The 57671-nt window shown below is 53.3% G+C and carries 54 protein-coding genes, 2 pseudogenes and 1 riboswitch (1 of these 57 running past the window's edge); of the genes and pseudogenes, 27 read left to right on the top strand and 29 right to left on the bottom strand.

Features of this window, described 5'->3' with window-relative positions:
- Positions 1–782, bottom strand: the 5' portion of a protein-coding gene (gene ltnD, locus ACKQAD_RS09100; RefSeq protein WP_409159858.1) for an L-threonate dehydrogenase. It extends 133 nt beyond the left edge of the window; 782 of the gene's 915 nt are visible here — the first part of the coding sequence; its start codon is at positions 780–782; its stop codon lies beyond the left edge, outside the window.
- Positions 783–1135: 353 nt separating this feature from the next.
- On the opposite strand from ltnD, the gene ygbI reads away from it, so the two are divergent.
- Positions 1136–1897 (top strand): DNA-binding transcriptional repressor YgbI, encoded by a 762-nt coding sequence (gene ygbI / locus ACKQAD_RS09095; RefSeq protein WP_271875518.1) that lies wholly within the window; start codon positions 1136–1138, stop codon positions 1895–1897.
- 12 nt (positions 1898–1909) lie between these two features.
- Here the strand turns inward: ygbI and ACKQAD_RS09090 are convergent, their stop codons facing one another.
- Complete coding sequence (locus tag ACKQAD_RS09090) at positions 1910–2239, bottom strand: helix-turn-helix domain-containing protein (RefSeq protein ID WP_320764776.1); 330 nt, start codon at positions 2237–2239, stop codon at positions 1910–1912.
- A gap of 42 nt (positions 2240–2281) precedes the next feature.
- On the bottom strand, positions 2282–2614 hold the full coding sequence (locus ACKQAD_RS09085; protein WP_409159857.1) for a type II toxin-antitoxin system RelE/ParE family toxin: 333 nt from the start codon (positions 2612–2614) through the stop codon (positions 2282–2284).
- 205 nt (positions 2615–2819) lie between these two features.
- Here ACKQAD_RS09085 and ACKQAD_RS09080 point away from each other — a divergent pair.
- Positions 2820–2985, top strand: a pseudogene (locus tag ACKQAD_RS09080) (DeoR family transcriptional regulator); the annotation flags it as partial.
- Positions 2986–3233: 248 nt separating this feature from the next.
- The gene (locus ACKQAD_RS09075; RefSeq protein ID WP_409159915.1) at positions 3234–3650 is read left to right on the top strand and encodes a hypothetical protein; all 417 of its coding nucleotides are present in this window, start codon (positions 3234–3236) and stop codon (positions 3648–3650) included.
- 62 nt (positions 3651–3712) lie between these two features.
- Here the strand turns inward: ACKQAD_RS09075 and ACKQAD_RS09070 are convergent, their stop codons facing one another.
- A complete protein-coding gene (locus ACKQAD_RS09070; protein WP_409159856.1) occupies positions 3713–3892 on the bottom strand; it encodes a hypothetical protein in 180 nt (59 codons plus the stop codon).
- A 184-nt stretch (positions 3893–4076) separates the two neighbouring features.
- On the opposite strand from ACKQAD_RS09070, the gene ugpB reads away from it, so the two are divergent.
- The 6 genes from ugpB (at position 4077) to ACKQAD_RS09040 (ending at position 10295) form a co-directional block, all read left to right on the top strand.
- Complete coding sequence (ugpB, locus tag ACKQAD_RS09065) at positions 4077–5411, top strand: sn-glycerol-3-phosphate ABC transporter substrate-binding protein UgpB (RefSeq protein WP_409159855.1); 1335 nt, start codon at positions 4077–4079, stop codon at positions 5409–5411.
- A 71-nt stretch (positions 5412–5482) separates the two neighbouring features.
- A complete protein-coding gene (gene ugpA / locus ACKQAD_RS09060) occupies positions 5483–6370 on the top strand; it encodes a sn-glycerol-3-phosphate ABC transporter permease UgpA (RefSeq protein WP_409159854.1) in 888 nt (295 codons plus the stop codon).
- A gap of 12 nt (positions 6371–6382) precedes the next feature.
- On the top strand, positions 6383–7228 hold the full coding sequence (gene ugpE / locus ACKQAD_RS09055) for a sn-glycerol-3-phosphate ABC transporter permease UgpE (protein ID WP_409159853.1): 846 nt from the start codon (positions 6383–6385) through the stop codon (positions 7226–7228).
- 25 nt (positions 7229–7253) lie between these two features.
- Positions 7254–8327, top strand: a complete 1074-nt coding sequence (locus ACKQAD_RS09050; RefSeq protein ID WP_409159851.1) for a sn-glycerol-3-phosphate import ATP-binding protein UgpC — start codon at positions 7254–7256, stop codon at positions 8325–8327.
- Complete coding sequence (ugpQ, locus tag ACKQAD_RS09045; RefSeq protein ID WP_409159850.1) at positions 8327–9076, top strand: glycerophosphodiester phosphodiesterase; 750 nt, start codon at positions 8327–8329, stop codon at positions 9074–9076. Before ACKQAD_RS09050 ends, ugpQ begins: the two co-directional genes overlap by 1 nt.
- 262 nt (positions 9077–9338) lie before the next feature.
- On the top strand, positions 9339–10295 hold the full coding sequence (locus tag ACKQAD_RS09040) for an AEC family transporter (protein WP_137741539.1): 957 nt from the start codon (positions 9339–9341) through the stop codon (positions 10293–10295).
- A 253-nt stretch (positions 10296–10548) separates the two neighbouring features.
- Here ACKQAD_RS09040 and ACKQAD_RS09035 read toward each other — a convergent pair whose 3' ends face one another.
- Positions 10549–10845, bottom strand: coding sequence for a hypothetical protein (locus tag ACKQAD_RS09035; protein WP_409159849.1), 297 nt, complete (start codon positions 10843–10845; stop codon positions 10549–10551).
- Positions 10846–11040: 195 nt separating this feature from the next.
- On the opposite strand from ACKQAD_RS09035, the gene ACKQAD_RS09030 reads away from it, so the two are divergent.
- Entirely contained in the window at positions 11041–11505 is a 465-nt protein-coding gene (locus tag ACKQAD_RS09030; protein ID WP_409159848.1) for a tRNA (cytidine(34)-2'-O)-methyltransferase, read from the top strand.
- Positions 11506–11515: 10 nt separating this feature from the next.
- Here ACKQAD_RS09030 and ACKQAD_RS09025 read toward each other — a convergent pair whose 3' ends face one another.
- From ACKQAD_RS09025 to cpxR, 4 genes are all read right to left on the bottom strand, one after another.
- A complete protein-coding gene (locus ACKQAD_RS09025; RefSeq protein ID WP_409159847.1) occupies positions 11516–12316 on the bottom strand; it encodes a DUF3142 domain-containing protein in 801 nt (266 codons plus the stop codon).
- Positions 12286–14460 carry a PA5441 family protein gene (locus ACKQAD_RS09020; RefSeq protein WP_409159846.1) on the bottom strand — a complete coding sequence of 725 codons (2175 nt, stop codon included), beginning with the start codon at positions 14458–14460 and terminating at the stop codon, positions 12286–12288. The genes ACKQAD_RS09025 and ACKQAD_RS09020 overlap by 31 nt, the downstream gene beginning before the upstream one ends.
- 194 nt (positions 14461–14654) lie before the next feature.
- Positions 14655–16025 carry an envelope stress sensor histidine kinase CpxA gene (gene cpxA / locus ACKQAD_RS09015; protein WP_409159845.1) on the bottom strand — a complete coding sequence of 457 codons (1371 nt, stop codon included), beginning with the start codon at positions 16023–16025 and terminating at the stop codon, positions 14655–14657.
- Positions 16022–16720, bottom strand: coding sequence for an envelope stress response regulator transcription factor CpxR (gene cpxR / locus ACKQAD_RS09010; RefSeq protein ID WP_409159844.1), 699 nt, complete (start codon positions 16718–16720; stop codon positions 16022–16024). Before cpxR ends, cpxA begins: the two co-directional genes overlap by 4 nt.
- Positions 16721–16873: 153 nt before the next feature.
- Between cpxR and cpxP the strand changes: the two genes are divergently transcribed.
- The 4 genes from cpxP (at position 16874) to pfkA (ending at position 21110) form a co-directional block, all read left to right on the top strand.
- Positions 16874–17383, top strand: coding sequence for a cell-envelope stress modulator CpxP (cpxP, locus tag ACKQAD_RS09005; protein ID WP_409159843.1), 510 nt, complete (start codon positions 16874–16876; stop codon positions 17381–17383).
- A gap of 393 nt (positions 17384–17776) precedes the next feature.
- Positions 17777–18964 (top strand): sugar transporter, encoded by a 1188-nt coding sequence (locus tag ACKQAD_RS09000; protein WP_409159842.1) that lies wholly within the window; start codon positions 17777–17779, stop codon positions 18962–18964.
- Positions 18965–19038: 74 nt separating this feature from the next.
- A complete protein-coding gene (gene fieF / locus ACKQAD_RS08995; protein WP_409159914.1) occupies positions 19039–19941 on the top strand; it encodes a CDF family cation-efflux transporter FieF in 903 nt (300 codons plus the stop codon).
- 206 nt (positions 19942–20147) lie between these two features.
- Positions 20148–21110: a 6-phosphofructokinase gene (gene pfkA / locus ACKQAD_RS08990; RefSeq protein WP_225086477.1), complete on the top strand. Its 963-nt coding sequence runs from the start codon at positions 20148–20150 to the stop codon at positions 21108–21110.
- A gap of 58 nt (positions 21111–21168) precedes the next feature.
- On the opposite strand, the pseudogene ACKQAD_RS08985 reads toward pfkA, so the two are convergent.
- Positions 21169–21914, bottom strand: a pseudogene (locus ACKQAD_RS08985) (hypothetical protein).
- Positions 21915–22252: 338 nt separating this feature from the next.
- Between ACKQAD_RS08985 and aguB the strand changes: the two are divergent.
- A complete protein-coding gene (aguB, locus tag ACKQAD_RS08980) occupies positions 22253–23137 on the top strand; it encodes an N-carbamoylputrescine amidase (RefSeq protein WP_409159841.1) in 885 nt (294 codons plus the stop codon).
- Between the two features lie 3 nt (positions 23138–23140).
- On the top strand, positions 23141–24259 hold the full coding sequence (aguA, locus tag ACKQAD_RS08975; RefSeq protein ID WP_409159840.1) for an agmatine deiminase: 1119 nt from the start codon (positions 23141–23143) through the stop codon (positions 24257–24259).
- 118 nt (positions 24260–24377) lie between these two features.
- Here aguA and tpiA read toward each other — a convergent pair whose 3' ends face one another.
- Entirely contained in the window at positions 24378–25145 is a 768-nt protein-coding gene (gene tpiA / locus ACKQAD_RS08970) for a triose-phosphate isomerase (protein ID WP_409159839.1), read from the bottom strand.
- Positions 25146–25309: 164 nt separating this feature from the next.
- Complete coding sequence (locus ACKQAD_RS08965; RefSeq protein WP_409159838.1) at positions 25310–25909, bottom strand: YiiQ family protein; 600 nt, start codon at positions 25907–25909, stop codon at positions 25310–25312.
- Positions 25910–26128: 219 nt separating this feature from the next.
- Between ACKQAD_RS08965 and ACKQAD_RS08960 the strand changes: the two genes are divergently transcribed.
- On the top strand, positions 26129–26551 hold the full coding sequence (locus ACKQAD_RS08960; RefSeq protein ID WP_271875578.1) for a DUF805 domain-containing protein: 423 nt from the start codon (positions 26129–26131) through the stop codon (positions 26549–26551).
- A 17-nt stretch (positions 26552–26568) separates the two neighbouring features.
- On the opposite strand, the gene fpr is transcribed toward ACKQAD_RS08960, so the two are convergent.
- The 4 genes from fpr to ACKQAD_RS08940 all read right to left on the bottom strand — a co-directional run bounded on the left by fpr (position 26569) and on the right by ACKQAD_RS08940 (position 31095).
- Positions 26569–27315: a ferredoxin--NADP(+) reductase gene (gene fpr / locus ACKQAD_RS08955; protein WP_409159837.1), complete on the bottom strand. Its 747-nt coding sequence runs from the start codon at positions 27313–27315 to the stop codon at positions 26569–26571.
- 122 nt (positions 27316–27437) lie between these two features.
- Positions 27438–28448 carry a class II fructose-bisphosphatase gene (glpX, locus tag ACKQAD_RS08950; protein WP_409159836.1) on the bottom strand — a complete coding sequence of 337 codons (1011 nt, stop codon included), beginning with the start codon at positions 28446–28448 and terminating at the stop codon, positions 27438–27440.
- A gap of 242 nt (positions 28449–28690) precedes the next feature.
- Positions 28691–30202, bottom strand: coding sequence for a glycerol kinase GlpK (gene glpK, locus ACKQAD_RS08945; protein WP_409159835.1), 1512 nt, complete (start codon positions 30200–30202; stop codon positions 28691–28693).
- 53 nt (positions 30203–30255) lie between these two features.
- Positions 30256–31095, bottom strand: a complete 840-nt coding sequence (locus ACKQAD_RS08940; protein WP_409159834.1) for an MIP/aquaporin family protein — start codon at positions 31093–31095, stop codon at positions 30256–30258.
- Between the two features lie 799 nt (positions 31096–31894).
- Here ACKQAD_RS08940 and zapB point away from each other — a divergent pair.
- Positions 31895–32134, top strand: a complete 240-nt coding sequence (zapB, locus tag ACKQAD_RS08935) for a septal ring assembly protein ZapB (RefSeq protein ID WP_010281529.1) — start codon at positions 31895–31897, stop codon at positions 32132–32134.
- Between the two features lie 118 nt (positions 32135–32252).
- Here zapB and rraA read toward each other — a convergent pair whose 3' ends face one another.
- From rraA to priA, 7 genes are all read right to left on the bottom strand, one after another.
- Positions 32253–32738 carry a ribonuclease E activity regulator RraA gene (gene rraA / locus ACKQAD_RS08930; RefSeq protein WP_180743875.1) on the bottom strand — a complete coding sequence of 162 codons (486 nt, stop codon included), beginning with the start codon at positions 32736–32738 and terminating at the stop codon, positions 32253–32255.
- 134 nt (positions 32739–32872) lie between these two features.
- Positions 32873–33790: a 1,4-dihydroxy-2-naphthoate polyprenyltransferase gene (locus tag ACKQAD_RS08925; protein ID WP_225086498.1), complete on the bottom strand. Its 918-nt coding sequence runs from the start codon at positions 33788–33790 to the stop codon at positions 32873–32875.
- Positions 33791–33935: 145 nt separating this feature from the next.
- Positions 33936–35267 carry an ATP-dependent protease ATPase subunit HslU gene (gene hslU / locus ACKQAD_RS08920; protein WP_409159833.1) on the bottom strand — a complete coding sequence of 444 codons (1332 nt, stop codon included), beginning with the start codon at positions 35265–35267 and terminating at the stop codon, positions 33936–33938.
- A 9-nt stretch (positions 35268–35276) separates the two neighbouring features.
- Complete coding sequence (hslV, locus tag ACKQAD_RS08915; protein WP_005973334.1) at positions 35277–35807, bottom strand: ATP-dependent protease subunit HslV; 531 nt, start codon at positions 35805–35807, stop codon at positions 35277–35279.
- 83 nt (positions 35808–35890) lie between these two features.
- Positions 35891–36748 carry a cell division protein FtsN gene (gene ftsN, locus ACKQAD_RS08910; RefSeq protein WP_409159832.1) on the bottom strand — a complete coding sequence of 286 codons (858 nt, stop codon included), beginning with the start codon at positions 36746–36748 and terminating at the stop codon, positions 35891–35893.
- A gap of 88 nt (positions 36749–36836) precedes the next feature.
- A complete protein-coding gene (cytR, locus tag ACKQAD_RS08905; RefSeq protein ID WP_409159831.1) occupies positions 36837–37880 on the bottom strand; it encodes a DNA-binding transcriptional regulator CytR in 1044 nt (347 codons plus the stop codon).
- Positions 37881–38158: 278 nt separating this feature from the next.
- Positions 38159–40357, bottom strand: a complete 2199-nt coding sequence (gene priA / locus ACKQAD_RS08900; protein WP_409159830.1) for a primosomal protein N' — start codon at positions 40355–40357, stop codon at positions 38159–38161.
- Positions 40358–40670: 313 nt separating this feature from the next.
- On the opposite strand from priA, the gene rpmE reads away from it, so the two are divergent.
- Positions 40671–40886 carry a 50S ribosomal protein L31 gene (gene rpmE / locus ACKQAD_RS08895; protein ID WP_012772907.1) on the top strand — a complete coding sequence of 72 codons (216 nt, stop codon included), beginning with the start codon at positions 40671–40673 and terminating at the stop codon, positions 40884–40886.
- 72 nt (positions 40887–40958) lie between these two features.
- Here rpmE and ACKQAD_RS08890 read toward each other — a convergent pair whose 3' ends face one another.
- From ACKQAD_RS08890 to metJ, 4 genes are all read right to left on the bottom strand, one after another.
- The gene (locus ACKQAD_RS08890; RefSeq protein WP_409159829.1) at positions 40959–41972 is read right to left on the bottom strand and encodes a FecCD family ABC transporter permease; all 1014 of its coding nucleotides are present in this window, start codon (positions 41970–41972) and stop codon (positions 40959–40961) included.
- Positions 41969–42931, bottom strand: coding sequence for an ABC transporter substrate-binding protein (locus ACKQAD_RS08885; RefSeq protein WP_409159913.1), 963 nt, complete (start codon positions 42929–42931; stop codon positions 41969–41971). Before ACKQAD_RS08885 ends, ACKQAD_RS08890 begins: the two co-directional genes overlap by 4 nt.
- A gap of 9 nt (positions 42932–42940) precedes the next feature.
- Positions 42941–43738 (bottom strand): ABC transporter ATP-binding protein, encoded by a 798-nt coding sequence (locus tag ACKQAD_RS08880; RefSeq protein ID WP_409159828.1) that lies wholly within the window; start codon positions 43736–43738, stop codon positions 42941–42943.
- A 205-nt stretch (positions 43739–43943) separates the two neighbouring features.
- A complete protein-coding gene (metJ, locus tag ACKQAD_RS08875; protein ID WP_005973355.1) occupies positions 43944–44261 on the bottom strand; it encodes a met regulon transcriptional regulator MetJ in 318 nt (105 codons plus the stop codon).
- A gap of 187 nt (positions 44262–44448) precedes the next feature.
- Here metJ and metB point away from each other — a divergent pair, with 187 nt between their 5' ends.
- From metB to oxyR, 4 genes are all read left to right on the top strand, one after another.
- A complete protein-coding gene (metB, locus tag ACKQAD_RS08870) occupies positions 44449–45609 on the top strand; it encodes a cystathionine gamma-synthase (protein ID WP_409159827.1) in 1161 nt (386 codons plus the stop codon).
- 2 nt (positions 45610–45611) lie between these two features.
- The gene (locus ACKQAD_RS08865; protein WP_409159825.1) at positions 45612–48047 is read left to right on the top strand and encodes a bifunctional aspartate kinase/homoserine dehydrogenase II; all 2436 of its coding nucleotides are present in this window, start codon (positions 45612–45614) and stop codon (positions 48045–48047) included.
- Positions 48048–48312: 265 nt separating this feature from the next.
- Positions 48313–49209 carry a methylenetetrahydrofolate reductase gene (gene metF / locus ACKQAD_RS08860; RefSeq protein ID WP_409159824.1) on the top strand — a complete coding sequence of 299 codons (897 nt, stop codon included), beginning with the start codon at positions 48313–48315 and terminating at the stop codon, positions 49207–49209.
- Between the two features lie 553 nt (positions 49210–49762).
- Positions 49763–50671, top strand: coding sequence for a DNA-binding transcriptional regulator OxyR (gene oxyR, locus ACKQAD_RS08855; RefSeq protein ID WP_010281486.1), 909 nt, complete (start codon positions 49763–49765; stop codon positions 50669–50671).
- Here oxyR and sthA read toward each other — a convergent pair.
- Positions 50663–52069, bottom strand: a complete 1407-nt coding sequence (sthA, locus tag ACKQAD_RS08850) for a Si-specific NAD(P)(+) transhydrogenase (RefSeq protein ID WP_409159823.1) — start codon at positions 52067–52069, stop codon at positions 50663–50665. The genes oxyR and sthA overlap by 9 nt on opposite strands.
- A 212-nt stretch (positions 52070–52281) precedes the next feature.
- Here sthA and fabR point away from each other — a divergent pair, with 212 nt between their 5' ends.
- A complete protein-coding gene (fabR, locus tag ACKQAD_RS08845; protein WP_010308157.1) occupies positions 52282–52911 on the top strand; it encodes an HTH-type transcriptional repressor FabR in 630 nt (209 codons plus the stop codon).
- Positions 52912–52946: 35 nt separating this feature from the next.
- Positions 52947–53333, top strand: coding sequence for a YijD family membrane protein (locus tag ACKQAD_RS08840; protein WP_409159822.1), 387 nt, complete (start codon positions 52947–52949; stop codon positions 53331–53333).
- A gap of 41 nt (positions 53334–53374) precedes the next feature.
- Here the strand turns inward: ACKQAD_RS08840 and trmA are convergent, their stop codons facing one another.
- The gene (gene trmA, locus ACKQAD_RS08835) at positions 53375–54478 is read right to left on the bottom strand and encodes a tRNA (uridine(54)-C5)-methyltransferase TrmA (RefSeq protein WP_409159821.1); all 1104 of its coding nucleotides are present in this window, start codon (positions 54476–54478) and stop codon (positions 53375–53377) included.
- A 130-nt stretch (positions 54479–54608) separates the two neighbouring features.
- Positions 54609–54836, top strand: a riboswitch (cobalamin riboswitch).
- 67 nt (positions 54837–54903) lie between these two features.
- Between trmA and btuB the strand changes: the two genes are divergently transcribed.
- Together btuB and murI are read left to right on the top strand one after the other, a co-directional pair.
- Complete coding sequence (gene btuB / locus ACKQAD_RS08830) at positions 54904–56778, top strand: TonB-dependent vitamin B12 receptor BtuB (RefSeq protein WP_409159820.1); 1875 nt, start codon at positions 54904–54906, stop codon at positions 56776–56778.
- Positions 56723–57580: a glutamate racemase gene (gene murI, locus ACKQAD_RS08825; protein WP_409159819.1), complete on the top strand. Its 858-nt coding sequence runs from the start codon at positions 56723–56725 to the stop codon at positions 57578–57580. Before btuB ends, murI begins: the two co-directional genes overlap by 56 nt.
- Positions 57581–57671 lie beyond the last annotated feature (91 nt).

Below are 57671 nucleotides of genomic sequence, written 5' to 3'. Positions count from 1 at the left end.
GGGAAGTGCAGCGATTTGGCGGTGTCGGTAACCAATCCCAGATCTTTCACGAAGATATCCACGGCAGATTTCGGCGTGTAGTCGCCGTCTACCACGTGGCGCATGCGATTCTCAAACATCCAGGAATTTCCGGCGGCGTTGGTCACCACGTCGTACATGATATCCAGCGGGATGTCGGCGCGAGCGGCCAGCGCCATTGCTTCTGCACCGGCGGCGATGTGTACGCCGGCCAATAGCTGATGGATAATTTTAACGGTCGCACCCAGCCCAATTTCTTCGCCGATGCGGTAGACCTTGCCCGCGACGGCATCGAGCACTGGCTTCAGTTTCTCAAAAGCCAGATCGGAGCCGGATGCCATCACCGTCATGTCGCCTGCGGCGGCTTTAGCCGCACCACCGGAGACCGGCGCATCCAGCATAATCAGCTGATGTTCTGCCAGGAGCTGCTCAATATTTTTGGCATCCTGCGCAGAGATCGTGGAAGACACCATGACCACGGTGCCGGGCTTGAGTTTCGCCGCGACCTGCGGTTCACCGAACAGAATCCCGTTGACCTGTGCGGCGTTCACCACCAGCAGCACGACGGCATCCAGCTTGTCAGCGAAGGCATCAATACGCGTGTCGGCCTGCGCCGCACCCGCCTGACGTAATCTTTCAAGTGCCTGCGGGTTGATATCAACGCCGTATGTCGTCAGGCCGGCGTTGATGCAGGACGCCGCAGCGCCAAAACCCATGGAACCCAGACCGATAACGGCGACAGCATAATCAGAAGTCTTTTTCATCGTGGTTGCCTTGTTAAAATTAGTGATTTTTTGTTCTATGGTGTTAAATATAAGGACTATCAGAACAAATTATGGTGATTTTTATCACATAAATTAACATTGAGATCGTGATGATTCAGTGTAGCTGAACACCGATGGGAAAGATGTGTCATTAATTATTTTTATATATCAAATAATTACGATTATTTTTCGTTGCATTACGATGAATGCAGTCATGTCTGGCGTAGTTTATGACGTGAATTTATGATAATTATCGTCATTAAATAGGCTGTTTCTCACAATATTTATCATATTCGGTCTTTATCAAACCGAATGTCTATCAAATCAGCATTATCAAACAGGGAACGGACAGCGTGATTCCAGTAGAACGTCATCAACAGATTCTGGCGCTCATCGCCGAGCGCGGCGCGGTAAGCATTAACGAACTGACCGAACGGCTGGGCGTGTCGCACATGACGGTGCGGAGAGATGTGCAAAAGCTGGAGCAGGACGGCTTGCTGCTGAGCGTCTCCGGCGGTGTGCGCTCTCCTGAACGTTTGGCGATCGAACCGTCGCATCAGGACAAATCCGTGATGTTCAGCCAGCAGAAAGCGGCGATGGGGAAACTGGCGGCGCAGCACATTCCGCTGAATAGCTGCATTTATCTGGATGCGGGCACAACCACGCTATCGCTGGCGCGCGAGCTGGCTGAACGCGACGATCTCGTGATTGTCACCAACGATTTTGCCATTGCCGCTTTTCTGATTGAGTCCAGCCAGTGCCGCATGATCCACACGGGCGGCACGCTGTGTCGGGAAAACCGCTCCTGCATTGGAGAAGCCGTCGCGCAGGCGCTGCGCAACCTGTTTATTGATATCGCCTTTATCTCCGCTTCTTCATGGAGCCTTCGCGGGCTGTCCACGCCGAATGAAGACAAGGTGGTGGTGAAACGTGCGGCAGTAGAAGCCAGCAGCAAGTGCGTCCTGCTGTGCGACACCTCAAAATACGGCCGCATCGCCACCCATCTTGCCACGCCGCTCAGCGTATTCGACAGCATCATCACCGACGATGGCCTGCCCGCCGCTGCCAAAGACGCGCTAAGCAAAATGGGTGTTGAGGTGCTGGTGGCGGGGTGATTCTGTTGAGACCTAATTGGCAAAAATATCCAGACCTTTCTCGTTGATTATATTAAGAAGACGTAGCGCAGCCCCTGAGGGTTTCTTCTCATTCCGTTCCCATTTTGAGACGCTTTCAACGGACATATTGAGAGCGTAAGCTAAAGAAGATTGCGATATTTTATAACGGGAACGCATGTTCTGAATTTCTGCACCGCTCATTGCGTGAGCTTGCTCGATGCGTTCACGGAATTCCCGTGCGGCAACCCGATTATTGATGCGTTCCATCGTGGTATCAGTGATACCCCCGTGTTCATGCAGGCTTTTCGCCATTTCCTGCAACTCTTTAATCTTTGCAGTCATTGCATTTCACCTCTCGTAGTTCTTTCACTTTTACCAATTGTGCTATTTGTTGAACGGTAAGTTGTAGTAGGTCACCAGCAATGTCTTTATAAACAGCCAGCTCATCATCCTGAATTTCTTTAACGCCTTTCCTGACCTGATTTTTTTCCATCCATCTGCAAAAAATAGATTAGAACCCAGCTTGAAAAAGATGATGGTTCTGGCTCCTGCACTCTTTCCGGCATTCAATGCAATTCGTTTTTTAAGTACACCACCGCCAAGGTCACCCTCAACACGGCCATTCATCACCTCATGAGCAATCTCACAAAGATAACTATCAGAAAGCATTTCGCTTTTTAGTTTTTTATCGAAGAGCTTCGTTGTGTATACCGCCACGGTTCATCCTTAAACATGACTAGTAATAACGACTATAGTCTAAATTACGGGTTTTCTACAATGGTCTCAATCATAGTGGCATGAAATAGTATGTTTAATCGGTGCTTTTACCTCTCCCTTCCCTCTGTCACTTTCCCGTCATCTTCCAGTTATTTTTCTGTCATGCGCCATGTTTGTTTTCGCCAAAAAAACGCCGTGATGTTCAGCCAGCAGAAAACGCGTACTGCTATGTGACACCTCAAAATGCGGTCGCATCGCCACCCACCTCGCCACTCAGCGTATTCGACAGCATCATCACTGACGACGGCCTGCCTGCCGCCGCCAAAGACGCGTTAAGCAAAATGGGTGTTGAGGTGCTGGTGGCGGGGTGATGGGGATAGTCAAATTGGGATGGCCTAACTATCGTCTTGAGTCGAATGTGGAAATAAACGTATTATCGTGATGTCGTTAATTAAATAAACTCATGAAAAACAAAGGAATGTAAATTATGCTCAACCTCGGTTAGGGTTTCTCCCCTCTTTTATGCAAACAATACAACCTTATAATGACTTTGAGTCAGGAAATGTAGGTATTGCATCCTACGATGGCACTGAACTCACAACACATTTTTTTAAATAACATGAAAAAAAAGATAATTATACCATTCGTAATATCGATCCTAATTGCCTTGCCTCTTATCTATTACTGGCCTGCATTAGTCATTCTGACGGAGGGGAGTTCTCGTTATACGGAGCAGGACACCCGACGATATGAAATGCTTACGGACGACATCATTAAAAATTGCCCGCGCATTTCTCCTGTCTATGATTTTGGCTATGCAACGGTTGATGGCCCTGCGTTGGAAGTCAGCAATATTACGTTTCAACACACCAATGATGCGACAAACATACGCGGCTATCTAGCGTCGCTTGGTTTTACGCTGAGCTACACAGACACGACGGGTGAGTATTGGAAGTCGACGGATTCAGATAAAACGATACATATAGGTGTCATCAACGATCCTAAAACCGTTATCGTTGATGTCATTCGAAAATAGCCCTGATCGTGGTAGTCAGAGTGTTTAATAGAACTTTATGGTTTCACCTCATTACTCTAGCATTACGATGGCGGCTGGTTATGAGACCGCTTTTGATTCTCGGCAATTTCATGCAGCGTCAATGGGCTTTCGCCGCTTTCATCTCCTGCCAAGATAGCGTGGTATAAAGAGTTGCGGTCAGCATTATCTTGAGGATCGGTTTTTAGGCCGTTACTCCACTTATTGCGCCGATTGTCATCCATGTTGAGTGAAAACCTGTAAAATTTATTTCCTGTAGCATAAGTGAATTCTTGATTTATGCCTCCCCTCTATTTGTCACTTTCCTGTCATCTTCCAGTTATTTTTCTGTCATAAGCGCATGTCATGTTTACCTTCGCATAAAAACGCCGTGATGATGGCGCATTTAATTGATTGCAGGAGACAGGCATGTTCAACAACACAATTCGTAAAACACATGCTATTCGCACCGCTGCGGCGTGTGTGGCATTCGCGCTGATAAGCGCCAGTGCGCAGGCCGCGACAGCAATTCCTTTCTGGCACTCTATGGAAGGCGAATTAGGGAAAGAAGTGAATGCTCTGGCTGACCGTTTTAACAAAGCACACAGCGATGTAAAAATTGTGCCGGTCTACAAAGGCAACTACGAGCAGAACCTGGCTGCCGGAATCGCGGCCTACCGTGCGGGAAATGCACCGGCCATTTTGCAGGTCTACGAAGTGGGTACGGCCACCATGATGGCAAGTAAAGCCATCAAACCTGTCTATGAAGTCTTCAAAGAGTCAGGCATTAATTTCGATGAGTCGGTGTTTGTGCCGACTGTCTCCGGTTATTACACCGACGCGAAGAGCGGTCACCTGCTGTCGCAGCCGTTTAACAGCTCCACGCCAGTGCTGTACTATAACAAGGATGCCTTTAAGAAGGCCGGGTTAGATCCCGAACAGCCACCGAAAACCTGGCAGCAAATGGCGGATTACACCGCCAAACTGCGTGCAGCCGGGATGAAGTGCGGCTATGCCAGCGGCTGGCAGGGCTGGATTCAGATTGAAAACTTCAGCGCCTGGCACGGCCTGCCCGTTGCGAGCAAGAACAACGGCTTTGACGGCACCGATGCGGTACTGGAATTCAATAAGCCCACGCAGGTCAAACACATCCAACTGTTGCAGGACATGAACAAGAAGGGTGATTTCACCTATTTCGGGCGCAAGGATGAACCGACCGAGAAGTTTTACAACGGAGACTGCGCCATCACGACCGCTTCTTCCGGTTCGCTAGCTGACATTCGTCAACACGCCAAATTCAACTATGGCGTCGGCATGATGCCGTATGACGCCGATGTGAAAGGCGCGCCGCAAAACGCCATTATCGGCGGAGCCAGCCTGTGGGTGATGGGTGGCAAAGATGCCGCAACCTACAAAGGCGTCGCTGAGTTTATGAAGTTCCTGACCGAGTCGGAAAATGCCGCTGAATGGCACCAGAAAACCGGTTACCTACCAATCACTACTGCGGCGTATGAGCTGACGCAGAAGCAGGGTTTCTACGAGAAAAACCCAGGTGCGGATATCGCTACGCGTCAGATGCTGAACAAGCCACCGTTGCCGTTCACCAAAGGGCTGCGTTTGGGCAACATGCCGCAAATTCGTACCGTCGTGGATGAAGAACTAGAAAGCGTATGGACAGGTAAGAAGACGCCACAACAGGCGTTGGATAGCGCAGTAGAACGCGGCAACGCGCTGCTGCGTCGCTTCGAGCAGTCGACGAAGTAAGACGTTTTGCTGAGTCATACCGGGCCGAAGGGAATCGGCCTGTTTCTTTTCTGTTTGCAATGAGTTACCGCATGACATCATCCCGCCCCGTTTTTCGTCGCAGCTGGTTGCCCTATGTGCTGGTGTTGCCCCAACTGCTGATTACCGTGATTTTCTTTATCTGGCCTGCTGGTCAGGCGCTGTGGTATTCGGTGCAGAATTTGGATCCGTTTGGGTTATCCAGTGAATTTGTCGGCATGGAAAACTTCAAGCAACTGTTCAATAACCCGTACTACCTCGATTCGTTCTATACCACGTTGATATTCAGCTTTCTGGTAGCCGGGTTTGGCATGCTGATTTCACTCTTTCTGGCCGCGCTGGTGGACTATGTGATCCGTGCCAGCCGCCTGTACCAGACGTTGATCATTCTGCCCTATGCCGTGGCACCTGCCGTCGCTGCCGTGCTGTGGATGTTTCTGTTTAACCCCGGTCTGGGGCTGATTACCCACTTTCTTGAGCTGTTGGGCTATACGTGGAACCATGCGCAGCACAGCGGTCAGGCAATGTTTCTCGTCGTACTGGCGTCGGTCTGGAAACAGATTAGCTATAACTTCCTGTTCTTCCTCGCGGCGCTGCAATCCATTCCCCGTTCGCTGGTGGAGGCGGGCGCGATTGATGGAGCAGGGCCGGTACGGCGTTTCTTTAATCTGGTGCTGCCGATGATCTCGCCGGTGAGTTTCTTCTTGCTGGTGGTCAATCTAGTGTATGCCTTTTTCGATACCTTTCCGATTATCGATGCCGCGACGGCCGGTGGTCCGGTGCAGTCGACGACCACGCTGATCTACAAAATTTATCGTGAGGGCTTCGCGGGGCTGGATCTGTCCAGTTCGGCAGCGCAATCGGTAGTACTGATGATGCTGGTTATCGGGCTGACCATTATTCAGTTCCGTTTTGTTGAACGGAAGGTGAACTATCAATGAAGGTCGATAGCAATGATTGAGAATCGTCGCGGGTTAACTATTTTCAGCCACGCCATGCTGATCGTCGGCATCCTTGCCGTACTGTTTCCGCTGTATGTGGGGTTTGTTGCCGCCACGCTGGATAACCAGGAAGTCTTTCAGGCACCGATGACGCTTATCCCCGGTTCTCATCTGTTGGAAAACCTGCGTTATATCTGGCTGCATGGTGCGGGTAACAACACCACGCCGTTCGGACTGATGTTGCTCAACAGCTTTGTGATGGCACTGGCGATTACGGTGGGCAAAATCACCGTCTCGATCCTGTCTGCTTACGCCATCGTCTATTTCCGTTTTCCGCTGCGCAATCTGTTCTTCTGGATGATTTTCCTGACGCTGATGCTGCCAGTGGAAGTACGTATTTTCCCGACGGTGGAAGTGATCGCGCGGCTGGACATGATGGATAGCTACGCCGGTTTAACGCTGCCGCTGATGGCCTCGGCGACCGCCACTTTCCTGTTCCGCCAGTTCTTTATGACGCTGCCGGATGAGTTGATGGAAGCGGCGCGTATCGATGGCGCTAGCCCGATGCGTTTCTTCTTCGACATGGTTTTACCCCTGTCGAAAACCAATCTGGCGGCGCTGTTCGTGATCACGTTCATCTACGGCTGGAACCAGTACCTGTGGCCGTTGCTGATTGTCAGCGATGCCAATCTGGGTACCGCGGTCGCCGGGATTAAAAGCATGATTGCCTCCGGCGACGGGGCGACCCAGTGGAATCAGGTGATGGCTGCCATGCTGTTGACCATGCTGCCGCCGCTGCTGGTGGTGCTACTGATGCAGCGCTGGTTCGTTCGCGGTCTGGTCGACAGCGAGAAATAAATCAAGACGAATTTCGGAAACGCTTATGGCATGTTTAAAACTTCAGGCCGTCACCAAGTCTTACGATGGCAAAACACAGATTATCCAACCCATCGATCTGGATGTCGCGGATGGCGAATTCGTGGTGATGGTGGGTCCATCGGGCTGTGGTAAATCCACGCTGCTGCGCATGGTGGCAGGCCTCGAACGCACCACCAGCGGTGATATCTATATTGATAACGAGCGGGTTACCGATCTGGAACCAAAAGATCGCGGTATTGCAATGGTGTTCCAGAACTATGCGCTTTATCCCCATATGAACGTGTTTGACAATATGGCTTACGGCCTGAAAATTCGTGGCTTTGGCAAGGCGCAGATTCGTGAGCGTGTAGAAGATGCGGCGCGCATTCTGGAGCTGATGCCGTTGCTGCAACGCAAACCACGTGAGCTATCAGGCGGCCAGCGTCAGCGCGTGGCAATGGGGCGGGCGATTGTCCGTGAACCGGCGGTGTTCCTGTTCGACGAACCGCTGTCGAATCTGGATGCCAAACTGCGCGTACAGATGCGGCTGGAATTGCAGCAACTGCATCAGCGCCTGAAAACCACCAGTCTGTACGTCACGCACGATCAGGTTGAGGCCATGACGTTGGCGCAGCGCGTCATCGTGATGAACAAAGGCATTGCCGAGCAAATCGGCGCACCTGCTGAGATCTATCGGCGTCCTGCGTCGCTGTTTGTGGCCAGCTTTATCGGATCACCGGCGATGAATCTCTGGTCAGGGCGTATTAGCGATGACGGCTGCCGTTTTGAAATCGGTGAAAACATTGCGCTGGCGCTGCCTGAACCGAAACCGCAGTGGAGTGGTAAAGCATTGACGCTGGGGGTTCGTCCGGAGCATATTCAACTGGCGACGCGCGAAACCGACGGTATTCCGCTACAGATCGAAACACTCGAACTGCTAGGGGCGGATAACTTAGCGCACGGCAAGTGGGGCGGGCAAAACGTGATCGCCCGACTCTCTTATGAACATTGTCCCGCTATTGGCTCGACGCTCTGGCTGCATTTGCCGACGTCATCATGGCACCTGTTTGATTCGCAAAGCGGATTACGGATGGAATAATGGAAACGATCTGGCCTTACCCGAGCATTGTCGCCCATCGCGGCGGTGGTTCATTGGCACCGGAAAACACGCTGGCGGCGATTGATGTCGGTGCGAGCCTCGGTCACAAGATGATCGAATTTGACGCCAAGCTGTCGCAGGACGGCCAGATTTTCCTCCTGCACGATGACACGCTTGAGCGCACCAGCAACGGCTGGGGCATTGCAGGCGAACTGCCGTGGGACAAACTGGTCGGGCTGGATGCCGGCGGCTGGTACGGTCATCAATTTGTCGGTGAACGCCTGCCTTTGCTGTCGGAAGTGGCAAAACGCTGCGCACAGTACGGTATGGCGGCTAATATTGAGATTAAACCCACCACCGGATATGAAACAGAAACCGGGCGGGTGATTGCGCTGGCGGCGCGTCAGCTGTGGGCGGGCCATCCAGTTGCACCACTGCTGTCATCGTTCTCTATCGATGCGCTTGAAGCAGCGCAACAGGCGGTGCCGGAACTCCCGCGCGGGCTGCTGCTGGATGAGTGGGAAGAGGACTGGCTGGCGCTAACGCAGCGTCTGGGGTGCGTGTCCATCCATCTGAATCACACACTGCTGACGGCAGAACGTGTCGCGGCGCTGAAAGCCGCGGGTTTACGCATTCTGGTTTATACCGTTAACCAACCTGATCGCGCGCAAACTTTGCTGGATTGGGGCGTTGACTGTATCTGTACTGACCGGATAGATTTAATTGGGGCACACTTCGCGACCGGCTGAGGTCTGCCTTATACTCGTCATACTTCAAGCTGCTTGTGCGTTGGCTGCCTTTGCTCACCCCAGTCACTTACCTGAGTAAGCTCCTGGGGATTCTCGCAGTTGCCGCGTTACAAGGCCATAAATGGGTCTTGCCCTAACGGGCCAATGCATAGCGTTGTTCAAAACGCTAACGTTTTGTCACGCAACTCGAATTATTTAGGGTATATCTCCGTAATAACGGATCCCCTTTCTGACTCGGTGCCGGTAATAAGGAAGTGGCTTCATGCCCGCATTTATTGTTTCGCTTTGGCACCAGATTTTTCTGTCGTTACCCCTCTTTGTTCTTATCGCGCTCGGCTATAGCCTGATTCGCTACGGTAAATGGCCAACCACCGTGACCGACGGTATGACGCGCTTTGTCTTCTCCGTCGCCATGCCTGCCATGCTGTTCCGACTGATGTCGGATTTTTCCAAGCGTCCAGTGGTGGATGCCCGGCTGCTGATCGCCTTTTTCGGCGGCTGCCTGCTGGTGTTTGTCTTAGGCCGGATCGTGGCGCGCAAAATCTTTCATCTTGATGGCGTCTCCGGCTCGCTGTTTGCGCTGAGTGGGATCTTTTCCAACAATGTGATGCTGGGTCTGCCGATTGCCACGCTGATGCTGGGTGAAGAGGCGATTCCGTCTGTCGCGTTGGTGGTGGTGTTTAACGGGCTTATTTTGTGGACACTGGTGACGGTGTCGGTGGAATGGGCGCGTAACGGGGCATTGTCGCTACAGGGTTTTACCAAAACCGCGCTGGGCGTGCTGAAGAATCCGTTGATTATCGGCATTCTGTCCGGTACGGCGTTCAGCCTGACCGGCCTGCCGCTCCCATCGTATGTCGATCAGCCGCTTTCCATGCTGGGGCAGATTGCCGCGCCGCTGTCGCTGGTGGCGCTGGGAATGGGGCTGGCGGAATACCGCGTGCGCGACGGCTGGCAGATTAGCACGGCGATTTGCACGATCAAGCTGCTGGTGCAGCCGCTGGTGATCTGGGGGATTGCGATCGCACTCGGTCTGCCGGAAATGGAAACGCGTGCGGTTGTGTTGCTGGGGTCGATGGCGGTGGGCGTCAACGTCTATCTGATGTCTCGCCAGTTCGATGTGCTGGGCGGCCCGGTGGCATCCAGCCTGCTGCTATCAACGGCGATGGCGGCATTAACCACGCCGTTGATTTTAACGCTGATGGGAGTGCGGCTATAGTCAGCCACGCTTGGCTGAGGAAGCCTGTGGTCAGGCACTCTGTTAGTGTTATGTCATGTTTCGTGCGCGTTTGCTCTCGTGGTTTTCTGCAACCGCTGTCGCACGCGCCCGACACGGTGCGGCTCAATCGCCGCCGCCCCGTGACCCCCGGCTTTTCGCGGTGTCCATACCGCTCATCCGGCGGTCATGCCCACCTCAGCGTAATTCTTTACGCGCGTAAGATAATAAAAAACCAAAAGAGCAGACCCGTTGATCAGGGATTCTGTTTAATCGGTGGTGGCGGTGTGGTTCTCTGTGACCGCTGCAAATCTTTCTGTAGCTGCTGCTGACGTTGTTGATTCAACTGTTGATTACGCTGCTGGAGCTGCTGATTCAGTTGCTGTTGCTGCAATTTCTGACTCTGCTGCATATTTTGCTGTAGCCGTTTCTGGCTGCTGATGCCATTTTCAAACTGCTGCTGAGGTGTGGGCGCTTGTGTCGTGTTGGCGCTTGCCAGAAGCGGCAGGCCGAGTAGGGCGACACAGGCCAATAATGTCTTAGCGTGTTTCATTAAACCTCCACACAGGCTATATGCCCGCATCGTGTTTTTATCAGTACATTATGCTGATGTATTTCCTTAAGTGTAATCGCTGTGGATGAAAACGTCGTGCAGAGTAATCCGCAATCCGGTGCGCACAGGTTTTGGGTTGCCCTGTGGGATGGGGTATACTGCGGCGGAATTTTCCTTCGTGGTTGACGTTATCTCATGTTCCATATCGCGCTCTATGAGCCTCAAATTGCACCGAACACCGGCAATATTATCCGACTGGCGGCCAACAACGGCTGTACGCTTCATTTGATTGAACCACTGGGTTTTGATTTTGAAGAGAAAAAGCTACGCCGTGCAGGGCTGGATTATCACGATCTGGCGAACGTCAGCCGTCATAAAAACTATCAGGATTTTCTGGCCGTGGTTCCCGGCAAACGTATTTTCGCCTGTACCACCAAAGGCAGTCGTTCCTATGACCAGCCAACCTACCAGCCGGGTGATGTATTGTTGTTTGGATCGGAAACATCGGGGCTACCGGATGAGATTCGCAATGGCTTCGAGCCAGATTTCCGTATCCGCATTCCTATGCAGTCTAATAATCGTAGCCTGAACTTGTCGAATGCGGTGGCGATCATCAGCTATGAAGCCTGGCGGCAAAATGACTTCGGCGGTTGCCTGTAGCCACGGCTTGCTACAGCCTGCCGGTGGCGGATTTTTTCAGTGGCGGATTTACCAGAAAGACCACTTCCCCGCGATAATAGGGTGAAGTGGCAAGGCGTTTCTGCCACTGCGGTTCCCACTTGCCGTTTTGTACCAATCCCACCCGGAAAGGCAGAGCCAGTTTCAGCAGCGCGGGTAGGTACTCGGCGTAGTTGGTAATGGTGCTGCGCCCCTGATAGGTCTGCACCACCACTTCATCCAGTTTGCCCTGTAAACGGTTCAACGCCGACACATCCCCGGTTTTCGACCAGTCGAGCAGCCCGGTAATGCTGAGCTGACAATCCTCGGGTAAACGTTCGCGCAATTGTGTCAGAAACGCGACATAGCCAGCCAACTGATAACTTTTCGCGTCAAAATCAATCTGAATCCCGACAACCTGATTGCCGTGGCGCTGCCACTTTTCCCGTAGTTTTAGCATCCGGTTCAGATGGCGTTCGGAAAGCTCCAGCGTGGTCATGCGGAAAGCCAACCAGACGCGATTCACGCGCAGCTGACTGGGCGGAATCCCCTGACGCAGGAAAACGACTTTGCCCTGACGGCGAGCCACTTCTCCCTGATGCAAGTACAGCGTCTGTGCTTGATGCAGGATGGGCTGCGGTTTTACCGCCGCCCACAGCCAGAAATCCTGATAGCGCGTAGCATCAACGATGGCGGGTGCCGCGTGGGTGGTTAAAGGTGTTGCGTTAACGGAAGCGGCCTGCGTAAAGAATGCAAGCAGGCTGGTCAGCACGATTGACGGCGTTACCAGTAATAATCGAGCTTGTCTGCCCACACGCTGCCTTTGTACTTGGTTTTCAGTTGGGTAAACCAGGCTTTGCGGGTTGCCTTGCTGATTTCCTGTGGGCCACAGTCGTTATAGCCACTCGGCGCATAGCAGTAGACCGCGCGATACAGGGCATAGGTTTTGTCTTCCGGTGGCGCTTTCGGATCGGTAATCACCCGTATATAACCATCCAGACGATTATATTCGGTGCCGACGAATTGCGTTGGCGCGTTGGTGAGTCCACTCAACATGCTACCTTCACCCCAGTCGAAGCCCACGCTGTTATTGGTACGCAGGAAGAATTCGCCGAGGCAGTTAATCGCACGGGCGTCGTGGGGACGTTGATTTAACGTCGAGACCACGTCATTAAGCGCCGGACATTGATAGTCTTCTTCGGTGTCGCTGCCATCCCAGTCAAACGCCGTCAGATCTTCCTGATTCCAGCTTTGATTTTCGCTGCTGACCAGCGGTGCAATGTCTTTTCGCAACTGAACATCTTTTAGATAGCTGGCGTAATCGCCATGAGTCAGCGATTTGGTTAACAATGTATGCAGCGCGATAGCCCGCTCCTCATGGCTCTGTTGCGGACCTGTTTGCTGACGGAGCAAATCGGCGTTGGCGCTAATCTTCAGCACGGCGGAACGGAAACGCAGGTTTTTCACCGGGCTGTTGGCGGTAAAGATCCGTTCGGGGTGACCCGCCTTGACCAGCGTTTCCGCCAGCGCCAGTTGCAGGAACTGATTTTGGGTATAGCCCATATTACGCGTTAACAACTGGCGCCAGTGCGCCTCGGCGTCATCCCAGCGTTCCAGATGCACCAGCGCCCGACCACGCAGTACTTGCAGACTAAAACGCACGGTATCGGTTAGATCGTTTGCTTGTGTCGCGGGAACGCTGTTAACCACGGCAGCGTAATCTTTTTGACCATAAAATAGTTGTGCGGCTTGAAGGTAGCTAAATGCTTCCTGCATGTTGTCTTGCTCAAACAGCGGCTTCTGTGCGACCAGCTCATCGGCGGATAAGGCAGGTAATGCCAGCCAGCCTTCATCGGAACGGAATCGCTTGAGATCCTGCACCATTGTCAACAGCGCGCTGTCCGGCGCGCTGGTAAACTGACTATTTTCCAACAGCTTATTGTCTATCTCATCATTCAATTCAAGGAGGTCTTCGACGTCGGTGGTGCCGTCCAGTTCGTGTTGGTACGTTTTCGCCAGGGCATTCGTATCATTCATGATCCAGTAGGCGCGGCGATACAGTCCGTTAGCGGAATCGACGTATTGTCCCTCGGGATACTGCTTCAGGTAGTCATCAATATGCTGAACGGCCAGCTGAGCGTCGGCCTTATCGGCTTTACTGGCATCGAACATGTTGTATTCATCAAGCGCGTTTTCCATGCCTTTATTGATTGCCACGCGAATCAACATGTAGCGCGAGGTTTCCGCTACCCAAGGTTGTGGTGATGATACCAACGCCTGAAAATCGCTTTCCGCTTCATCAAAGTGACCCTGATAGAACGCCAGAACCGCGAACAGATAGTGCATAAGTGCGCCAGCATGCCCTTCGTCCGGCAGGCTTACCAGACCCTCATTCAGCGCCTCTTGGGTATACAACGGGTTGAGGAGATTCACCCGCTGATGTGCCAGCTGCGGGCGCTGTTCCTCGGTGAGCTGTTTGTCTGTCAACAGGACGTCGAAAAACGCTTCCAGCGTGGAGAGCCCATTGGAAATATGCCGTCCTTCGTTATCGTCAGGTGAAAACGTGGAGATAGTGCTCTGAACGGATAAAGGAAGATGCAGTTGCTTCGCTTTGTTGAGCGTCGAGAGGTAGGGCGCATCCGCCGTGACATCCTCCCCTGCTTCTGACGTCTGAGGCGTTTCCGTGGCTGCGAGTCCCATGACTCGGTAGGCTGTGAAAGGATCGATACGTGAGCGCGTTTGATCGGGCAACGGATGGGGTAACGGAAGCGAAATGCCGTGGAGGCGGCTTTGCAGCAACATCAGATTCGTACGCGTGTCATTACCCGGTTGCAGGTAAGGCTGAGCAGACATGCCACATTCTGAGTCGGAAAAACCGCAAACTCCATCGCTGGAACTGAATGCCTGACTGCTCATTAACGCGGTCAGTGCGCCAGCCAGCAGCGTTACTCCTTTCATGGTTGGTATCCTTCATTTAACACGGGTCTTGCCTGTTTTCGGCATGAGTAGGCGTACTGTACGCAATCGCGTAAAAAACGCAATGCAGTGTAACTTTGGGAAGATAAACAGAAAGTGACAGGTGCCCTTGTTGGGCACCTGAGGAGGTATGTTCTGATAGAAAGAAACGTCGGCGGAGGAGGAGCCTCTCCGACTTACCGCTGATGTAACGGCAGCCAGATGACTAAGCGCAATCCGCCTAGTGGGCTGTCTTCTGCTTTGACCCAGCCTTTGTGTTGTGTAATAGCGGTTTCCACAATCGCGAGGCCTAAACCGCTTCCGCCGGATTCGCGGTCACGCGCTTCATCCGTACGGTAGAAGGGGCGGAAAATCTGTTCGCGATCTTCCGGGTTAACGCCGGGGCCGTCATCATCCACTTTGATGGTGATACCCTGATTATCTACCGAGAAGGCCACTTCGATGTGATGATGAGAATAGCGCAGCGCGTTGCGCACGATATTTTCCAGCGCACTGTCGAGTGAGGCAGGGTTGCCAAAGAGCATCCACGGCCCCGGAGGATAAGGTACTTCCAGCGTTTTCCCCATTTGCTCGGCTTCAAAGGCGGCATCGTCCAGCACATTGCCCCACAGCTCATCGGCGCGCAGGAATTCACGGGTCAGCTCGTTCTTGTGCTGATTGCGTGAGAGCACCAGCAGATCGTTAATCATGCTATCGAGCCGCTGTGTTTCCGTCTCAATGCGGTTCAGTTCATTGCCTTCGCCTTGACGCCGACGCAGTAGCGCCGTTGCCAGTTGCAAGCGCGTCAGCGGCGTGCGCAGCTCATGAGAGATATCTGACAGCAGGCGTTGCTGTGCGGTAACCATCCGTTCCAGCGCGCTGACCATCTGGTTAAAGCTGACGCCCGTCGCCTGAAACTCCTGCGGGCCGGACTCCAGCTCAGGATGCTGACGTAAGTTGCCTTTGGCGACTTCATCGGCAGCGTGTTTGAGCTTACGTGCGGGTTTCGCCAGGCTCCAGGCAAGCCAGAGGAGGAGCGGGGAACTGATCAGCATGGTGAAGATCAGCAGCAGTAAAGGACGGTCAAACAGCAAGCTGATGAAATCTGACTGCGGGCTGCTGGCAGGGCGAATCAGGTAAAGCTGGTAGTTGTCATCACCATCGCGGATTGCAAAGGGACCGAGAAGCTCAATGCGGCCGTAATTTTTCTTTTGCGGATGGTCGGCGTTATCCGATAGCCCGATAAAATTACGCACAATCGGGGTTTCATGTTTCTCCGCGCCGAGAATCCGGCCTTCGCTGGTGACCAGAAAAAGGCGCTGTCCCGGCGGAGCCCACTTCTCCAACACCCAGAACAGCCGTAGCCACCAGCGCAGATCGTTGGCGGGCGTATTGGCAAGGTCTGCTTCAATGTGCTGTTCCAGCATGATGCCCTGCCGCTGCTCGTTTTCCAGCAAGGCGGTAAGCTGGCGCGAATCCAGCTTGGGCACCATCAGTACCAACATGAGTACGAGCGCCAGCGTCAACCAAAAAATGGCAAAAATACGGGCGGTCAAACTATTGATCATGCGGCGGATACCATCAGATAGCCTCGTCCACGCAGCGTTTTAAACCAAGGCAAACCGTCCTTGCGTTCTGGCAATTTACGGCGCAGGTTCGAGATATGCATATCGATCGCGCGGTCAAATGGCGTCAGCCGTTTTCCCAACACTTCCTGGCTTAAATGCTCACGGGAAACGACCTGTCCCAGCCGCTGGGCTAACAGATAGAGCAGCGTAAATTCGGTGCCCGTCAGATCCAGCACAATATCGTCAAAGCTAGCTTCCTGTCGTCCGGGATTCAGACGCAGGCCATCCACTTCCAGCGTCGGCACACTGTTATCGCCCGCCTGCTGTTGATCGGTCCAATTAGAACGGCGGAGAATCGCGCGAATTCGCGCCACCAGTTCCCTGTCGTTAAAGGGCTTCGGCAGATAATCATCGGCACCCAGTTCCAGACCCAGAACGCGGTCTAATTCACTGCCGCGAGCGGTCAGCATAATGACCGGCGTTTGATGTTGCTGTCGTAGTTCTTTTAATGTATCGATACCGTTTTTCTTCGGCATCATCACGTCCAGTAATAACAGGTCAATAGTGCTATCTAATACCTGTAACGCCTGCTCACCGTCGTAGGCAACAACGACGTTAAAGCCTTCCATTTCGAGCAGTTCTTTCAATAAAGCTGTCAGCTCTCTATCGTCATCAACCAGCAGAATTTTATTCATGTTTTCTCTACCTCCAAGGGCAAAATACGACATAGATTAGCGCTATTCCATGACTTTACGTAGTTTTACATCCTCTGACGGATGTTTGCAGCAAGATGCGTAGACTCATGCTCATTGATTCACAAAATGACGTACCGCTCTGGAGAGTTATTGATGCAACAGTTCGCAACCTTATCTCTTGCTTCACTGCTTATATTAGGCACGTTTACCGCCTTTGCAGCAGAAAATGGAGACGTCTCGGCGAGCGGCTGGCACATCGATGATTCCACCACAAAAGGGGTATCCGGCCAGCAAAGTATGTTCGATGGTGTGAGGTTGACTGAGCAACAGCGCCAGCAAATGCGCGATTTGATGCACCAGAGCCGTCAGGACAAGCCGGCGTTTAACACCGAAGATGTTAAAGCCATGCACAAGCTAGTGACGGCTGAAACATTTGATGAAGCGGCGGTGCGAACGCAGATAACCCGAATGATGAGTGTGCAGATTGAGCGTCAGATTCAGATGACCCGAGTGCGCAACCAAATGTACAACCTGCTGACGCCAGCGCAGAAAGAAATATTAGAGCTGAAGCATAAGCACCGCATGAAAGAGATGCAGCAGCAGGTATCGATGTTTAACCAGATGGCCGTGCCATCATCAGGCACGACAAGCAATCCCGAGTAGTCGCGCTAGTGGAGTAAGTCGTAAACGTAGTGCAGTCCGAGTAGTAAATGTGTAGTAGGTACACACCCTGTTTTTCCTTGCCATAGACACCATCCCTGTCTTTTCGCCCTCCATGATGGAGGGTTTTTTTTTGTCTAAAATTCGGCCCGAAAAAATCAGCACAATATGAGATAGAACGCGTAGAATATGAGCACCAAAAATGATGCTCATGAATGTTCCTTTACCTGTCTTCAGGCTTTTGGCTGACATCCTCATAAAAGCACGCTGAAACACCCTTGGCCGCTCGTCAATTACACGGCGATGTCATCTTTTCCCTGTACCATTGCTCCATCGCGCTAGCCTCTGCCATGGCAGAGGGCGAATTTTTTTATTTTAACTTTTGATATCAATACCATGACCCGTTCTCCTCGTTCGACCGCTTGGTTACGTGTCGTCAGCCTTTCTCTGGCGGCATTCATTTTTAACACCGCGGAATTTGCCCCTGTCGCGCTGCTGTCAGACATTGCCGCCAGCTTTTCCATGAGCGCCGCGCAGGTTGGGTTGATCATCACGATTTATGCCTGGGTTGTGGGGCTGATGTCGTTGCCTTGCATGCTGCTGTCTAGCGATATGGAACGACGCAGTCTGTTGATCAAAATCTTTATTCTGTTTGCTGTCAGCAATGTGTTGTCCGGGCTGGCCTGGAATTATTGGGTGCTGGTCATTGCCCGTATCGGTGTGGCGCTGGCCCACGCGGTGTTCTGGTCAATTACTGCATCACTGGTGGTACGCTTGGCGCCTGCGGATAAAAAAGCGCAGGCGTTAAGCCTGCTGGCGACCGGAACGGCACTGGCGCTGGTACTGGGGCTACCGCTGGGGCGAGTGATTGGACAGTATCTGGGCTGGCGCGTGACGTTTGTCCTCATCGGCCTGATCGCCGCCGTGATTATGCTGGGTCTGATGCGGCTGTTGCCCGTGTTGCCGAGCAGCAATTCTGGCTCGTTGAAGAGTTTGCCTCTCCTGCTTAAGCGTCCGGCATTGCTGTGCGTGTACGGCCTGACGGTGATGATCGTGACGGCACATTTTACCGCCTATAGTTATATTGAGCCTTTTATCCAGAAAGTGGCGTTGTTGAGTGAGAACTTCACCACTATCTTGCTGTTGATTTTTGGCGGCGCTGGCATCATTGGCAGCATGCTGTTTAGCCGCTACAGCAGCAAATATCCGGCGGGATTCCTGATTGTGTCGTTCGCATTTCTGGCCGTGTGCTTGCTGTTACTGCTGCCGTTGTCATTCAGTAGCTGGAGTCTGTCGACGCTGTGTATCGTCTGGGGAATCGCCATTATGGCGCTGAGCCTGGGTATGCAGGTCAAAGTGCTGACGCTGGCATCGGATGCCACCGACGTAGCAATGGCGCTCTATTCGGGGATTTATAACATTGGGATCGGCGGTGGTGCGCTGCTGGGCAATCAGGTGATTATCCATTTGGGCCTGCCTGATATCGGCTTCATCGGTGCGGCGATGGCGATGCTGGCGACGGCATGCTGTATTTTTACGTTTGTTCGCTATTCCCGTGTGTTAAAAACGTCATTAACGAGCTGAATGCAGGCCATTACCAGACGGCTTTTTGTCTGTATCCGTTTCCTGTAAGGGCATCCGTGTTGCGTGAGGGCATGATGAATCCACACTATGCGCGTCTGGTGACGCTGGCAGCCGTGAGCGCAACCGCCGTAGCGCTGGTGCTGTTCATAATGAAAGTGTTTGCCTGGTGGCACACCGGTTCGGTGAGTCTGCTGGCGTCGCTGGTTGATTCGCTGGTGGATGTCGCCGCGTCGTTGGTGAACCTACTGGTGGTGCGCTATTCGTTGCAGCCGGCGGATACTGAGCATGCGTTTGGTCACGGTAAGGCGGAATCGCTGGCTGCGCTGGCGCAGAGCATGTTTATTTCCGGCTCGGCGCTGTTCCTGATTCTGACCGGGCTGCAACATTCGCTGGCACCGCAGGCGCTGCACGCACCGGAAGTGGGCGTGTGGGTGACGCTCATTGCGTTAGTGGCTACGCTCCTGCTGGTATCGTTCCAGCGCTGGGTGGTGAAGCGCACGCACAGCCAGGCGGTACGGGCAGATATGTTGCATTATCAGTCCGACCTGTTGATGAACGGCGCGGTTCTGGTGGCGTTGGCGCTCAGTTGGAAAGGCGTTACGCGGGCCGACGTGCTGTTTGCATTAGGTATCGGTGGTTATATTTTATACAGCGCATTGCGTATGGGATATGACGCGGTGCAGTCGCTGTTGGATCGTGCGTTGCCGGATGAAGAGCACCGCGTCATTGCTGACATTATCGTGCATTGGCAGGGTATTCGCGGTGCACATGCGTTGCGAACCCGACGTTCCGGGCAGACGCGGTTTATTCAACTGCATCTAGAACTTGATGACGCACTGCCGCTGGTTCAGGCTCATCAAATTGCAGACGAGTTGGAGCAGGCATTACTTAAACAATTTCCGGGTGCCGATATTATTATCCATCAGGATCCGATTTCTACTGTACCGGAAAATCAGCGTGGTAGGCTGGTAGTGTAGGCGGTCATGTTTTCGCATTTTATGTTAAAAGTATGCTACGCCATGAAAATTAATGCACAATTTAGCCTGACCTGAATCAATTCAGCTTCGGGTGTTTGTTATAATATGCTAATAAAAGCACAAGGCGTTGCTGCCTGCTTCACGGCGGCGGTGAATTTACGATAGAAGAATCCTGCAAAATTACATCTACAAGTCCAGAGGTTGTCATGATTAGAAGAATCGGAGTGTTGACGAGCGGTGGCGATGCACCAGGTATGAATGCGGCAATTCGTGGTGTGGTTCGTGCTGCACTAACGGAAGGGCTGGAAGTTTACGGCATTTATGATGGTTATCAGGGCTTGTACGAAGATCGCATGGAGCAGTTGGATCGCTACAGCGTATCGGATGTAATTAACCGTGGCGGCACGTTTCTGGGTTCCGCGCGTTTCCCGCAGTTCCGTGATGAAGCTGTGCGTCAGGTTTGCGTAGAAAATATGAAAAGACGCGGTCTGGATGCGCTGGTGGTTATCGGCGGTGACGGTTCCTATATGGGGGCTAAACGCCTGACCGAAATGGGTTTCCCTTGTATCGGCTTGCCGGGCACGATCGATAACGATGTGGCGGGTACGGACTACACTATCGGTTACTTTACCGCGCTGGAAACCGTGCTGGAAGCGATTGACCGCCTGCGCGACACTTCCTCTTCTCACCAGCGTATTTCCATTGTGGAAGTGATGGGACGACACTGCGGTGACCTGACGTTGGCGGCGGCGATTGCCGGCGGCTGTGAATTCATCGTTCTGCCGGAAGTGCCATTCAGTCCGGAAGATCTGGTTTGCGAAATCAAAGCCGGCATCGAGAAAGGCAAAAAGCACGCGATTGTGGCGATCACTGAACTGGTGTGCGACGTCGACGAGTTGGCGAAATACATTGAAAAAGAAACGGGGCGTGAAACCCGTGCGACCGTACTCGGCCACATTCAGCGCGGCGGCTCACCGGTTGCGTATGACCGTATTCTGGCTTCGCGTATGGGCGCCTACTCAATCGAGCTGTTACAGCAGGGCTACGGCGGCCGCTGTGTCGGTATCCAGAATGAAAAAATGGTGCACCACGACATCATCGACGCCATTGAGAACATGAAGCGTCCTTTCAAAGGCGACTGGCTGGATACAGCGAAAAAGCTGTTCTGATACTTTGTATGCTGTCTTGTGCAACACGTAAAAATCCCGCCGTTAAAGCTAACACCGTTCACTTAAGATGTTTTGAGTGAACGGGATACTGGGTTTTTGAGATCCGAACGGTCCTTTCTTTGGGCCGTTTTCTCTTTTCTGGCAGGATAAATTGCTACATTCTCCCGCATTTCCTTCAGCTTCGTCGGGATTGTCCCCGGTTTGCCCAGTGAGCACCAGATGAGTTCATCCTGGATCAGTCTCATCGCCATTACGAAGCTTATTCGAAGTGGCTATACCTCTGCCTCCCGTGCTATCTGACTCATCTCCATTCTGATCAGATTATAGGCCGTCAACAGACCCCCTATTTCCTGGTAAACCCGCTCACTTTCTGGCTGCGCAACAGCGTGGCTCTACTCAACTGGAACGGTTTCAGCTCTCCGTAACCATTTTCTATACTTCACCGTCCCTGATTCACCCTCACAGTCTATTAACCGGGCCTGCCAGTATTCAGTCAACGAGCAGTCTTGTTTTCGGGCCTGCGGTGAGACCTGCATCTCCACCAGATGGTCTCCTTCACCGAACGTTTCCAGTATCCGGTATTTTGTATTGCCCTTCAGGGGAACCAGCCAGTGGGCTTCCTGCTGAGTCCAGTGGGCAGTTGTCAGAGGGAAGAGTTCCCGGAGATTACGTTTACGAATACTGGCTTTATTGGTGGAATCAAGTACCTGAGAAATCCACTCAAGGGGGGATGGCACGCTGAAAACAGGAAAGTGAAGCAGGTTCAGCCCAGGTCTGCGTATCGTCAAGCCAGATCGAAAGCATAAAAAAGCCCCATCAGAGAATTGATGAGGCTATTGTCGTCTACCCGCCGGATCGTTCAACCGAACATTTTGCTTAACTGATCGGTGTTAGCCGTTAAGGCGGGATTTTTTATCACTATCGTTAGCCAATTAACTGGCATAATGCGCATGTCATTTTCGGTCAATACCTTAACGAGGCGTTCCCGTCGGGCATGAGTCGGCGTGTTGGCCTACACTCGTTACGGGCATGCTAGTTGGCGCCGATGCATGATAGCGTTCATTGCCGAGAAAAGTGCTTACTTGCCAATATCTGCCCGGCGTACAAGGGTGGGTATACATAGAGATTATTGAGGTTTTCGCATGAAAAAAGTTACCGTTGCCGCAACACAAATGGCGTGTTCCTGGGATCTGCCCAAGAACATCGAAAACGCCGAAAAACTGGTGCGACAAGCGCATGCAAAAGGCGCGCAGGTTATCCTGATTCAGGAACTGTTTGCCGCACCGTATTTCTGTATCGATCAGAGCCCGGATCATTACGTGCTGGCGCAGGAGCTGGAAACCAGCCCACTGATTAAGCATTTTTCCGCGCTGGCGGCGGAACTGAACGTGGTGCTGCCGTTGAGCTTCTTTGAGCGCGCCAATAACGCCTATTACAACTCGCTGGTGATGATTGACGCGGACGGCACCGTGCTGGACGTTTATCGTAAAACGCACATTCCGAACGGTCCGGCGTATCAGGAGAAGCAATTCTTTATTCCGGGCGACACCGGTTTTACAGTCTGGCAGACGCGCTACGCGAAAATCGGCGTGGGTATCTGCTGGGATCAGTGGTTCCCGGAAACCGCACGCAGTCTGGCGTTGCAGGGCGCGGAGCTGATTTTCTATCCGACCGCGATTGGTTCCGAGCCAGCCTACCCGGATATCGACAGCCAGCCGCACTGGACTCGCGTTCAGCAAGGCCACGCCGCTGCGAATCTGGTGCCCGTGATTGCCTCCAACCGCATTGGTACGGAAGCCAGTAAATACATCGATGGTCTGGAAATGACGTTCTACGGTTCATCTTTCATTGCCGATCAAACCGGTGCGCTGTTGGCACAGGCCAACAAGACGGATGAAGCGATTCTGGTGCATGAATTTGATTTAGACGCTATCGCGGCACAGCGTGCCTCGTGGGGGCTGTTCCGCGACCGTCGTCCGGACATGTATGGCACCATCGCCACCTCTGACGGTAAGACCTGGAGATAAGTGATGTCACAGTTAGCGACTCCTCAGCTCACGACGCCGCATCAGGATGGTTTTGCGATGCCTGCCGAATGGGCACCGCATGACGCGGTGTGGATGATTTGGCCGTATCGTACTGATAACTGGCGCGAGCAAGGTGTTCCGGCGCAGAAAACGTTCGCTCGGGTGGCGGAAGCCATCGCCCAGAACACACCCGTTATCATGGGCGTGCCTGCGCGCTACATGGCGGATGCGCAAAAAGTGATGCCGGTAAACGTTACGTTGGTAGAAATGGAAAGCGACGACGCCTGGATGCGTGACACCGGCCCGACCATTGTGCTGAATGCGGCGGGTGAACGTCGGGGTATCGACTGGCAGTTCAACGCCTGGGGCGGTGAGCTGGGCGGTCTGTATGAAGACTGGCGTCAGGATGAGAACGTCGCTGCGCAGGTGCTGGATTATCATCAGGCTGCACGTTATGCCGCTCCGCTGATTCTGGAAGGTGGCTCGATCCATGTCGATGGTGAAGGCACCTTGCTGACCACGGCGGAATGCTTGCTCAATCCGAACCGCAACCCGCACCTGAGCAAAGCGGAAATCGAACAGCTAATGCGTGATTACCTCGGCATCTCGACGATTATCTGGCTGGAAGAAGGCGTGTACAACGACGAAACCGACGGGCATATCGATAATATGTGCTGTTTCGTGCGCCCCGGTGAAGTCGCACTGCACTGGACGGATGATGACAACGATCCACAGTATGCTCGCTCTGTCGCGGCCTATGAGGTGCTGTCGGCGGCGCGCGATGCACAAGGACGTGAGCTAAAAATCTGGAAATTGCCTGCCCCTGGCCCGCTGTATGCAACCAAAGAGGAAGCGCTTGGCGTGGAGAGTGGCGATGCGGTTGAACGCCTTGCCGGTTCGCGTCTGGCGGGTTCTTATGTGAATTTCCTGATCAGTAACCAGCAAATCATTTTCCCGCTGCTGGATGAGAAGACGGATGACGTTGCACGCGATCTGCTGCAACAGATGTTCCCCGGCTACGTGATTAGCGGCGTGCCTGCGCGGGAAATCCTGCTGGGTGGGGGAAATATTCACTGCATTACGCAGCAAATCCCTGCGGCGAAGTCAGCGTTGATCCGTTAGCGGACGATTGAAAAGAGCGGGAGCGAGTATCCTGTTCGCCATAAAAAGCCGGTTGGCGCGACAGCGTGAACCGGCTTTTTGATCGGACGAACGTGTGTCCTTCCGTTTCTATCAACGCTTAGCTGCGTTTCGCGTCGGCTGCTGCTTTCACGATGACAGCAAAGGCGTCGGCTTTCAGTGAAGCACCGCCAACCAGCGCGCCGTCGATGTCCGGCTGGGTGAACAGCTCTGCGGCATTCGCAGCATTAACCGACCCGCCGTACTGGATGATCACTTGTTCAGCAACGGTAGCATCTTGCTTGGCGATGTGATCGCGGATGAATTTGTGAACGGCCTGCGCCTGGGCAGGGGTCGCAGATTTGCCGGTACCGATCGCCCATACTGGCTCGTAGGCGATAACGGTGTTTTCAAATGCTTTCGCGCCCAGCGTGTTCAGCACGGCATCCAGTTGACGCGCACATACGGCTTCCGTCTGGCCTGCTTCGTTTTCTGCTTCGGTTTCACCAATGCACAGCACCGGAATCAGGCCCGCGTCTTTCAGCACGCCAAATTTCTTCGCAATGAATTCATCGCTTTCTTTGTGGTAAGTGCGGCGCTCAGAGTGGCCGATGATGATGTATTTCGCACCGATGTCTTTCAGCATGTCGGCAGAGGTTTCACCGGTGAAGGCACCAGAGAGGTTTACGTCAACGTTCTGCGCGCCCAGCGCAATGCGGCTACCTGCCAGTTGGTGATTAGCCTGATCGAGATAGAGAGCAGGTGGTGCAATCGCTACGCCACAGCCGTCAACGGTGCTGAGCTCTTTACGCAGACCCGCGATCAGTTCGTTGACCATGTGAGTGCTGCCGTTCAGCTTCCAGTTACCCATAACTAATGGATGTCGCATCTTTTTTCCTCCAGCCGGAATCGCGAATGAATCAATGTATTAATAAATCAATGTGTTGGTGAACCGACGCATGAATTTTACTGCCACAGGCAATATGACCTGCCCACAGTATAGAGACGAAATGTGACCGTGGCTCTGTTTTTCGTCATGAATTATCGCGTTGATCACGGTTCAGATAGCGTTAGCTTAATCGGTTCAACAGCAAAAGTTAGCCCTTTTTCGCCATCATCTGCAACAACATAACGTAAGGCCCCTTCCGATTGCTGATAAAAGCGTTGTCCTTTGCCTTTTTCCAGCAGTTCGGTGACTTTTTTCACGCTCTGTTCTTCCGTCAGTGACGGGGTGAATGTGCGTGCCAGCGCAGCCATGTAGTCGATGGCCTGTTTACGACGTGCTACGGTTTCTTGTTTGCTCTGTGGCTGTGGTAGCCAGGTAATTTGCAGCGTTTTGATTTTTCCGGTGCCTTTTTCCAGCGCGGTTGAGGCATAGAGATGATCGTTAATGCGGCTGGCGGCACGGGTTAGCATGCTGGTGATATTACCGGTGTCGACAACCCGAAATTCTCCGATCGGCAGCGTCGGATTGCTCAGGTTGTAGCGGGAACGAAACTGCGTGATGGTTTGATCGAAGGTTGGGGCACCGGCCAGCAGATACGGCGCATTGGCTGAGGTTTTGGGCAGGAACGTCGGATCGGCCCCCGCGTGGGTCTGGTAAAGCACCAGCGATGATAAAACCAAAAGTGAAGCGATGCGTTTTCGTGTCATAGGGATTCGGGTCAGCTACTTCAGAAGATGTCCAGGCCAATAACGGCGGAATACGTTTGATTAAAGCGGCATTTGTACGTCGTTGTCAAAAAACAGTACGTGACTGTCAAAAATCGCGTAAAGGTTGCGGGTAAATACCGGGATTAAGGTAAAATCAGCTGGAACAAAAATACAGATTAATGCGGCTAGACAGGTCGACAATTCAGGACGTTATCGTTAATGACATTACAGCAGTGGTGCTTCTCGTTTAAAGGCCGAGTCGGTCGCCGTGATTTCTGGCTTTGGATGGCGATTTGGGTCGCATTGATGGCGGTGTTGTTTACGCTATCCGGCCAACGCTGGCTGGATACGCAATCGACGGCGTTTGGTTTGGTGGTATTGCTGTGGCCGACGGCGGCCATTATGGTGAAACGACTGCACGACCGCAATAAAAGCGGCTGGTGGGCGCTGCTGTTAGTGGTTGCATGGATGCTGGCTTCGGGGAACTGGACGATGTTTTCTGCCGTCTGGCAGTGGGGAATTGGTCGTTTCCTTCCGATCCTGATTGTCGTGATGACGCTGCTCGACTGCGGTGTTTTTCTCGGTACAAAAGGGGAAAACCGGTTTGGCGTAGAGGCGGAACCGTTTCGCTTCCGCCGATAGTTAAAACAACCGATTGTTTACCAATAGTTTTCAGCGGTCATATGACCGGGTCTGCGGCGCAGGTGCTTGGTCATTTGCCGTTCTTCTTTCAGCAACAGCTGGGTATCACGCACCATCTGCGGGTTGCCGCACAGCATGACGTGGCTGGTTGCCGCATCCATCGGCAATCCCACGGCGGCTTCCAGCGTACCGTTGCTGATCAAGGTGGGAATACGGCCTGTCAACGACCCCGTTTCCTCTTCCCGGCTGACTACTGTTTGAATTCGCAGCCTGCCGTGGTAGCGCTGCTGTAATTGCTGCATCAGCGGCAGATAGCTCAGATCGCGTGAGAATCGGGCGGCGTGAACCAGCACGATATTCTTAAAGCGCTCCAGATCCTTACCTTCCTGAAGAATCGACAGATACGGACCAATGCCTGTTCCTGTTGCCAGCATCCACAGCGTTTCACAATCAGGAACTTCTTCCAGCACGAAAAAGCCAGCGGCTTCTTTGACGATCATGACGTCTGAACCGGGTTGCAGCGCATGCAGATGGGGGCTGAGCTTGCCCTCTGGCACGGTGACCAGATAGAACTCAAGCGTGGGATCGCTGGGCGCATTCACATAGGAATACGCGCGCTGCACTTTCTCTCCTTCAATCTCCAGTGCCAGCTTGCCGTACTGCCCAGCAGTGAATGCATCGGTGGGTGCGTGAACCCGAATGCTAAACAGACTTTCTGTCCAGTTTTCCACCTGAACCACTTTGCCTGTCACCCATTCAGCCATATTTTTCTGCTCCTGTTGCTGGCATTAGACGCCACTATTCGTACTTTTAAGTTAAGTCGTGGGTCTAAGATACGCTATTTATTAACAACTGTGAAACAAGCAGTCAGTTGGGTAATCGCCTGTTACAGTAGAAATTCGTGCAGTGTGCGATCCTTGCGATCCAGATAGTGCGTCGATTTAATCCGGCGGATCGTGCGGGATTTACCGCGGATCAGCAGCGTTTCCGTGGTGGCCATGTTGCCTTTACGCGCGATCCCGTCCAGTAAATCGCCTTTGGTGATGCCGGTCGCTGAGAAAATCACGTTATCATTACGCGCCATGTCATCAAGCTTGAGAACGCCGCCTGCTTCGATGCCCATTTGTCGGCAGCGCGCCAGCTCATCCTCACCGATACGGCGGTTTTCGGCGTTATCACCTTTGACCTGATGACGTGCCAGCAAACGTCCTTGCATGTCGCCATCAAGTGCGCGAATGACGGCCGCCGAGATCACACCTTCTGGCGCGCCGCCGATGCCATACAGCACGTCAACTTCGCTCTCCGGCATACAGGTGAGAATGGAGGCGGCCACGTCGCCGTCTGGAATCGCGAATACTTTCACGCCCAACTGCTGCATTTCTGTGATGCAGGCATCGTGGCGCGGTTTAGCCAGCGTAATCACAGTTAACTGGCTGAGCGGTTTGCCCAGTTTGATTGCGACATTGCGCAGGTTGTCCGCCAACGGCAGATTGAGGTCAATCGATCCTTTCGCTTTGGGCCCGACGATCAGCTTTTCCATGTACATATCTGGCGCGTGCAGAAACGCGCCTTTTTCACCGACAGCCAGTACGGCCAGCGCATTCGCCTGACCCATTGCCGTCATCCGCGTGCCTTCAATCGGATCGACGGCGATGTCTACGGCATCGCCCTGACCGGTACCGACCTGTTCACCGATGAACAGCATGGGCGCTTCGTCGATTTCTCCTTCGCCGATGACAATCTGACCGTTGATGTTGACCTGATTCAGCATGATGCGCATCGCCTGTACGGCGGCGTTGTCGGCAGCGTTTTTGTCGCCACGACCTAACCACTTATAGCCTGCCAGCGCGGCTGCTTCGGTGACGCGTGAGAACTCAATGGCTAATTCACGTTTCATAAATACCTGTCTGTTATCGATCGGGAAAGGAGTGACCTTATGTTAGCCAATTAAGCCTGGATTTAGGGGAAACGCGGTGATGAGGTTCCCGCAGGGACGCCTCGCACCGTGGTCGCCCCGGTATCTCGGTTCTTAAACGATCAACATGAGGATATGGGCGGGGATTTTATCACAACGGGGGAGGGGCGGTTGAGCGAGATGAAAAAAACGGGCGCGGCAGGGGCGCGCCCGGTATAGATGGATTAATCGTCGTGATCTTCCCAGTTACGGGCGCGTGCAACGGCTTTCTGCCAGCCGCTGTAGCGATAATTACGCTCCACGGTTTCGATGCTGGGGCGGAATTCGCGCTCGATCGTCGCTTTGCTCTTCACTTCGTCCAGATCGTTCCAGAATCCTGTGGCAAGCCCTGCCAGGAAAGCGGCACCCAGCGCGGTGGATTCACGCACTTCGGGGCGTTCCACGCGCGTGCCAAGAATATCGGACTGGAACTGCATCAGGAAGTTGTTGGCTACTGCACCGCCATCGACACGCAGCGCTTTCAGGCGCGTGTCGGCGTCTGCCTGCATGGCATCCAGTACGTCGCGGGTCTGGAAGGCAATGGATTCCAGCGTCGCACGGATGATGTGGTTCGCATTCACGCCACGGGTCAGGCCGAAGATCGCGCCACGGGCATACGGGTCCCAATAAGGCGCGCCCAAGCCGGTGAAGGCGGGTACGACGTAGACGCCGTTGCTGTCCTTCACTTTCGTCGCAAAGTATTCGGAGTCCATTGAGTCGCCGATCAGTTTCAGCTCGTCGCGTAGCCATTGGATGGATGCACCACCAACGAACACCGAGCCTTCAAGCGCGTAGTTCACTTCGCCACGTGGGCCGCAGGCGATAGTGGTCAGCAGGCCGTGTTTGGACAGCACCGCTTCTTTACCGGTATTCATCAGCAGGAAGCAGCCCGTGCCGTAGGTGTTTTTCGCCATGCCCGGATTGACGCAAAGCTGGCCGTACAGCGCCGCCTGTTGGTCACCGGCGATACCGGCGATAGGAATACGCGTGCCGCCTTTACCACCGATATTGGTCTGACCGTAGACTTCTGAAGACGCGCGTACCTCCGGCAGCATTTCACGTGGGATGTCCAGCGCTTCCAACATGCGCGCATCCCATTCCAATGTGTGAATGTTAAACAGCATGGTGCGGGAGGCATTGGTGTAATCTGTGACGTGAACACGCCCTTGCGTCATTTTCCAAATCAGCCAGGTATCAATCGTACCAAACAGCAGTTCACCACGTTTGGCGCGTTCACGAGAGCCCTCAACGTGATCCAGAATCCACTTCACCTTGGTGCCGGAGAAGTAAGGGTCGACCACCAGTCCGGTGGTATTGCGAACATACTCTTCCAGACCGTCTTTCTTCAGCTTCTCACAAATTTCAGCAGTACGACGACACTGCCAGACGATGGCGTTATAAATCGGTTTGCCGCTCTCTTTTTCCCATACCACGGTGGTTTCACGCTGGTTGGTGATACCAATGCCCGCGACTTCATCCGAGCTGATGTCGGCTTTAGCCAGCACTTCGACCAGCGTGGAGCTTTGTGATGCCCAAATCTCCATCGGGTCGTGTTCTACCCAGCCTGCTTTTGGATAGATCTGGGTGAATTCACGCTGCGAGACGCTAACGATATTGGCATCGTGATCCAGTACGATGGCGCGGGAGCTGGTTGTGCCCTGGTCGAGCGCGACAATGTATTTTTTTTCCGGGTTCATAAATCCAATCCTGTAATGATTAACCGTGAAATAGGATGGTCGTGGCGTTAAGTTTAACGGCTTTCACGACGCGTGGTAGTTTCTGCCTCGGGTTCGCAGACATCGCATGGCAGATTACGGCCAATCAGTGCACGATAACCGAAGGCACCCAGACAGGCACCGATAATGGGGCCGAAGATAGGAACCAGAAAGTAAGGAATGTCGCGTGCACCAGTAAAGGCCACGTTGCCCCAGCCTGCCAGGAAAGCAAACAGCTTAGGACCAAAGTCACGCGCCGGGTTGAGGGCGAAGCCGGTCAGCGGCCCCATGGACGCACCGATGACGGCAATCAGAATACCGATCAGCAGGGGAGCGAGCGGCCCACGTGGGATGCCGTTACCATCGTCGGTGAGCGCCAGAATCAGACACATTAAGATAGCGGTGATGACGGTCTCAACTAACAGCGCTTGCATGACGGAAATGTGCAGGTTCGGATACGTTGAGAAAATGCCTGCTAAACTCAGGCTCTCCGTACTGCCACGCACCATATTGTTGGCTTGTTCAAAATCCACGAATAGATTGTGATACAGCCCATAGACTAGCGCGGCGGCACAAAATGCGCCTGCAATCTGCGCCAAAATGTAAGGCACGACTTTGCGTCCATCAAAGCAGGCAAATAACCATAAGGCGATAGTGACGGCCGGGTTGAGGTGAGCACCAGAAATGGCGGCGGTCAGATAGATTGCCATCGCAACCCCCAGACCCCAAATGATGCTGATCTCCCACTGCCCAAAGCTGGCGCCCGCCAGTTTCAATGCGGCGACGCAGCCGACACCGAAGAAAATCAGCAGGCCAGTGCCAAGAAATTCGGCGATACACTGGCCTTTTAGCGTTGAACGTTCTGCTTGGCTCATATTTTTTTCCTGCTGGGTAACGTACAGAGTGGTAGGTCTAAGGATACCGCGAGTGGCATCCTCTGTTTTAAATGTATTTATGATGTGAATTTATCGTTAATGCTCGAAAACGAGAAATATCGAAATTTAAATGTGTGTTGTGCGTCAAAAAAATGAGCGTATTCGCTTATAAAATGACTCGAAGTGATTTTTCTCCACAGGGTGATAGTAACGCTCAGGTTAAATTTATTAACACTTATCCGTCGTACTTCAAACGGTATGTGCGTTGGCAATACTCAGCTCATCTTTGAGCCTCGCCCTGAATGGCCGCCGCAAGCGGCGTTCAAATTGGCTTAGCCAATTTGTCCTTACTCACCCCAGTCACTTACTGGTGTAAGCTCCTGGGGATTAATAAGCCTCATAAATGAGGCTCACCCTTTGGGCCAGCGCTGGCGCTGTTCAAATCGGTCTGAAACCGATTTGTCGTGCGATTGCCGCCTTCCTACAATTTGAATTATTTTGGGTAGAATAGGGGGCATGGGGAAGTGAACAGGGAGATTTTCAGCTCGCGCTGCCCGTTTTTCAGTTTGTACTGATAGTGTTACGTAAGAAAAGCTGCCACACTCGTCTAGGTGGAGGATGTGCGCTAGACAGGTGGCGGTTGGCTACATACAATTTCGCTATGGTTTGTCTTGTCAGCCGTCCCATGGTCAGGATTATGTTCACGGGCGGATGGCGACACCGTTGGGTGTTGGTTACAGAGTCCGAAAGCCAGCGTTAACCGATCTTTGCCTTGTTGCGATTAAAAGGGGTTTGAAGAATGTCATTTGAAGTGTTTGAAAAGCTGGAAGCGAAAGTTCAGCAGGCGATTGATACCATCACGCTGTTGCAAATGGAAATTGAAGAGCTGAAAGAGCAGAACAACGCGCTGTCGCAGGATGTTCAGGCGGCAGCGGGTTCACGTGAAGCGCTGGTGCGCGAGAACGAACAGTTGAAAGAAGAGCAAGTGGTATGGCAAGAGCGCTTACGCGCGCTGTTAGGCAAAATGGAAGAAGTCTGATAGGGCTTGCCGGCTCAGACGAAGGGATCGATTATTGATTGAGCCAAATAAAAAAGGGCGGTTATCGCCCTTTTTTGTGATGAAGTTGCCGCAATAAAAACGCGGAGATTCAACGATATTATTCAATATCCAGCGGGTCTTCCGCCAAAATAATACCGGTGTTATCGGCATACAAATGATCACCGGAGAAGAAGGTGACGCCACCGAAGTTGACGCGAATATCGCTCTCGCCGATGCCTTCGCTACTCGCGCCGACCGGAATGGCCGCCATCGCCTGAATACCGATATCCAGCTCAGCCAAATCGTCAACCTGACGCACTGCGCCATAAACGACAATGCCTTCCCATTCGTTTTGCGTCGCCAACCGGGCGATTTCCGCGTTGATCAACGCGCGGCGCACGGACCCCCCGCCATCGACCAGAAGCACGCGCCCAAGGCCGTTCTCTTCAAGGAGATCGAACAGCAGGCCGTTATCCTCAAAACATTTCACCGTGGTGATTTTGCCACCAAATGAAGTACGCCCGCCAAAGTTAGAGAACAGAGGTTCAACAACATTCACCTCTTCGTGGTAGATATCGCACAGTTCGGAAGTATCGTATTTCATAGGATTAACGTCTGTTTGCCACCGGAATCATGAGTATATCCCTTTCTGGCGGCTGTTGGCAAAATCATCAAATGTTAACTTGATGCGCATCAGTAAATACGCACCGCTTTTCACCTGCGCTAACTTTACCCGCGCTAACTCAGTATCACACCCACGGCGAACAAAATGTTGGTCAGCAGCGCGCCTTTCACCGTTTTTTCCAACATCGGACGCATGCTGAATGCGCTGGTTTCACGCAGCACATAGCGTGCCTGCTTAATCAGCAACGGGAGTGCCAGAATAAAGAGCCAGCCCGCCAGACTGTGCAGATAAAACGTGGCAAACAGACCGAGACAAACTGGTGCCAGCAACAGCAGCATTGTGTGGTAGAAACGTGCTTTTTCCGCGCCGAGGCGCACCGCCAGCGTGTTCTTTCCACTGATACGATCGTTGTCGATATCGCGCAGGTTGTTGATGTTTAGGACGGCCGTCGCCAACAGACCACAGGCCGTGGCAGGCAGCATCACGATGCTGTCGAAGTGACCAGTTTGCAGATAATACGACCCAGCGACGCTGAGCCAGCCGAAAAAGATCAGCACCGAGATATCGCCGAGCCCGATATAACCGTAAGGTTTGTTACCGACGGTATAGGTGATGGCGGCGAAAATCGCCAGCAGCCCCAGAATCAAGAAACCAAAGATATCCGCGGGCTTTTCACACGCCAGAATCACCAGACTTACGCCGGAAATGATGGTGAGCACCACCGTCACGATCAGCGCATTGCGCAGTTGCACCAGTGTAATGGCACCGGTCTGGATGCCGCGTAGCGGCCCGATGCGATCCTCGGTATCGCTGCCTTTTACCGCATCCCCATAGTCGTTCGCCAGATTGGAAAGGATTTGCAGCAGCCCGGCGGTCAACAACGCCAGTAATGCTACGCCCGGTTTAAAGCTGCTATGCCAGCTCGCAATCGCCGAGCCAGTGACGATGGACGCGAAAGCTAGTGGCAACGTTTTTGGACGCAGACTATCCAGCCAGGCTTTGGTTTTGCTGCTATGGGTTGATAAGGTCATGGTGCGCTTCAATTTTTATTGACGATCCACGTGCGTGAATCATCCGTTTATAAACAAGAAAAGTCAGTGATGGCGGCGTCAGAAACAAAAGTGGGAGGCCAACGCCTCCCACTTTATCGTTAATCGTGCGATCCGCGAAAACGGATTATAAGATAAATCGACTCAGATCTTCATCTGCTACTAATTCATCCAGATGATTACGGACGTAATCTGCGTCAATGGTAACGCGTTGACCGTTCATTTCGCTGGCGTCGTAAGAAACGTCTTCGATCAGGCGCTCCATCACGGTATGCAGACGGCGTGCGCCGATATTCTCGGTGCTTTCGTTGACCTGCCAGGCGGCTTCGGCAATACGGCGGATGCCATCGACCGTGAACGAAATATCCACACCTTCCGTCGCCATCAGCGCTTTGTACTGCTCGGTCAGCGAGGCGCTCGGTTCCGTCAGGATGCGCTCGAAATCTTCCGTCGTCAGCGCTTGCAATTCCACGCGAATCGGCAGACGCCCCTGCAATTCTGGAATCAGATCGGACGGGCTGGCAACCTGGAATGCGCCAGAGGCGATAAACAGGATGTGGTCGGTCTTGACCATGCCGTGTTTGGTGGACACGGTGCAGCCTTCAACCAGCGGCAGCAGATCGCGTTGGACGCCTTCACGGGAAACATCCGGGCCGGAACTTTCGCCGCGCTTACAGATTTTGTCGATCTCATCAATGAACACGATACCGTGCTGCTCAACGGCTTCAATCGCCTGCTGCTTCAGCTCTTCCGGGTTCACTAGCTTGGCGGCTTCTTCTTCTATCAGCAGCTTGAAGGCATCTTTAATTTTGATCTTGCGGGCTTTTTGCTTCTGGCCTGCCAGATTCTGGAACATGGACTGGAGCTGGTTGGTCATCTCTTCCATGCCCGGCGGTGCCATGATCTCTACGCCAACGGGGGCGGCAGCCAGATCGATCTCGATCTCTTTGTCGTCCAATTGGCCTTCACGCAGTTTCTTGCGGAATGCCTGACGTGCGGCGGAAGGCTCCTGCGTGCTTTCTGACTGTCCCCAATTGTTCTTCGCCGGTGGGATCAGCACGTCCAGAATGCGGTCTTCCGCCATCTCTTCCGCACGGAAGCGGTTTTTTTCGATGGATTGGAGGCGCACCATTTTTATCGCAGAATCCGTCAGATCGCGGATGATGGAGTCAACTTCTTTACCGACATAGCCCACTTCGGTGAATTTGGTTGCTTCCACTTTGATGAACGGCGCATTGGCGAGTTTTGCCAGACGGCGAGCGATTTCGGTTTTACCTACGCCGGTTGGGCCGATCATGAGAATATTTTTAGGCGTCACTTCATGACGGAGTGCTTCGTCCAACTGCATACGACGCCAGCGGTTACGTAGCGCGATGGAGACGGCGCGTTTCGCTTTATGCTGGCCGATGATGTAGCTGTCGAGTTCGCTGACTATCTCGCGCGGGGTCATTTCAGACATGGTTGATCCTTACGCCTTGGAGGCTAATTCTTCTATCGTGTGGAACTGGTTGGTGTAGATACAGATGTCGCCCGCAATCCCCAGAGATTTTTCGACGATATCACGAGCACCCAGCTCGGTGTTTTCCAGCAAAGCACGTGCGGCGGCCTGCGCATAAGGACCGCCGGAACCAATGGCGATCAGATCGTTTTCAGGCTGCACGACATCGCCATTACCGGTAATGATCAGTGAGGCATTTTCGTCCGCGACGGCCAGTAGGGCTTCCAGCTTGCGTAGCATACGGTCGGTACGCCAGTCTTTCGCCAACTCGACAGCGGCTTTCACCAGATGACCCTGGTGTAATTCCAGCTTGCGCTCAAAAAGCTCAAAAAGGGTAAAGGCATCCGCCGTGCCGCCAGCGAAACCGGCGATAACGCGGTCATGGTAGAGGCGACGTACCTTACGCACGTTGCCTTTCATCACGGTGTTGCCCAGAGTGGCTTGTCCATCACCGCCAATGACCACCTGGCCGTTGCGGCGTACGCTTACAATTGTTGTCACGAGTCAGTCCCCGTTTGAAGAAAAAGATCCCCGCATGATTCGGGGCGCATTGATGTTATAGATGGGGGAAAGCGTGGGGTTTTTCAACCCCCGCTGGCAAGAGGAATACAGTTTGATGCGCCCGCGCTCTTCAGGCGTTGGATCATGCTATCTGCGGCAGCACGGTTGCTGTAAGGCCCCAACATAATACGGTTCCAGCCGCCGTTAGAGGTGATGCGGCTTTCGATGCCCGCAAACGCCAACTGTGCTCTTACCGATTCGGCAGGGTCCATGGTTTTGAAGGAACCGCATTGAATCGCCCAGCGTTGCGTTTTCTCAGCTTTTGGTGCTTCAGGCTGTTTGACCGGCTGTTGCTTTGGCGCTTCCTGTTTTGGCGTTTCTTGTCTTGGAACCACAGGCGTCGTTTGTGTAATCGCGGGTGCCCGCGTGGTGGGCTGCGTCGTCACAACAGGCTGCTGCATCGGTTGTGTCGGCGGCTTAATCGTCACCTGTGAGCGCGGAACCTGAGTCTGGTCGTTGTATGGCACCTCAGAGAGCTGCGTTGGCTGACGACGCATATCAGACTGCATCTGCTCCAGCAGTTGACGCTGTTCATCCGTCAACTGCACCGGCGACTGAATCTCGCCACCCGCCGAAGGCTCCGTTGGCGTTGTCACGCCCAACTGACGATTTTCCAGCTCTTTGATGTAGCGCCAGCGTTCTTCCGGCTTGGGTGGCAGCCCGTTACCTTTGCCCACGTTTTGATGCGGCAGAACGGGGGACTCATCGGGTTTATTATGGGCGATAAAGTACAGACCGCCCGCGAAGGTGACCAAAACGGCAACAGCCAGTGCGATCATCGTTTTGGATGCACCTGAAGCCTTGCCTTTTTTTCGGCTATTTGTCGTTTTCCGACGCGTCCCTGGTGAACGTCCCCGGCTCACGTAGTCTCTTTGTGCCACTGTCGTTTCGCTGTGAATTGATAGGTAAATAACATAATTAGGGTGTCATGTTACTGAACCCTCAAATATTTGACCAGCACCTGAAGTCTTAAAGCCTGTTACGGGCGTAATTTGGCGCGGCGACGCTATCGCGTACGACCAATTCACTGGATAACAGACGGGAACCGCTTTGTACCGTGTTACCTTGCAACTGCTCTAAGAGTAGCAGCATTGCCTCGCGTCCGATCTGATAACGAGGTTGGGCGACAGACGTCAGCGGCGGCCAGCTGTATTTCGCTTGTTCAATATCATCGAAACCGACGATGGAAAGGTCACGGGGGATGTCTAGCCCCATCTTCCTGGCCTGTGCGAACACGCCCAGCGCCATCAGATCGCTATGACAAAAGATCGCACTGGGTGGATGTGGGTGCTGCATCAGCGCAGTCAAGCCATTCATCCCGGTTTCGTAGGTGAAATCGCCCCGAAAGATGTACTGATTGTCGATGAGAATCCCACTGCGCCGCAGTGCCTGAATATACCCCTGTAGACGATATTGGCTCAGGTGCATGTGTTCCGGGCCGGCGATGCAGGCGATGCGCTGATGGCCTGCCTGATACAGATAGTGTACGGCTTCAAAGGCGGCGGTCAGGTTATCGATATGCACGGTTGGCAGCGCCAGATCCGGTGAGAACTCATTCGCCATCACCATCGGCGGCAGATTACGCTGCTCTTCCTGACCGGCGTCAAACGGTAGATGAGAGCCGAGCAACACCATGCCGTCGATCTGTTTGGTAATAATCAGATCGACGAAGGTTTTTTCTTTCTGATGCTGGTGGGCACAATCGCCAATCAACACCAGATAGCCGTGTTCGGCTGCGGTTTCCTCGATCCCGCGAAATATTTCAGAGAAATAAGGATCGCAGATATCCGGCACGATCGTCAGGATCGTACGCGATTCGTTACGCTTGAGGTTCCTGTTGAGCGCGTGGGGCGAATAGCCAACGGCGATGACAGCCTGCTCGACCTTCCTGCGGGTGGTCGCAGAGACTTTTTCTGGGTTCATTAACGTTCGGGATACGGTCGCGGTGGAAACGCCCGCCTCATCCGCCACGTCTTTCATCGTCGCCGTGGTGACGCCTTTCTTCTGCTTCAACGCTTTTCTCCTTGCGTCAGCGTTAACTGGCGCTGACTGCCAGCAGAACGCTCCTGCCTGCTGACGCTTCTATGATGACGGGGCGCGGTATGCCGACTTAAATGGCACGGTACGTCAGTACACGACCAGCCTCAGCATACTGCCTGCGCAGACAGTGATAACAGATTGAACGCAGGTTTTGTTGCTTAATTTGCATGGAAAGTGTGATGAATATCGTGTTCTCGACGCTGCTCGCAAAAAAAGCGTGGCAAGAAACCGACATGATCTAACAGGAAAGGCTAACCGTCCGTGGGATCGACATCCAGCATCCATTTCACTTTACGTGCCTGCGGTAGCGTGCCGATCAGCGCCATTGAGGTTCTGACCAGTTTTTGTAATAGCGCTCGGGAAGGGTGCTGTAGCAGGAGCTGCCAGCGGAAGCGCCCCGCGCGTTTGGGCTGTAAAGCAGGGACTGGGCCTAGCAGCCAGAGTGAGTCGTCCCGCAGCGGGCTCGCTTCCAGTAAATTACGCAACTGCTGGAGGAATAAAGTGGCCTGCTGATTATCGTGATCGTCAGCGCGGAAGAGGATATGGCTGGTAAACGGCGGCAGAAAGACGCTTTTCCGTTCGGTAAGCGCCTGGCTGGCAAAGGCATCGTAGCCCTGTTGCAGCAACGTTTGTAATAGCGGATGTTCCGGGTGGTGCGTTTGCAGCGCCACTTCGCCCGCTTTGCCTGCACGTCCCGCGCGGCCAGCTACCTGAGTATAGAGTTGTGCAAAACGTTCTGCGGCACGGAAGTCGGCCGAGAACAGCGAACCGTCCACGTCCAGCAGAGCAACCAGCGTAACGTCTGGGAAGTGATGGCCTTTCGCCAACATCTGTGTGCCGATGAGAAGGCGTGCGCCGCCTTGCCTGACCTGCGAGAGCTGCTGTTCAAGCGCACCTTTACGGCTGGTGGTATCGCGGTCTATGCGGGTGATCGGAACATCGGGAAATAGTGGGGCAAGGCTTTGCTCCAACTGCTCGGTGCCCAGACCAACCGGCACCATATTCGTCGAACCGCAACTGGGACACTGTTGTGGCACCGGGCGCTGGCTGTCGCAGTGGTGGCAGCGCAACATCTTCTGATGCTGATGGTAGGTATAGTAGTGATCGCAGCGCTGACACTCGGCAATCCAGCCGCACTCGTGGCACATCACCACGGGGGCGAACCCGCGCCGATTGAGGAACAAAATGACCTGATTATCGTTTGCCAGATGGCGGCGAATGCGGGTAATCAGCGGCTGAGATAACCCTGACGTCAACGGCAGCCCTTTCAGATCGATAACGTACTGTTTGGCCAGCGCGGCATTGCCTGCTCTTTTGGTCAGATTCAAGCGTCGATACTTGCCGGTCTGGACGTTATACAGCGTTTCCAACGCGGGCGTCGCCGTCCCCATAACGATGGGAATGTCTTCTTCTCTGGCGCGAAAGACCGCCAAATCGCGGGCGTGATAGCGCCAGCCTTCCTGCTGTTTGTAGGAGCTGTCGTGTTCTTCATCGATCACGATCAATCCCAAACAGGAAAAGGGGGTAAATAACGCCGATCGCGTCCCGATGACGATGGCGGCTTCACCGCTGCGGGCGCGTAGCCAGACGGCGAGGCGTTCGCTGTCATTGAGTGCAGAATGCAGGACATCCACCGGAGCGTTAAAGCGTTCACGGAAGCGGGCGATGGTTTGCGGCGTCAGAGCAATTTCCGGCACTAACACCAACGCTTGTTTGCCCTGCGCCAGTACGTTTTCCAGCACGCTGAGGTAGACTTCGGTTTTGCCCGAACCGGTAATGCCCGCGAGCAACCAGGCGGCGAAGTGGTTATCTTCGCTGCGAATAGCGCCGACGGCAGTAGCCTGTTCGGTATTCAGACGCAGTCGGTCGGTTGCCAGGCTAAAGCTTTGACGCCAGTCGTGAAGCATCTGCTCTGCGGCCTGTAATTCGCACAGCCCTTTGCTGCGCAGCGCCTGCAACGCCGTTCCCGTCAGCCCGATTTCGCTTACCTGATGGCGATAAATTGGCGACTGAAGTAAAGCTGCCAACGCCTGTTGCTGCTTCACGGCGCGTTTGAGCGTGCTGAGCGGCGTCGCCCGACCCTGCTCGGTGGCAAACCATTGCCAGAGCGGGGCACGGTGTGCGGGTTTCCCCTGACGCAGTAGGATCGGCAGCGCGTGGAACAGCACTTCGCCAATCGGGTAGTGATAGTACTCGACTGCCCACAGCAGAATGCGCCACAGGCTGGGCGGGAACAGCGGCTGTTCGTCCAGCACGTCATGCACAGGTTTTAATTGCTCAAGTGGAAGCTCGCTGGTGTCGCTCAGCGCGGTAATAATACCGATGGCTTTACGGTGACCAAAGGAGACGCTGACGCGCGCGCCGACCTGCGGAGCGATGCCTCCAGCGGGCAGCAAATAATCGAATGTACGTGCCAACGGCACGGGCAAAGCGACCTGAGCGACAGACATAACTTCTCCGTGATAATCGACGTGGATTAGCGCGGCGAGTCACGACACAACCGTGTGGTTTGTATCACGCGCCGAGCAGAGTGAAAATAACGCAAGGCGCTAGTGTACATGCTGCGAGGGATAATGTGTGGATGCGATTGCATCGGGGTATCAGATTCTGTATGATCCGCCGCCACTATGCTGTTCGCACCAATGATGGGTCGTTCGCGGAAATCATTGCGCCGTTCGCATAATGAACTTACTTATACAACTTTCGTGTGGTGTCTGGCGGAACAGGGCTGGATAGCGACACGGCCTTAACTGAGGTTTCCCCATGAAAAAAGGTATTCACCCGAATTATTCTGCAGTTACTGTAACTTGCTCTTGCGGTAACGTGATCAAAACCCATTCTACTGTGGGTCGTGACCTGAACCTGGACGTTTGTGGCGAATGCCACCCGTTCTACACCGGTAAACAACGTGATGTTGCAACTGGTGGCCGTGTTGACCGCTTTAACAAGCGTTTCTCCGTACCAGGCACTAAAAAATAAGTTTTACTGGCCTCATTGGCACAGTAACTTTCGACAAAGGCACCGACAGGTGCCTTTGTTGTTTCTGGTGTGTCATCGACCCTGCTGACGTTTTACCAGCATCCCGAGAACGAAGACGCCGCCTAGCCCCGCCGTAATAATCCCGATGGGCAATTCTTGTGGTGCCAGCAGTTGTCGGCTGAGCCAATCGCCGCCGCACAGCAGTATCGCACCCAGTACAGCTGTCATTGGCAGAAGCCTCTTGTGTAGCACCCCGCTCAGCGGCCGAGCCAGATGGGGAACCATCAGGCCGATAAAACCGATCACGCCGGTCAGCGCAACCAGTAGTGAGGTGGCGAAAGCGCAGCAGATGAAAATTTCCACGCGTACGCGAGACAGATTAATCCCCATTGAGGCCGCAGTTTGTCCGCCAGCCAGCAGCGCATCGAGCGCACGCCAGCGTAGGGCTGTGAGGCCGAATAGCAGCAGAACGCTGAACACCGCAAAAGGTAGCGTGTCCCAACGGGCAAGGCCTAGCCCCCCCAGCGACCAGAAAAGAATTGAGCTGGCGGCCCGCTGATCGCCGGAAAACACCAGATAGTTCGTCAAGGCGCCGAACAGAAATGAGATCGCCAATCCGCAAATGATCAGACGTTCTGCGCCCCGCGCCTGTTGCAGCAGGAACAGCACTGTCACAGCGACGGCCGATAAGATACCACCACAGAAGGCCGCCATCGGCAGAGCCCAGTCACCGAGCTGCTCGCCAAAACGGGTGATGACGGCGACTGCCCCTGCCGAGGCCCCGGCAGACAGGCCGAACAGAAAAGGGTCAGCCAGATCGTTACGGGTTGCCGTTTGCAAAAAGGCACCGACCATCGCTAACCCCGTGCCGCACAGCGCCGCCAGCAGACTGCGAGGAATGCGCAGTTCCAGAATGATGCGTGATGTCATCGGCGAGACATCCGCCGATGACAGCCCTAAGACACTGGCGACCTGCGTGAGGGGAATCGTCGTGCTGCCTGTCGCAATATTTAACAGCATCAGTCCAACCAATATCAGTAATGCGATAACGAGGGTGACGGCATAACGTGAAGATGTTGGGTTCACTGAAAGGCATCCGGGTAGAGTGCGTGCACCAGTTTATCGACGGCCACAATATTCGCCGGCCCCGGCGTGAGTTCCGCATATTGCAGCTTCAGGTAGCGATGCTGTTGTACGGCCGGGGTAAACTTCATCAGCGGGTGCGTTTCCAGAAAACGTCTTAACGCATCTGCGCCGTTACCCGTCTGGTAATCCAGCAAAATAATCAAATCAGGTTCGCGTGCCGCTACGCTTTCCCACGATGTTGAGGCCCAGCTCGTTGGCATGTCGTCCATCACGTTTTTGCCGCCTGCGGCCTCAATGATAGCAGTGGGCATGGCGAATTTCCCGCTGGTAAAGGGTTTATCGTCGCCAGAGTCATACAGGAAAACCGTCTGCTTTGGCCGATCGCCAATACGGGTTTGCAGGGCGGCAATATGCTGTTTCCAGTCGTCAATCTGCTTCTGAGCCTGTTCCTGCTTACCGAAGATTTTCCCCAGTTTCAGCATGTCGCCGTAGAGCAACGCCATGCTAGCTTGCGGACGCTGCTGCTGTTGTTCGGTGAACACACAGCTTTCGCTGAGCACCAGCGTTTGAATGCCGTATTTCTTCAACGATTGCGGGGTGACGTCGCCACCGATCTTCATGCCGTAGTTCCACCCTGCAAAGAAGAAATCCGGGTGTACGGCCAGCAGATTTTCCAGCGTCGGGTATTTTGCTGCCAGTTCAGGGATCGTGCCCTGCTGCTTGATAAAGTCAGGGGGTGCTTTATACCAGCCGGTGATTCCGGTCACCCCGACGATATTTTTTTGCAGCCCAAGCGCAAACGCCATCTCCGTCATGTTCAGGTCATGAATAACGGCACGCTGTGGCGGCTGAGTGAAGGTTAGCGGTTGCCCACAGCTGTCGACGGTGACTGGAAAACCAGAGGCGTGTGCCCAGCAGGATGTCAAGGCCAGCAGTCCAGACAGAAGTGTTATTTTCATCATGATTCCTTAGTGCAGTTCAGGGGCTTCAAAGATGCGAATGGGCGAGCCGTTTATCGGGTGCGGTACCGTAAAACTCTCCATCCCAAATACGGACTTCACACAGTCGGCGCTCAGCGCGTGTGCAGGCGTACCCCAGCGGAGTAGCGTTCCCTGTTGCAAAACGGCGACGCGATCGGCAAAAGGGGTGATAAGTGGTAGGTCGTGCAGCACTGCGAGCGTTGAAATACCGCGCTTCCGTACCAGAGACAGCAGTTGCGCACGTGCCAACGGATCGAGATGGTTGGTCGGTTCATCCAGCAGCAGGAGTTGCGGCGTTTGCGCAAAAGCACGTGCCAGCGCGGCGCGCTGGCGTTCCCCGCCGGAGAGTGTTCCCAGCAGGCGGTGGCGTAGCGGTAATAATCCGGTATCGTCCAGCGCTTCTTCGATAAACAGGCGATCGTGTGCAGGCGTGCTGAATCCGTGGTGTGGAATTCGCCCCAAAGCAACGTATTCCGCGACCCGCAGACGTAGATCCGGCGTATCGTTCTGCGCCAGAATCGCGATGCGCTTTGCTCGCTCATGGCGGCTGAGTGTATTTAGCGACTGACCGTTCAGATGGATGTACCCTGTCGTCGTACCGATTTCGCTGGTTAACACGCGTAATAGCGTGGATTTGCCGCTACCGTTGGGCCCAATCAGCGCCAGACGCTCGCCCGCCTGCATGGACAGAGAAATATCACGGAGTCTCGGTGCCCCATTAGCGTCGGCAACGGAAACATGGTGTAGCTGTAGCAGTACGGGTCTGGCGGAGAGAGATGTTGTCATGATGCGAGCATATCACCATTATGCGTCAAATATGATATGTTATAACATAACAGATTAAATGCAATCCCGATTCACAACGTGAACGGAAGAGGCAATACCTGAGAAGAGAGGGCGGTTGGGTTAATGAGGCGCGGTAGGCTGAGCGGGCGTCAGCTGCATAGCAAAACCCCGCCGGGAAAGGCGGGGTTCACGAGAAACTCGACAATCAGTATTCCCACGTATCTGGGTCGATACCCATTTCACGCATGATGATTTTTGCCGCTTCAGGGATTTCATCGCTGCGTTCTTTGCGCAGGTCTTCGTCATTCGGTAACGGTTGGCCCGTGAACGCGTGCAGAAACGCCTCGCACAGCAGTTCGCTGTTGGTGGCATGGCGCAGGTTGTTCACCTGACGACGCGTGCGTTCGTCAGTCAGTATCTTTAATACTTTCAGAGGGATAGATACTGTTATCTTCTTGACTTGCTCGCTTTTTTTACCGTGTTCAGCGTAAGGGCTGACATACTCGCCGTTCCACTCAGCCATGGGATACCTTAAAAATTAATCTAATGAAGACAGCATCTGTCATGAAATGCCACGATTCTAACGGTTATTCTGCCTGTGCTCAATCTATACGCAAAGAGGTTTAGATGTCTAGATGTGTTGACGTCTATTGAAACTGCGTTTACTCTTAAATTCCTATCTTTTCAGCCTCCAGCCAGGAAATGAGCCGATGACGCGTAAACAGGCAACGATCGCAGTCCGCAGTGGGTTAAATGATGATGAACAGTATGGCTGCGTCGTCCCCCCCATTCACCTTTCCAGCACGTATAACTTTACCGGATTCAACCAGCCACGCGCACACGACTATTCGCGTCGCGGTAACCCCACGCGTGATGTTGTGCAGCGTGCGCTTGCCGAACTTGAAGGCGGCGCGGGTGCGGTAATGACGAGCAGCGGAATGTCGGCGATTATGTTGGTTTGCACGGTATTCCTGCGTCCCGGCGATCTGCTGGTGGCACCGCATGATTGCTACGGCGGCAGTTATCGCCTGTTTGACAGCCTGAGCAAACGCGGCGCGTTTCGCGTCAAATTTGTCGATCAAAGTGATACCGAGGCGCTCAACGCTGTGCTGGCAGAGAAGCCGAAGTTGGTGCTGGTGGAAAGTCCGAGCAATCCGCTGCTGCGCGTCGTGGATATTACCGCGATTTGTCATGCTGTGCGGGAAGCGGGCGCGGTCAGCGTGGTGGACAACACCTTCCTGAGCCCGGCATTGCAGAAGCCGCTGGAGTTGGGTGCCGATCTGGTGGTGCATTCGTGCACCAAGTACCTGAACGGTCATTCTGATGTGGTCGCGGGTGCGGTAATTGCCAGAGATGCCGATACCATCACTGAACTGGCCTGGTGGGCGAACAACATTGGCGTCACGGGCGCGGCGTTCGACAGCTATCTGCTGCTACGCGGTTTGCGTACGCTGGCGCCGCGTATGGCGGCCGCGCAGCGTAACGCGCAACAAATCGTTGCATTTTTACAGACGCAGCCGCTGGTGAAGGCGCTATACCATCCTTCACTGCCAAACAATCCCGGCCATGATATTGCCCGCCGTCAACAATCTGGCTTTGGCGCTATGCTAAGTTTTGAGCTGGATGGGGATGAAGACACCCTGCGGCGTTTTCTGGCATCGCTGGAACTGTTTACGCTGGCGGAATCGTTGGGCGGGGTCGAGAGTCTCATCTCTCATGCGGCAACGATGACACACGCAGGTATGGCGCCAGAAGCGCGTGCCGCGGCGGGTATCTCTGAAACATTACTGCGTATTTCCACTGGCATTGAAGACGGCGATGATCTGGTTGCCGATCTTGATCGTGCGTTTCAAGCCGCAGCCAAGAGGTAAGAATGAGTGCATTAGGAGTAGCGCCATCGGTAACGGGCCGACAACTGCATAAGTTTGGCGGTAGCAGTCTGGCCGATGTGAAATGTTACCTGCGCGTCGCCGGTATTATGGCGGAGTATAGCCACCCCGGTGATTTGATGGTGGTGTCTGCCGCAGGCAGTACCACCAACCTGTTGATTAGCTGGTTGAAATTGAGTCAGAGCGATCGTCTATCGGCGCATCAGGTTCAGCAGGCATTACGTCGCTATCAAAGTGAACTGATCGCTGGACTTCTGCCTGCGCAGGCGGCGGAGCCCCTGACTACTCAGTTCATTCGCGATCTGGAGCGTTTGGCTACGCTGCTGGATGGCAAGATCACGGATGCCGTCTACGCCGAAGTTGTCGGGCACGGTGAAATCTGGTCGGCTCGCCTGATGTCCGCCGTGTTGAATCATCTGGATATGAATGCGGCCTGGCTTGATGCGCGCGATTTTCTCTGCGCAGAACGCGCCGCGCAGCCGCAGGTTGATGAAGGCCGTTCTTGGCCGCTGTTGCAGCAATATCTAACGCAACACACGGGGCAGCGTTTGGTGGTAACCGGCTTTATCTGCCGCAATGACGCGGGGGAAACGGTACTGTTGGGGCGCAACGGAAGTGACTACTCGGCGACGCAAATTGGTGCGCTGGCGGGGGTTGAGCGTGTAACCATCTGGAGCGACGTCGCCGGGGTTTATAGCGCCGACCCGCGTAAAGTGAAAGATGCCTGCCTGCTGCCGCTGCTGCGACTGGATGAAGCCAGCGAGCTGGCGCGTCTGGCTGCGCCGGTACTGCATACGCGTACTTTGCAGCCTGTTTCCGGCAGCGATATCGATCTGCAACTGCGTTGCAGCTATCAGCCTGAACAGGGGTCGACGCGCATTGAACGTGTGCTGGCCTCGGGTACGGGCGCCAAAATTGTCACCAGCCACGATGATGTGTGCCTGATTGAAGTTCAGGTTCCCGTTGAGCATGATTTCGTGCTGTTGCAAAAAGAAGTCGAACAGCTTCTGAATCGTGCACAACTGAAGCCGCTGGCGATCGGTGTCCATCAGGATCGTAACCTGCTGCAACTGTGCTACACCTCCGAAGTAGTGGATAGCGCGTTGCAACTGCTGGCAGAGGCTGCTCTGCCGGTTGAGATCAACCAACGTGACGGGTTGGCGATGGTCGCGATGGTCGGTGCAGGCGTGGGTAAAAACCCGCTGCACAGCCACCGTTTCTATCAGCAGTTGAAAGATCAACCGATTGAATTTGTTCGTCAGGCCGATGATGGCATCAGTCTGGTCGCTGTTCTGCGTGTCGGCCCGACGGAACATTTGATTCGTGGGTTGCACCATTCGCTATTCCGTGCAGAGAAACGCATCGGTCTGGTGCTGTTCGGCAAGGGAAATATTGGTTCTCGCTGGCTGGAGCTGTTTGCGCGTGAGCAGAGTAATCTGTCTGCGCGTACCGGCTTCGAGTTTGTTCTGGCTGGCGTGGTAGACAGTACGCGCAGCCTGTTGGACTATGACGGTCTGGATGCCAGCCGTGCGTTGGCTTTCTTTGAAAGTGAAGCGCGGGAGCGGGATGGTGAAGATCTGTTCCTGTGGATGCGTGCGCACCCCTTTGATGATTTGGTGGTGCTGGATGTCACCGCCAGTGAGTCGGTCGCCGGTCTGTATCTGGATTTCGCCAGCTATGGTTTTCATGTCATTAGCGCCAACAAACTAGCAGGCGCATCTGGTGGCAATAACTATCGCCAGATCCGTGACGCGTTCGCGAAAACGGATCGCCACTGGTTGTATAACGCGACGGTGGGCGCGGGTTTGCCAGTCAACTTTGCGGTACGCGATCTGCGGGAAAGCGGCGACAGTATTCTGGCGATTAGTGGGATTTTCTCCGGTACGCTCTCCTGGTTGTTCTTGCAGTTCGATGGCACGGTACCGTTCATCGATCTGGTCGATCAGGCTTGCCAGCAGGGGCTGACCGAACCCGATCCCCGCGTTGACCTCTCCGGTCAGGACGTTATGCGCAAGCTGGTGATTCTGGCGCGAGAGGCGGGCTATGATATCGAACCCAGTCAGGTTCGGGTTGAGTCGCTGGTGCCGCCGGGTTGTGAACAGGGCTCTGTCGATTACTTCTTCGAGAACGGCGATTCGCTGAACGAGCAGATGCTTCGTCGTCTGGAAGCGGCACAGGAAATGGGCCTGGTTCTGCGTCACGTCGCACGCTTTGACAGCAACGGTAAAGCGCGCGTTGGCGTTGAAGCTGTTCGCCCCGATCACCCTCTGGCCTCGCTGTTGCCGGGTGATAACGTGTTTGCGATTGAAAGCCGCTGGTATCGGGATAACCCGCTGGTTATCCGTGGGCCGGGCGCGGGGCGCGATGTCACCGCGGGTGCGCTTCAGTCTGATCTCAATCGTTTGGTGCAACTGTTGTAGAACCTGCTGCGCCCTCACCTCTTCATTATTGGCCGCCTTCGCGCATAAGGGCGGCGGCCAATACGCAAGCGACATACTCCCTCCTTCGTGTTTTCACGCACCTCAAATCATGAAATTTTTTCATTTACCGTGAGTAATCATCACCTCCCGGCGCGCTGAAAAGCGTTGACTCTTTAAGCAGATTACGTCATTTTCTATATAGACGTCTAAACGTATAGACGTGTAGAGAATGATAATAACAGTCACGGTCAACGGGGTAGCAGGTATGAGCTTTTTTCACGCAAACCAGCGGGAAGCGCTGAATCAAAGTCTGGCGGAATTGCATGGACGGATTAATGTGTCGTTCGAATTTTTCCCGCCGCGTACCAGCGATATGGAAGAAACCCTGTGGAACTCAATTGATCGACTGAGCTGCCTGAAACCCAAGTTTGTTTCCGTGACCTATGGAGCGAATTCCGGCGAGCGTGACCGTACTCACAGCATTATCAAAACGATTAAAGAACGTACCGGCTTGGAAGCTGCGCCTCACCTGACCTGTGTCGATGCGTCGCGTGAACAACTGCGTGAAATCGCACAAGATTACTGGCAGAGCGGTATCCGTCATATCGTCGCGCTGCGTGGCGATTTGCCTCCCGAAGGTGGCAAACCGGACATCTACGCAGCGGATCTGGTTTCCCTGCTGAAAGAGGTTGGCGATTTCGATATTTCTGTTGCTGCCTATCCTGAAGTGCATCCTGAAGCGAAAAGCGCGCAGGCTGACCTGATTAACCTCAAACACAAGATTGATGCTGGTGCGAATCGCGCAATCACACAGTTCTTTTTCGACGTAGAAAGCTACCTGCGATTCCGTGACCGCTGTGTGGCGACAGGCATCGATGTGGAAATTGTGCCGGGCATTCTGCCCGTATCGAATTTCAAACAGCTGCAACGTTTTGCCACGATGACCAATGTTCGTGTGCCAAACTGGATGACGGCCATGTTTGACGGTCTGGATAACGATCCAGAGACGCGCAAAATGGTGGGGGCGTCTATCGCGATGGACATGGTGAAAATTCTCAGCCGCGAAGGCGTAAAAGATTTCCATTTCTATACGCTGAACCGCGCTGAGCTGAGCTACGCGATTTGTCATACGTTGGGGGTCCGCCCTGATGTGGCGCGCTGAGGCGACGCGCAAGATTTCAGGAAGAACGAGGCTGCAATGCGGTGACGAAGAATAACGGTATCGGAATACCTTTCAACGTCACTTACGGCGACCATGAAAAGGAGGGGTCTCAGGGATGAGATCCTTATTCGCATGGTGCGGTTGACCGTTGCTGTTGTGGTCAATATGTCTCTCTGGCGTCCGTTTTTTTTATTACTTCTCTCCTCTGAATATTCAAATCCTCTTTTTCTATTTTTATCTCTTCCGATTCTTTTATTACTTTGCCGCTGGTCAGCTTTCCAGACATCGTTCGCAAGGGTATTGTTACCCAACACACACAAAATGCTGTCGATGCCAAATCGCTTGAAGAGTCTAGCCTGCTTGTTATAGCGTGGCTGGAGGCTGGCAGGTATGCCCCGGTGGTACCGAAATCGTAAAAATATTGTTTTATTCCTGTAGAAATAAATGGATAAGCTTCGGTGGGAATATATTATTCATTTTGGATGTTGATAGGGATTATCGCTAATTGATATCCTATCTATCGCTGTTAGCTATCATGATAAGGAGAATTATAATGAATATTCGGGACTTGGAATATCTTGTCGCGCTGGCAGAACATCGTCATTTTCGGCGTGCGGCAGATTCCTGCCATGTGAGTCAGCCAACACTCAGTGGACAAATTCGTAAGCTGGAAGATGAACTCGGTGTGATGTTGCTTGAGCGCACCAGTCGCAAGGTCTTGTTTACGCAAGCGGGGCTGCTGCTGGTCGAGCAGGCACGAACGGTATTACGCGAGGTTAAGGTACTAAAAGAGATGGCGAGCCAGCAGGGTGAAACCATGTCCGGGCCTCTGCATATCGGCCTGATCCCCACAGTGGGGCCTTATCTGCTGCCGCAAATTATTCCAATGCTGCATCGCACGTTTCCTAAACTCGAAATGTATCTGCACGAAGCGCAAACCCACCAGTTACTGGCCCAGTTGGACAGCGGCAAACTGGACTGCGCCATTCTCGCGATGGTGAAAGAGTCCGAAGCCTTTATCGAAGTTCCCCTCTTTGACGAACCGATGAAGCTGGCCATTTATCAGGATCACCCTTGGGCGAACCGTGAACGCGTGGCGATGTCCGATCTGGCGGGGGAGAAACTGCTGATGCTGGAAGACGGTCATTGCCTGCGCGATCAGGCGATGGGCTTCTGTTTTCAGGCGGGGGCGGATGAAGACACGCATTTCCGGGCAACCAGCCTGGAGACGTTACGTAATATGGTCGCAGCCGGAAGTGGTATTACGCTGCTGCCATCGTTATCGGTCCCGCGCGAACGCGAGCGCGACGGCGTCTGCTATTTGCCGTGCTATAAACCGGAGCCTAAGCGCACTATCGCGCTGGTGTATCGCCCTGGTTCACCGCTGCGCGGACGCTATGAGCAGCTTGCTGATACCATCCGCGAGCATATGCAGGGCTATATGGAAAATCTGTCAAAATAAGCGGTTAAGCCCGTTCAGCGCCGCTACGCGGTACGCTTCTGCCATGGTTGGATAGTTGAAGGTGGTATTAACGAAATATTCGATAGTATTGCCTTCACCTTTTTGTTCCATGATGGCCTGTCCGATGTGGATAATCTCAGCGGCGCGCTCACCAAAGCAGTGAATACCCAGAATCTGTTTGGTTTCGCGGTGGAACAGAATCTTCAAACTTCCCACATTCATCCCGACAATTTGCGCTCGCGCCAGATGTTTGAACTGCGCCCGCCCGACTTCATAAGGCACTTTCATCGCGGTGAGCTCTTGCTCGGTTTTCCCCACGGAGCTGATTTCCGGGATGGTATAAATGCCGGTTGGGATATCTTCGATCAGATGCGCGCTGGCATCGCCTTTGATAATCGCCTGAGCGGCGAGCCTGCCTTGGTCATAAGCGGCAGATGCCAGGCTAGGATAGCCGATGACATCACCGATGGCATAAATATGTGCCAGCGCCGTCTGGTACATACTGTTGACCTTGAGCTGGCCGCGGCTGTCGGTGCTCAGGCCGATATTCTCCAGCCCTAGCGTTTCCGTGTTCCCCGTGCGCCCGTTGGCATAGAGCAGACAATCCGCCTTCATCTTTTTGCCTGATTTCAGATTGACGATAACGCCGTCAGACAGCCCTTCAATACTCTCGAACTCTTCGTTGTGGCGAATCACCACGCCGTTGTTCCAGAAGTGATAGGACAGGGCATCCGACATTTCCTGATCGAGAAACGCCAGCAGCCTGTCGCGGGTATTGATTAAATCGACCTTAACGCTCAGACCGCGAAAGATGGAGGCATATTCGCAGCCGATAACGCCCGCGCCATAGATGATGACGTGCTGGGGCTCGTGGTCGAGTTGCAGAATGGAGTCGCTGTCATAAATACGCGGGTGGCCGAAATCGACGTCTGCCGGATGATATGGACGTGAACCCGTCGCAATAATGATATTCGCGGCAGTCAGCGTTTCATGGGTGTTGTCTGGGTAGTGAACGGCAATCGTATGGGCGTCGATGAAACTGGCCTCGCCGGAGAACAACTCGCACTGATTACGCTCATAAAATCCTTGTCGCATACGGGTTTGCTGACCAATGACGCTGTCGGCATGGCGTAGAATATCGGAAAATGAGGAGCGGATAATGCGGGAGTTGTCACTGTAGAGGGGGTTTTGATTGAACTCGATAATACGGCTGACGGCATGGCGGAGGGCTTTGGAAGGAATCGTACCCCAGTGGGTACAGCCACCGCCGACATTGTAGTGACGTTCAATCACCGCAATTTTGGCACCGTGCTTGGCCAATCCCATTGCTGCGCCTTCACCGCCGGGACCGGAGCCAATCACAATGGCATCATAATCGTATTGATGTTGTAGAGTCATGGTAGGTTAAACCTGTTTTTATACAAAATAATAACGTGGCCTTAACATTGTGCGATTGTAACATCGACTGCGGCAGAACCCAATCATCCCTGCCTTTACTATGGAAACAGATTCTCACATTCTTAATATGGCAAACTTTGTCTCATTCTGCGGACAATAAAGTTTGCTATAGTGCCCCTCTGGAAAGGGGAGTAGATCATTTGGGCAGTATAATGGGTGTCAGAGCACAACAAAAAGAACGGACTCGTCGTTCCCTTATTGAAGCTGCATTTAGCCAGTTAAGCGCTGAGCGCAGCTTTGCCAGCCTGAGTCTGCGTGAAGTCGCTCGCGAAGCGGGTATCGCGCCGACATCTTTCTATCGTCATTTTCGTGATGTGGATGAACTGGGGCTGACAATGGTTGACGAAAGCGGGCTGATGCTGCGTCAGTTAATGCGACAGGCCCGGCAGCGTATCGCCAAAACGGGTAGCGTAATCAGGACGTCGGTTTCCACCTTCATGGAATTTATCGGTAATAATCCTAATGCGTTCCGGCTGTTGCTGCGTGAGCGCTCAGGGACGTCGGCGGCTTTCCGTGCGGCAGTCGCGCGCGAAATTCAACATTTCATCGCGGAACTGGCGGATTATCTTGAGGTGGAAAACCATATTCCTCGTAGTTTTGCGGAAGCGCAGTCAGAAGCGATGGTGACCATTGTTTTCAGCGCGGGAGCGGAAGCATTGGATGTTTCCTTAGAACAGCGTAAGCAGTTGGAAGAACGACTGGTACTGCAACTGCGGATGATCGCCAAAGGGGCGTATTACTGGTACAGAAAAGAACACGATAGTAGTTTTACCGTGCCATAAATCCTCTATACCAACAACATGAAAAGGGAGAAACCATGACAGAAAAACCTCACCAAGAAAAAGGTACGCTGGTATTGGCGTTGATTGCGGGCTTATCCGTTAATGGCGCATTCGCCGCCTTGTTCAGCAGTATTGTTCCGTTCTCGATTTTTCCCCTGATTGCGCTGGTATTGTCCATTTATTGCCTGCATCAACGTTATTTGCACCACAGTATGCCGGAAGGCATTCCGCTGCTGGCAGCGGCTAGTTTTCTGCTGGGATTATTGGTCTACAGTGCCATCGTGCGTGTTGAATATCCCGCCATTGGATCGAACTTTATTCCGTCAATCCTGTGCGTGGCATTGGTTTTCTGGATTGGTCTGAAACTACGCCGCAGAAAAGCCACGGATTCTGCATCCGCAGAAGAGAGCGAGACGCTGTAGCGGGTGCATTCTGGCGGGGAGACCCGCCAGTTGATGTGCGGTTACTGACGCTTTTCCAACAGCACGCCACACTCCATATGGTGGGTATAAGGGAATTGATCGAACAGCGCCACACGGCGAATGTCGTGGGTTTCTGAGAGTGTTTGCAGGTTATGGCTCAATGTTTCCGGGTTGCAGGAAATATAAAGAATACGCGGATACGCCTGCACCAGTTTCACCGTTTCGTCATCCAGTCCGCTGCGCGGCGGGTCAACAAAAATGGTCTCGCACTGGTAGCTCGTCAGATCGATGCCCTGCAAGCGGTTAAATTGACGCACACCCTGCATCGCTTGCGTAAATTCTTCTGCTGCCATGCGGATAATCTGTACGTTCTCTATCTTGTTTGCCGCAATATTATATTGTGCTGCCGCAACAGATGGCTTGGCGATCTCGGTTGCCAGTACGCGTTCGAAATTTCTTGCCAGCGCGAGTGAAAAATTGCCGTTACCGCAATACAGCTCCAGCAAATCCCCTGTCGATCCCGCCGTCGCGTCCAACGCCCACTCCAGCATCTGAATATTTATTGCCGCATTCGGCTGTGTGAAGCTGTTTTCCACCTGACGGTAAATCATATTCCGACCTGCAACCGGCAGACATTCATCGACATAATCGCGGTCGAGGCAGATTTTGGTTTTCGTCGCACGACCAATCAACTGTAGACGGAAGCCCTGTGCCGTCAGGCTATCGCGCAGCGCGCGGGCATGCTCCTGCCACTCCTCGTCCAGTGCGCGGTGATACAGCAGCGAAACGATCACTTCGCCGCTCAGGGTGGACAGATAGTCTATCTGGAACAGTTTGCGGCGCAGGACGGGATTGGGCTGGACTGCAGCAAGCAGCGCCGGCATCAGGCGATTGATTAACTCACTGGCTGCTGGAAAGCGATCGACACGAATGCGCTGTTTGGTTTGCTGGTCAAACATGATGTGGTAGAGCTCGTCACCCTCGTGCCAGATACGGAACTCGGCGCGCATCCGATAGTGGCTGACGGGAGAACGAAAGACGACAGGTTCCGGTGCATTGAACGGTGCCATCAGTCCACGCAGACGCTCGGTTTTCTCTGCAAGCTGGTCGTCGTATTGTTCGATGGGCAGGATTTCTGGCGTCATGGTTTTCTCGTCTGAACAGCGTCTAAAAGGGTGTTATTGGCCGGGAATTGTAGGGAATCCGGTCAGGAAGTCCAGTTTTGTTACGTTATTATCCTGTGGTGATATAGAAGTCTAGACTTCCACAATTCGCAATTGTAGGATGAGCATCCGGCCTTGTAACACAAGTCAAAAGGGAATCCAGTGTAAATCTGGAGCTGACGCGCAGCGGTAAGGAAAGCCCCGGCGATAGCATTATTATGCAGACACTGTCTTTTATAGATGGGAAGTCATCGCTTTCGTTGTATCCCTTACCGTTGTTGACGGTTTTTGGTAACAACGGCATCCAAGCCCGAAGACCTGCCGGAATACGTCGCAATTGGTTCTGCATATCGCGTGCTATTAACAGAACCTGCGGCATCCTTATTTATTTCTCGGATGCTTTAACAATGATTAAAAAAATTTCGCTGCTGACGGCGCTTTCCGTCACGGCATTTTCTGGCTGGGCGCAGGAAAACCAAAATTCGCCATCGGAAAAAAATGCCGATGACATGGTAGTAACCGCAAATCGTTTCGCACAGCCAGTTTCTTCGGTGTTGGCGGCAAATAGTATCGTAACGCGGGCTGATCTCGATCGCTGGCAGGCCAAGTCGCTCAATGATGTGATGCGTCGTTTACCGGGTGTAGATATTGCTGAGAATGGTGGCCGAGGACAGCTTGGATCGGTATTTATCCGTGGCGGGAGTGCGAGCCATGTATTGGTACTGGTTGATGGCGTTCGTATGGCATCTCCTGGCGTGACGGGCAGTATCGATTTTAGCCAAATACCAATGTCGCTCGTGCAGCGCATTGAATATATTCGTGGCCCTCGTTCTGCTGTGTACGGTTCTGACGCCATCAGTGGCGTCATCAATATTATCACTGAACGTGCTCAGGATGGAGGTGTGCTAAATGCTGGCTACGGCTCCCATGCTTATCAGAACTATGATGGTTCAGTACGTGGTCATGTGAGTGACAATACCGTTGTCAGTGTCGCAGGAAGCTATGAAGCGACCCATGGATATAATGTTTATCCTTCCTCACCGTTGCTGATTGACAGAGATAATGATGGTTATCGCAGCAAATCTTTTTGGGGTTCGCTGGAGCAACGGTTTTCTGAAAATACTTCCGGTTTTTTCCGAGCTTATGGGTATGACAACAACACTGATTACGATGTGGCCTCCGCTTTTCCCGGCAATGATAAGCGTTATTTGAATACTCGAAATTATGACGCGGGTCTGAAGTTTAACGAAGGTATATATTCAAGCCAATTAATTGCTAGTTACCAAACCTATGATGATCTGAATTTTAACGATGCGACTGGTAAATATAACGGAACCATTACGCAAATTGAGCAACGCAACCTGCAGTGGGGTAACGTCTTCAATGTTGGAAATGGTAGCTTAAGTCTTGGGGCGGATTGGCGTAATGAGCGTGCTGAAGCAGGAGGAATGTCTGCGTATACGAGAGCTCAAAGTCGCGATAATACCGGGGTATACCTGACCACTCAGCAGCAGTTTGGTTCTGTTACGTTAGAGGGCGCTGTTCGTGGTGATGATAATCAACAATATGGCCGACATGGTACGTGGCAAACAGGTGCTGCATGGGAGTTTGTTGACGGGTATCGAATTGTCGGTTCTTACGGTACAGCATTTAAAGCGCCAACATTTGACAAGATATATGACACGGCATACTCGCAGGGGAATCCCAATTTATCGCCTGAAGAAAGTAAGCAGTGGGAAATTGGCGTAGAAGGATTAAGTGGTCCAGTGAACTGGCGGCTTTCCGGTTACCGGAATGAGGTTAATGATCTCATTAACTATCGTGCGATTAATTTCTCAACGGGCACATACGATAATATCGGCAAAGCCGTAATGACTGGGGCTGAGTTTACCGCAGCCTATGATACATGGTGGTTGTCGCATCAGGTAACTCTGGAATATTTGGATGCCAAAGATAAAACGACAGATAAGGCTTTAGCTCGTCGTGCCCATAAGAAAGCGAAGTATGAGCTTTCAACTATGTTAAACGATGTGAACATGTCGCTGACGTGGCTTTACCAAGGTGCTCGCTCTGATTCGGATTTCGATCCTGTTACTTTCCAGCCTAAACCCGTCAAACTAGGTGGCTATAGCCTTTGGGATCTCGCTGCCTCATATCCGATCACCTCTCATCTGACAGTTCGTGGTAGAATCGCCAACCTGTTTGATAAAGATTATGAGACGGCATATGGCTACCGCACGGCAGGGCGAGAATACTATCTCACCGGAAGCTATACCTTCTAACCTGCCATCCCGTCCTACGGTGCTGGTCTTCGATTCCGGCGTAGGCGGGCTGTCTGTTTATGATGAAATCCGGCAACTCTTGCCGGATCTTCACTATATATACGCATTCGATAACAAAGCGTTTCCCTATGGTGAGAAATCACAGCAGTTTATTATCGAGCGCGTGGTTGAGATTGTTAACGCAGTTCAACTTCGTCATCAGATCGCATTGGTTGTGATTGCCTGTAATACGGCGAGTACGATTTCCCTTCCTGCGTTACGTGAGCGTTTTACTTTCCCTGTCGTGGGCGTCGTCCCTGCGGTGAAGCCGGCAGCTAAGCTGACGCGCAACGGCGTTGTTGGCCTACTGGCCACGCGCGCAACGGTTCAACGCCCCTATACGCACGAACTGATTGCCCGTTTTGCGACGGATTGCCAGATTTTGTCGCTGGGGTCGTCAGAGCTGGTTGAATTGGCAGAGGCGAAATTGCAGGGGGAGACGATTTCCATTTCCGAGCTGCAAAAAATCCTTCGCCCCTGGCTGCGTTTACCGGAGCCGCCAGATACGGTTGTACTGGGTTGTACGCATTTTCCGTTGTTAGCAGAAGATCTGAAAGCGGCATTGCCAGATGGAACACGTCTTGTCGATTCCGGTGCCGCTATTGCCAGAAGAACCGCGTGGCTCATTGCTAATCTGGATAATCTACCACTTTCGACAGATAAGAATCTGGTTTATTGCCTAGCGATTACACCTAAAGTCGCTACGCTGTGGCCAATATTGCAGCATTATGGCTTCGATTCGCTGGAAAAACTGCCACTTTGATAGTCTTATGGGTAAATAGTAGACAAACGATAATTTTTTTGCATTTAGCGCTTGTCAGCCGCCGAGAAGTCCCTATAATGCGCCTCCACTG

The organism is Pectobacterium artocarpous (assembly GCF_046159765.1).
Taxonomy (GTDB): Bacteria; Pseudomonadota; Gammaproteobacteria; order Enterobacterales; family Enterobacteriaceae; genus Pectobacterium.
The sequence above is the reverse complement of the archived record's forward strand: the minus strand, read 5'-3'. Positions and strand labels throughout refer to the sequence as shown.

Coding starts and splice junctions, on each gene's coding strand:
- aguA (WP_409159840.1), top strand. CDS start 23,141: ATGTCACAGTTAGCGACTCCTCAGCTCACGACGCCGCATCAGGATGGT.
- trmA (WP_409159821.1), bottom strand. CDS start 54,478: ATGACGCCAGAAATCCTGCCCATCGAACAATACGACGACCAGCTTGCA.
- ACKQAD_RS09020 (WP_409159846.1), bottom strand. CDS start 14,460: ATGAAAGGAGTAACGCTGCTGGCTGGCGCACTGACCGCGTTAATGAGC.
- ACKQAD_RS09040 (WP_137741539.1), top strand. CDS start 9,339: ATGCCCGCATTTATTGTTTCGCTTTGGCACCAGATTTTTCTGTCGTTA.
- fabR (WP_010308157.1), top strand. CDS start 52,282: ATGGGTGTCAGAGCACAACAAAAAGAACGGACTCGTCGTTCCCTTATT.
- cpxA (WP_409159845.1), bottom strand. CDS start 16,025: ATGATCAATAGTTTGACCGCCCGTATTTTTGCCATTTTTTGGTTGACG.
- ugpA (WP_409159854.1), top strand. CDS start 5,483: ATGACATCATCCCGCCCCGTTTTTCGTCGCAGCTGGTTGCCCTATGTG.
- ACKQAD_RS08880 (WP_409159828.1), bottom strand. CDS start 43,738: ATGACAACATCTCTCTCCGCCAGACCCGTACTGCTACAGCTACACCAT.
- glpX (WP_409159836.1), bottom strand. CDS start 28,448: ATGAAACGTGAATTAGCCATTGAGTTCTCACGCGTCACCGAAGCAGCC.
- cpxR (WP_409159844.1), bottom strand. CDS start 16,720: ATGAATAAAATTCTGCTGGTTGATGACGATAGAGAGCTGACAGCTTTA.
- ACKQAD_RS09030 (WP_409159848.1), top strand. CDS start 11,041: ATGTTCCATATCGCGCTCTATGAGCCTCAAATTGCACCGAACACCGGC.
- ACKQAD_RS09035 (WP_409159849.1), bottom strand. CDS start 10,845: ATGAAACACGCTAAGACATTATTGGCCTGTGTCGCCCTACTCGGCCTG.
- ACKQAD_RS08965 (WP_409159838.1), bottom strand. CDS start 25,909: ATGACACGAAAACGCATCGCTTCACTTTTGGTTTTATCATCGCTGGTG.
- oxyR (WP_010281486.1), top strand. CDS start 49,763: ATGAATATTCGGGACTTGGAATATCTTGTCGCGCTGGCAGAACATCGT.
- rraA (WP_180743875.1), bottom strand. CDS start 32,738: ATGAAATACGATACTTCCGAACTGTGCGATATCTACCACGAAGAGGTG.
- rpmE (WP_012772907.1), top strand. CDS start 40,671: ATGAAAAAAGGTATTCACCCGAATTATTCTGCAGTTACTGTAACTTGC.
- metB (WP_409159827.1), top strand. CDS start 44,449: ATGACGCGTAAACAGGCAACGATCGCAGTCCGCAGTGGGTTAAATGAT.
- ACKQAD_RS09050 (WP_409159851.1), top strand. CDS start 7,254: ATGGCATGTTTAAAACTTCAGGCCGTCACCAAGTCTTACGATGGCAAA.
- ugpB (WP_409159855.1), top strand. CDS start 4,077: ATGTTCAACAACACAATTCGTAAAACACATGCTATTCGCACCGCTGCG.
- ugpE (WP_409159853.1), top strand. CDS start 6,383: ATGATTGAGAATCGTCGCGGGTTAACTATTTTCAGCCACGCCATGCTG.
- tpiA (WP_409159839.1), bottom strand. CDS start 25,145: ATGCGACATCCATTAGTTATGGGTAACTGGAAGCTGAACGGCAGCACT.
- ACKQAD_RS09075 (WP_409159915.1), top strand. CDS start 3,234: ATGAAAAAAAAGATAATTATACCATTCGTAATATCGATCCTAATTGCC.
- ACKQAD_RS08865 (WP_409159825.1), top strand. CDS start 45,612: ATGAGTGCATTAGGAGTAGCGCCATCGGTAACGGGCCGACAACTGCAT.
- pfkA (WP_225086477.1), top strand. CDS start 20,148: ATGATTAGAAGAATCGGAGTGTTGACGAGCGGTGGCGATGCACCAGGT.
- ugpQ (WP_409159850.1), top strand. CDS start 8,327: ATGGAAACGATCTGGCCTTACCCGAGCATTGTCGCCCATCGCGGCGGT.
- ACKQAD_RS08885 (WP_409159913.1), bottom strand. CDS start 42,931: ATGAAAATAACACTTCTGTCTGGACTGCTGGCCTTGACATCCTGCTGG.
- fpr (WP_409159837.1), bottom strand. CDS start 27,315: ATGGCTGAATGGGTGACAGGCAAAGTGGTTCAGGTGGAAAACTGGACA.
- ACKQAD_RS08925 (WP_225086498.1), bottom strand. CDS start 33,790: ATGACCTTATCAACCCATAGCAGCAAAACCAAAGCCTGGCTGGATAGT.
- sthA (WP_409159823.1), bottom strand. CDS start 52,069: ATGACTCTACAACATCAATACGATTATGATGCCATTGTGATTGGCTCC.
- priA (WP_409159830.1), bottom strand. CDS start 40,357: ATGTCTGTCGCTCAGGTCGCTTTGCCCGTGCCGTTGGCACGTACATTC.
- metF (WP_409159824.1), top strand. CDS start 48,313: ATGAGCTTTTTTCACGCAAACCAGCGGGAAGCGCTGAATCAAAGTCTG.
- cpxP (WP_409159843.1), top strand. CDS start 16,874: ATGCAACAGTTCGCAACCTTATCTCTTGCTTCACTGCTTATATTAGGC.
- aguB (WP_409159841.1), top strand. CDS start 22,253: ATGAAAAAAGTTACCGTTGCCGCAACACAAATGGCGTGTTCCTGGGAT.
- ACKQAD_RS08940 (WP_409159834.1), bottom strand. CDS start 31,095: ATGAGCCAAGCAGAACGTTCAACGCTAAAAGGCCAGTGTATCGCCGAA.
- murI (WP_409159819.1), top strand. CDS start 56,723: ATGGCTACCGCACGGCAGGGCGAGAATACTATCTCACCGGAAGCTATA.
- metJ (WP_005973355.1), bottom strand. CDS start 44,261: ATGGCTGAGTGGAACGGCGAGTATGTCAGCCCTTACGCTGAACACGGT.
- ACKQAD_RS08960 (WP_271875578.1), top strand. CDS start 26,129: ATGACATTACAGCAGTGGTGCTTCTCGTTTAAAGGCCGAGTCGGTCGC.
- ACKQAD_RS09070 (WP_409159856.1), bottom strand. CDS start 3,892: ATGGATGACAATCGGCGCAATAAGTGGAGTAACGGCCTAAAAACCGAT.
- fieF (WP_409159914.1), top strand. CDS start 19,039: ATGAATCCACACTATGCGCGTCTGGTGACGCTGGCAGCCGTGAGCGCA.
- hslU (WP_409159833.1), bottom strand. CDS start 35,267: ATGTCTGAAATGACCCCGCGCGAGATAGTCAGCGAACTCGACAGCTAC.
- ACKQAD_RS08840 (WP_409159822.1), top strand. CDS start 52,947: ATGACAGAAAAACCTCACCAAGAAAAAGGTACGCTGGTATTGGCGTTG.
- zapB (WP_010281529.1), top strand. CDS start 31,895: ATGTCATTTGAAGTGTTTGAAAAGCTGGAAGCGAAAGTTCAGCAGGCG.
- ACKQAD_RS09000 (WP_409159842.1), top strand. CDS start 17,777: ATGACCCGTTCTCCTCGTTCGACCGCTTGGTTACGTGTCGTCAGCCTT.
- btuB (WP_409159820.1), top strand. CDS start 54,904: ATGATTAAAAAAATTTCGCTGCTGACGGCGCTTTCCGTCACGGCATTT.
- ACKQAD_RS09090 (WP_320764776.1), bottom strand. CDS start 2,239: ATGACTGCAAAGATTAAAGAGTTGCAGGAAATGGCGAAAAGCCTGCAT.
- glpK (WP_409159835.1), bottom strand. CDS start 30,202: ATGAACCCGGAAAAAAAATACATTGTCGCGCTCGACCAGGGCACAACC.